We start from the raw sequence: 57671 nt of genomic DNA, 5'->3' as shown, positions 1-57671 counted from the left end.
CTCAGGGACTTCAGCGGACGGTTGCCCGGTCCGGTGACCGGACGGCCGCGGCGGCCGTTGTCGAAGAGGCTGTCAACAGCTTCCTGAAGCATGCGCTTCTCGTTGTTGACGATGATCTCCGGAGCACCGAGGTCAAGCAGGCGCTTGAGGCGGTTGTTGCGGTTGATCACGCGGCGGTAGAGGTCGTTGAGGTCGGAGGTCGCGAAGCGGCCACCGTCCAGCTGGACCATCGGGCGCAGTTCCGGCGGGATCACCGGGACGGCGTCCAGCACCATGCCGAGCGGGCTGTTGTTGGTGGTCAGGAACGCGTTGACCACCTTGAGCCGCTTCAGGGCACGCGTCTTGCGCTGGCCCTTGCCGTTGGCGATGATGTCGCGCAGCATGTCCGACTCGGCCTGCATGTCGAAGTTCTCAAGACGCTTCTTGATGGCCTCGGCACCCATGGAGCCTTCGAAGTACATGCCGTAGCGGTCCCGCAGCTCGCGGTACAGGCCTTCGTCACCTTCGAGGTCAGCGACCTTGAGGTTCTTGAAGCGGTCCCAGACCTGCTCGAGGCGCTCGATTTCGGCGTCGGCACGCTTGCGCACGTTCGCCATCTGGCGGTCAGCGGAGTCGCGGGCCTTCTTCTTGTCGGCAGCCTTGGCGCCTTCGCCTTCGAGACGGGCGAGCTCGTTCTCGAGGTCGCGGGCGATCGTGGCGATGTCGGAGTCGCGGTTGTCGATCAGCTGCTTCTTCTCGATGTCGTGCTCAACCTGGAGGTTGGGCAGTTCTTCGTGGCGGCTGTCGGCGTCGACGCTCGTGATCATGTAGGCGGCGAAGTAGATGACCTTTTCGAGGTCCTTCGGTGCCAGGTCAAGGAGGTAGCCCAGGCGGGAGGGAACACCCTTGAAGTACCAGATGTGCGTGACCGGGGCGGCGAGCTCGATGTGGCCCATGCGCTCGCGGCGGACCTTGGCGCGGGTGACCTCAACGCCACACCGCTCGCAGATGATGCCCTTGAAGCGCACGCGCTTGTACTTACCGCAGTAGCATTCCCAGTCGCGGGACGGGCCGAAGATCTTCTCGCAGAAGAGGCCGTCCTTCTCGGGCTTGAGCGTGCGGTAGTTGATGGTTTCCGGCTTCTTAACCTCGCCGTACGACCAGCCGCGGATGTCTTCCGCGGTGGCGAGGCCGATCTGCATGAGGCCGAAGGAGGATTCGCTGGACATATGGTCCCTGTTCTCTCTTGTTCTCTAAATTCTGAAGTCTTGGGTTACGGGAAGAGGGAGGTGGCTTACCGGGAAAAGTCAGCGCGGCGGGGCCGCCTGCTTTTCCCGGTAAACCCCCTGCTAAACCTCTTCTACGGAACTGGGCTCTGCACGAGACAGATCGATGCCCAGTTCTTCCGCAGCCGTGAAGACTGCGTCATCAGAGTCACGCATTTCAATTGTGGTTCCGTCCGTGGAAAGCACTTCCACGTTCAGGCACAGCGACTGCATTTCCTTGATCAAGACCTTGAAGGACTCAGGAACGCCCGGTTCGGGGATGTTCTCGCCCTTGACGATGGCTTCGTAGACCTTCACACGACCGTGGATATCATCCGACTTGATCGTCAGCAGTTCCTGGAGCGTGTAAGCGGCGCCGTAAGCTTCGAGCGCCCACACTTCCATTTCACCGAAGCGCTGGCCACCGAACTGTGCCTTACCACCCAGCGGCTGCTGCGTGATCATGGAGTACGGGCCGGTGGAGCGGGCGTGGATCTTGTCGTCCACCAGGTGGTGGAGCTTCAGGATGTACATGTAGCCGACCGAGATCGGATCCGGGAACGGCTCGCCGGAGCGGCCGTCAAACAGACGGGTCTTGCCGGAGGAGTTGATCAGGCGGTCGCCGTCTCGGGTGACGTTGGTGGAGTCGAGCAGGCCCGTGATTTCCTCTTCACGCGCACCGTCGAAGACCGGCGTCGCCACAGTGGTCTGGCCACTCTCGCGCGGCAGGTTCGGCAGCTGCTTGACCCACTCGGGCTCGCCCTCGATCTTCCAGCCGGTCTTGGCAACCCAGCCGAGGTGCGTTTCCAGCACCTGGCCGACGTTCATGCGGCCCGGAACACCCAGCGGGTTCAGGACGATATCAACGGGGGTGCCGTCGGCAAGGAAGGGCATGTCCTCGATCGGCAGGATCTTGGAGATAACGCCCTTGTTGCCGTGGCGGCCGGCGAGCTTGTCGCCGTCGGTGATCTTGCGCTTGGCAGCCACGTACACGCGCACCAGCTGGTTGACGCCCGGGGGCAGCTCGTCGTCGTTGTCGCGATCGAAGACGCGGACACCGATCACGGTGCCGGACTCGCCGTGCGGCACCTTCAGGGAGGTGTCGCGCACTTCGCGGGACTTCTCACCAAAGATGGCGCGCAGCAGGCGCTCTTCCGGGGTCAGCTCGGTCTCGCCCTTGGGGGTGACCTTACCGACCAGGATGTCGCCGGCCTCAACCTCGGCACCAATGTGGATGATGCCGCGCTCGTCCAGCCCTGCCAGGACTTCCTCAGACACGTTGGGGATGTCACGGGTGATTTCCTCGGCACCAAGCTTGGTGTCGCGGGCATCGATCTCGTGCTCCTCGATGTGGATGGAGGACAGGACGTCCTCGGCCACGATGCGCTGGGACAGGATGATGGCATCCTCGAAGTTGTGGCCTTCCCATGACATGAATGCCACGAGGAGGTTCTTACCGAGGGCGAGCTCGCCCTGGTCCGTTGCCGGGCCGTCAGCGATGATGCCGCCGACCTCCAGGCGCTGGCCTTCGCTCACCAGGACACGGTGGTTGTAGCAGTTGCCCTGGTTGGAGCGGGCGAACTTGTTGATGCGGTAGTTGGTTTCGGTACCGTCGTCGTTGAGCATGATGACCAGCTCAGCGGAAACCTCGGTGACCACACCGGCCTTCTTCGCGATGACAACGTCACCGGCGTCGACGGCGGCGGCACGCTCCATGCCGGTGCCGACGAACGGCGCCTCGGAACGGACCAACGGCACGGCCTGGCGCTGCATGTTGGCACCCATGAGTGCACGGTTAGCATCGTCATGCTCGAGGAACGGGATCAGGGCGGTAGCCACGGACACCATCTGGCGCGGGGAAACGTCCATGAACTCGACGTCGGCGGCGGGAACCAGCACGGGCTCGCCTCCACCACCGCGGGCACGGACCAGGACGGTCTCTTCCGCGAAACGCTTGTTCTCGTCGAGCGGGGCGTTGGCCTGAGCGATCAGGACCTCGGCTTCGTCGTCGGCCGTGAGGTACTTGACCTCATCGGAGACGACACCCTCGGAGACAAGGCGGTACGGGGTCTCGATGAAACCGAACGGGTTGATGCGTCCGTAGGAAGCCAGCGAACCAATCAGACCAATGTTCGGGCCTTCAGGAGTTTCGATGGGGCACATACGTCCGTAGTGGGACGGGTGCACGTCACGAACTTCCATGCCGGCACGGTCACGGGACAGACCACCCGGGCCAAGCGCGGACAGGCGGCGCTTGTGGGTCAGACCCGAGAGCGGGTTGTTCTGGTCCATGAACTGGGACAGCTGGGAAGTTCCGAAGAACTCCTTGATGGCTGCCACGACGGGACGGATGTTGATCAGGGTCTGCGGCGTGATGGCCTCGACGTCCTGGGTCGTCATGCGTTCGCGGACAACGCGCTCCATGCGGGACAGGCCGGTGCGGACCTGGTTCTCGATGAGCTCGCCGACGGCGCGGATGCGACGGTTGCCGAAGTGGTCGATGTCATCGATCTCGACGCGGAGCTCGTGGTCCTGGCCGTCGCGCTTGCCCATGAGGGTCTTCTCGCCGGCATGCAGGGCAACCAGGAACTTGATCATGGCCACGATGTCTTCAACGTGCAGGACCGAAGCTTCCTTGTCGCCAAGGGAGCGGTCGATGCCAAGCTTGCGGTTGATCTTGTAACGGCCAACCTTGGCCAGATCGTAGCGCTTGGAGTTGAAGTACAGGTTGTCCAGCAGGGACTGGGCAGCCTCAACCGTGGGCGGCTCGCCCGGTCGCAGCTTCCGGTAGATGTCCAGCAACGCGTCTTCGCGGGTCTCGGTGGCGTCCTTCTCCAGCGTTGCGCGCATGGAGTCGTACTGGCCGAATTCCTCGAGGATCTGGCCTTCGGTCCAGCCGAGGGCCTTCAGCAGCACGGTGACGGACTGCTTGCGCTTGCGGTCAAGACGGACGCCGACCTGGTCGCGCTTGTCGATTTCGAGTTCGAACCAGGCGCCGCGGGACGGGATGATCTTCGCGGTGAAGATGTCCTTGTCGCTGGTCTTGTCGGCGGTGCGCTCAAAGTAGGCGCCCGGCGAGCGGACCAGCTGGGAGACGACGACACGCTCGGTGCCGTTGACGACGAAGGTGCCCTTCTCGGTCATCAGCGGGAAGTCACCCATGAACACGGTCTGCTGCTTGATTTCGCCCGTGTTGTTGTTCATGAACTCGGCCTTGACGTACAGCGGAGCCGAGTACGTTGCGTCCCGGTCCTTGCACTCGGCCATGGTGTATTTGGGGTCAGCGAACTCCGGCTCGGAGAAGCTCAGGGACATGGTGCCCTGGAAGTCTTCGATCGGGGAGATCTCTTCGAAGATGTCGGACAGACCCGAGGAGGTGGCGACGCTGAGGTCGCCTTCTTCGACGGCCTTCGCAACGCGCGCCTGCCAGCGTTCGTTTCCGACCAGCCAGTCAAAGCTGTCGGTTTGCAGGGCGAGCAGATTCGGAACATCAAGAGGTTCGTGAATCTTTGCGAATGAGAGCCGGCGGGTTGCACCGTCGGTGCTGTCGGCATTGATAGCGGTAGCGTTGTTTACATTAGAGGTGCTCGAGGCGACCAAGAGGGATCCTTCCACAGACCTTCAGGCGTTGTCAGATCTCCCCCGTTATGCACTCTGCAGAATGACTCCGCAGCGCTACCAGTCCGGTTCCGCTATATGACCCGGGACCCGCGCTGTCCATGCTGGTGCACGTTGTAGACGGCACATTGATGGAACAGCTGTCAGGCTAAGCCCACCGCTATATGAAGGCTGAAGGTAAACAGGGAAGACGCAAATATCTACGATACGGCAAAGCAACCTACTTGTCTACCCCACTTCCGGCGGGATTGCAAGCACGAAGTTCTGGCGGACTTTTGGCGGAGTCCCGGCAGGCGGCGGCCCGGGCCGGGCCGAATGGATAGGTGACGGGGCTCACGATAACGTAGACATAAGTCGAAAGTAGATCGGAAGAAAACACCATGAGCAATCCCGCAGACAACAATGATGTTGTCATCCTCGCAGCCGCCCGCACCCCCCAGGGGCGGCTGAACGGACAGTTGGCCAGTTTCACCGCCGTCGAGCTCGGCACCCACGCCATCCGGGCGGCCCTTGCCGCCAGCGGCGTCAAAGCCGACCAGGTGGACAGCGTGATCATGGGCCAGGTCCTGCAGGCCGGGGCGGGCCAGAACCCGGCGCGCCAAAGCGCCATCGGCGCCGGCATCGGCTGGAACGTCCCCACGGTAACCATCAACAAGGTCTGCCTTTCCGGCCTCACCGCAGTGATCGACGCCGCCCGGATGATCCGCAGTGGGGACGCCACGGTGGTGGTTGCCGGCGGCCAGGAGTCCATGACCCGCGCACCGCACGTGCTGCCCGGTTCCCGGCAGGGATGGGCGTACGGCACGGTCCAGGCCCTCGACGTGGCCGCGCACGACGGCCTGACCGATGCCTTCGACGGGCAGTCCATGGGCCTGTCGACCGAGAGCAAGAACCTGGCCCTCGGCATCGACCGGGCCTCCCAGGACGAGGTGGCGGCCCAGTCGCACCAGCGTGCCGCCCGGGCCGCCAAGGACGGCGTCTTCGACGGCGAGATCGCCGCGATGAGCGTCAAGCAGCGCAAGGGCGATCCGATCGCCGTCACCTCCGACGAGGGCATCCGGCCCGACACGACAGTCGAATCGCTGGCCGGGCTGCGCGCGGCCTTCGTCACGGACGGAACCATCACCGCAGGCAACTCCTCCCCCCTGTCCGACGGCGCAGCCGCCCTGGTGCTGACCAGCCGGAAGTTCGCCGAAGAGAACGGCCTCGAGTACCTCGCGGTGGTCGGCAAGCCAGGCCAGGTGGCCGGGCCGGACAACTCGCTGCACTCCCAGCCGTCGAACGCCATCAAGAACGCCCTGGATAAGGCCGGCTGGTCGGCCGCGGACCTCGACTTCATCGAAATCAACGAGGCCTTCGGCTCCGTCGCGGTGCAGTCCCTGAAGGACCTCAACTATCCGCTGGAGCAGTGCAACATCCATGGCGGGGCCATCGCCCTGGGCCACCCGATCGGGGCCTCCGGCGCCCGGCTGGCCCTGCACGCAGCCCACGAACTCAAACGCCGGGGCACCGGCAAGGCGGCCGTGTCCCTGTGCGGCGGCGGCGGACAGGGCGAGGCGCTGCTGCTCTACCGCGACTGAACCGGAGAACGCGACTGAACCGGAGAACCGGCAGCAGACCGAGCGGAACCGCGAACAGCCACGACGGGTCAGGGAAAGGTTTGACAGTATGGCGAAGCAGGGAACGCCCCGCGGGGGCCGCGAGCGGTTTCTGGCCGACGCCGCGGCCCGCGGCCTGGACGTCGAGATCGTGGAACGCCTCGCCGCCCGCAGCCTTGAGGAGGCGGCCGGAATCCTCGGGATCCGGCCGGCGGATATTGTGAAGTCGCTCGTGGTCAAGCACAAGGACGACAGTTTCCTGTTCGCCCTGGTCCCGGGCGACCGTCAGATCTCCTGGCCCAAGCTGCGGGCGCTGCTGGGCGTCAACAAGCTCTCGCTCCCCGCGGCTGATACCGCCTTCGAGGCCACCGGGTACGAGCGCGGGACCATCACGCCGCTCGGCAGCAGCCGCCCTTGGCCGGTCTACGCCGATCAGACCATCACGGGCCGGCGGATCTCCATGGGCGCCGGGGAACATGGCTACAGCGCGTTCGTGGACGCGGACGCCCTGACGGCTGCCCTCGGCGCCGTCGTCGCCGACATCACCGAACCAAACTAGCCCGCCCGGGTTAAAACCAACGCGGGGTCACTTCCGGCCCATCCGGACAGCCGGGATGGACCGGAAGTGGCCCCGTCTTGTTGTTGACACCCGCGTTGTTTGCCCGCGTTGTTGGAGCCGGGACTAAGCGGTGACCGTCAGTGGCGCCCCGTTGACGGTGAGCCGCCAGTTGGCCTGGCTGAACACGGCAACGTCCAGGGTGCCGCGGTCCACGACATAGTCGATGATGCGCTGCCGGATCTCCTGCTGGCTGTTCGAGAGCACCGGCGCGCTCTTCACGGCCGGGAAGTTGCCACCGCCGCTCTGCCGGTAGTTGTTGATGGCCAAGGCAAATTCCTGCTCAGGCTGCAGCGCCTGGCCACCGTAGCTGAGCTTGGCGATCCGGTCCCCCGCCGGACGGGCGAGGTCGATCTCATAGTTCAGCGGCGCATCGAGTCCGTAGACGACGTCGTAGTTGTAGTCGGGCGTGCCGTTCGGGGCCGTGGCCGTCACGGCGTTGGTGACGTCCTGGGCCTTGGCCGTGGTGGCGGTCACCGGCTTGAAGTACTGCGCGGACCACTCCAGGTAAGCCTTGACCTGCGCTCCGGTGACTTTGATGGCGAGCAGCGTGTTGTCGAAGATGTACAGCCCCGCGACATCGCGGATGGTCAAAGGTCCGGCCTTGACGTCCACAGCCCGGGAGAAGGCCGCCGCAATGGACAATACAGGCAGCCCTGCCGCGGGAGTGTTGGCCAGCTCGGCCTTGATGGTGCTGGCCTGTACGTAATTGATGGCGTCGATCGCGGCGGAGTCCTCCCAGCAGGCGGTGGCCGTGCTAAGCGGCGCCGTCGAGGTCCCGATGACCTCGTTGACATATTTAACCGTGGCCTCGTGCCCGGCCTGAACGGCCCGGACGACGGCGGGATCGGCGTCGACGGTCTTGGCGTCCAAAAGGAGCGAATGCGCCGCGGTGACGGTCCACTGCCCCTTTTCCTTGGCGAGCTCGAGGTCCATGACGGACACGCGCATGCCCCACTTCAGCGGCTCGGTCAGGAGCACCTGCTTGCCGGTGGCCTTGTTCGTGACGAAGCGCTCGGGGACCTCCAGGTGGGCGTGCCCGACCAGGATCGCGTCGATGCCCGGGACTTCCTCGGCAAGCTGGGTGGACGCGTTCTCAGGGAAAGGCAGGGCGTCGCCGTAGGAGGATCCGGGGGTCGCGCCCGAATGACTCGTGACGATCACCACGTCGGCTCCAGCGGCCTTCACCCGCGGGATGACAGTCCTGGCCTCCTCGACGATGCCATTGAAATCGAGCTTGCCCTGGACGTTGTCCCGGTCCCAGAGGGCGCAGCCCGGCGTCACAAAACCGACCAGGCCGACCGTCAGCCAACCGCTGTCCGTCTTGATCCGCTTCAGGACGTAGGGGGTGAAGGCCCGCCCGCCCGACACGGCGTCGTGGACGTTGGCGCCCAGCAGCGGGAAGTCCAGTTGCCGCTCCCAGGTGCGCAGAAGCCCAATGCCGTAGTTGAACTCGTGGTTGCCCAGCCCCACGGCGTCGTAGCCGATCGTGTTCATGGCCAGCGCCATGGGGTGTTTCACGGTTGCCGAGATGGGGTTGATCTTGGCGAAGTAGTAGGCCAAGGGCGTGCCCTGGATGGTGTCCCCGGCGTCGATGGTCAGCGTGCTGGCGGCGCCGCGCTCGGTTCGCATGGCGTTGATCAGGGTCGCGGCCTGGGCAATCCCGATCTTGTTCCCGGCGGCGTCGGCATAGGGGACGTTCTTGTAGTAGTCCCAGTTGAAGGCGTTGTTGTGCAGATCCGTGGTGCCAAGCACCGTGAGGGTGAACTGTTTCTTGGCGCTTGCTTTGCCTCCGGCCTTGCCGCCGGCCTCGCCGGGGCCGGCCTGTGCCGCCGGGGCTCCGGCCAGCGCGGCGGCGGCTGCGCCGCCGCCCACGAGGGCTGCCGCGAGCATGGCGCGGCGGGAGGGGGAAGTGTTTGGGTCCGTCATTGTGGGTGAACTCCTGAACGTTGGGGCCGGTGGGCACAAATCCAAAGTCTAGGGGCGCGGCATCAAGTGCGACAGGGGTATCAGAAAAACTTTGCCGAATCCTTGGGTGCCGTTCACCGGCGCCCGCGGGCAGTCGGTTTCCGGCCCGGAGAGGCCCGGGAACGCAGGAAACCCCGCCCACCTGAGTGGACGGGGTTTCCTTTGAGCAGTGCGGATCGCGATGGATCCGGACGGCGGGAGTTACTTGAGGGTAACGCGGGCGCCAGCTTCTTCGAGCTGAGCCTTTGCCTTCTCGGCAGCTTCCTTGGTGGCGCCTTCGAGAACAGCCTTGGGTGCGCTGTCAACCAGGTCCTTGGCTTCCTTGAGGCCCAGGGAGGTGATGGCGCGAACTTCCTTGATCACTGCGATCTTCTTGTCGCCAGCAGCTTCGAGGATGACGTCGAAGTCAGTCTTCTCTTCGGCTTCTTCAGCAGCGGCGGCCGGGCCGGCAACGGCAACGGCAGCAGCAGTAACTTCGAAGGTCTCTTCGAAGAGCTTGACGAACTCGGAGAGCTCGATGATGGTCAGTTCCTTGAAAGCTTCAATGAGCTCTTCGTTGGTGAGCTTCGCCATGGTGTGGCGTCCTTCCTATAGTGGTGCGCGGCGGCCCTGAGGCTCGCTGTCGCACCGGAGTCTTATGGAGAAGAGGACTAGTTCTCTTCGGGGGCTGCGGCTTCGGCCGGTGCTTCGGCCTCGGCTGCTGCATCTGCTGCGGGAGCTTCTTCAGCGGCGGGTGCTTCGGCTGCTGCCGGTGCACCGTTCTCTTCTTCAAGCTTGAGGCGCAGTGCGTCAATGATGCGTACAGCAGCGGCAGCAGGAGCCTTGAGGATGCCTGCAACCTTAGCGAGCTGCAGCTCGCGGGACTCGAGTGCTGCCAGGGCAGCAACTTCGCTGGCGTTCAGAGCCTTGCCCTCGAAGTAACCGGTCTTGATGACCAGCTGCTTGTTAGCCTTGGCAAAATCCGTCAGGCTCTTGGCAGCGGCAACTGCGTCACCCTTGATGAACGCGATTGCAGTGGGGCCGGCGAGCTGATTGTCGAATGCTTCGACACCAGCTTCCTTAGCTGCAATAGCGGTCAGGGTGTTCTTGACGACCGAGAACTTGGTGTCCTGGCCGAGAGAGACACGCAGCTGCTTGAGCTGTGCAACGGTGAGCCCACGGTATTCGGTCAGGACAGCGGCGTTCGATTCCTTGAAATCGTTAGTGATCTCAGCTACTGCTGAAACCTTGCTAGGCGTTGCCATAACCCTCCTTCCGGGGATAGTGCCGGTGTGTCCGGGTCCCCGCTCAAAAAGAGCTAAAACAAAAAAACGCCCCGCGCAGATGCACGGGGCTTGTCTCGACGCGGTCCATGACCGCGGAGCTTTGCTTCGTTCACCTGCGCCGGCCGCCCTATGTTCAGGGTCCTTCGTCCGGAAATCCACTGCGCTCTCCCGGCGCGACTGCAGAAGTGAGTCTTGCTTGGGAGAGTGGATTTCCAACAACCGACGGTCTTTGGTCCTCCAAGCTTACGGGACGCGGCGCGCGTGTTCCAAATCGGGCCGCGAGGACCGGCTCCGCGCGCCGTCAGCCTGCGGCCTCAGCTGACGGCAGGGCCGAAGTTGGGGAGTTCTTTCTGCCAGAGACCCGTCACGCCCGCCGTCGTGAATCCGAGCTGCTGGTTGACCTTGAGGAGGTAGCGGTTCTCCGGGGCGTTCCACGTGTACAGGACCCGGGCGTCCGGGAACTGTTCGCTCAGCCGTTCCATGTTGGCGACCTTGATCAGCAGCCCGAGTTTGTTGCCGCGGTGTTCCTGCAGCACCACAGTGTCGTCCTGGAAGACGACGTCCGGGCGCAGGGCCAGGACACTGATGGTGGTCAGGCCCACGAGCGTTCCGCTGGCAATGTGCTCGACGGCGGTGACCACCGTCCGGCGGCCCTGGGCAATGGTGACCTCCTCCGCCCCCCGGAGGAGGTCGCCGTCGAACACCATTTCCTGGGCATCCGGACCCGGCACTTCGTCTTCGCCTGCCTCGTTCTCCAGGGCGGCGAAAGCCTCGAGCCACTGGTCCGGGCACCGGTCCGTCCAGTGGTGCAGACGGTAACGGCCGGCATTGGCCTCCTCGGCCTCTGCCTCAAGCTCGGCGACGAGTTTGGTGTCCAGCGGCAGCGCGCAGGAACTGAACTGTTCGATGTGCTGCAGCGTGTAGCCGGTGTGGCGGGCAAATTCCACGTCACGGCTTCCCAACGGAACAAACCCGACGCCGCTGCCGGGCACGAGCTGTTCGGCGTCCGGGTCCGTCAGGGTTGATCCCGGATGGTTGGTGTCGATCAGGATCGTGTGGCGGCCCTCGTCCCGTGCGAAGTGCTCCGCGGCCTCCAGCAGCTGCCTGCCCACGCCTTGGCGCCGGAACTCCGGAAGGATATCGAGCGTGAATTCGGCGAGGTCGAGGTTGTCCATGAGTGGCAGCGCGATGTCCGCCGTCCCGACAATCACGCCGTCGATCTTGGCCACCAGGATCACCTGGCGTTCGTACGGGTCCGCCATCTCCAGAAGCTTCTCCTGCGGCGCGTAGGCGAGGTCGTCCGTGCCCCAGGTCTGCATCCGGACCCGCCGCCCCACTTCGATGGCGGCGAGGAAGTCGGCGGCATCGGGCGCGTCAAGGGAATCGGGGATCCACACCTGCTCAATCCGTACTTCGTTTGCCATAGAGGGCATCATCCCAGCCGTTGTGCCACCCACCATCGGTACGGCCCGGCTCAAACCGGGCTTTCAACCGCCAGCATATGCTGGTTTGGGCCGCTGTTCCATTGGTGACGCCGGGCAGTTTCTGCTCCATTCGGCGCCCGGCCGCCGCGGGCTGTCAGTTGCGGGTGCCGTCAGTTGCGGGTGCCGTCGGTTGCGCGTGCGGTCAGTTCACGGTGGCTGCGCCCGCGGCGGTCCGCTGCCACTCCCCGTCGTAGCCCGCCGGTTTGAACCCCAGCGCGATGTTGATGGCGAGCATGTGATCGTTTTCGGCGGCGTTGTAGGTCAGGACGCGCCGCACTGCGGGGTAAGCCTCAACCAGCAGCCGCAGGTTGAGGATTTTGATGAGCATGCCGAGCCGGTGGCCGCGGTGGTTCGCCGCGACGAGGGTGTCGTCCTGGCTGGCCAGCCATGGTTTGTCGGCTGATGTCTGCAGGACGGTATAGGCGGCCAGTTCACCGGTGGCCCGGTGCCGTGCCGCCACCACCAAGGCGGATTGGCCGGCCCGCCGCCAGGTGTCCTCGACGTGGCGGACCCGGGCGACGTCCCAGGTTTCCGGCTCGTAGCTCAGCGCGCCGGTGGGCGCGTCGGTGCTCATGCGTGACATGAGGACCGCGAGCTGGGCGGCATGTTCCTCCGGGCATGAATCGGCCCAGTGCAGCACTTCGTACTCCCCCGCGCTGGCCTGGGCGTCCCGCTCCAGGCCGTCGAGGTCCGAAGGGGGCGGGACGTCGAGCGAACTAAACCGTTCGACCTGCTCCAGCCGGTAGCCGGCCCGCCCGGCGAAGCGGACGCCGCGCGCGCCGGCTGGCAGCGCTCCGGCCCCCGTGGCGGGCTTGATGATATTCGGGCCGTCGACGTCGAAGTCGGCCGGGTGCTCCGTGAAGGTCTGCAGTATTGTCCGCCCGTCGGCGGCCGCCAGCGCTTCGGCGTGCTCCAGCAGAGCCCGGCCGATCCCTGCGCCGGCGAAGGAATCCAGGACGCTCACGTGCAGCAGCGCACTGCTGAGATTGTCCTGCATTTCGCAGCGGACCCAGGATTTGGCCGCAATGCGCCCGTCGACACGGACGAAGAAGAGCCGCGTGCGGGTGTAGGCAGTGTCCTGCCAGTACTGAAGTCGTGCCGCTGGGGACATCGACCGGTCAAGGTTGCCCCAGGTCTGCAGGACGAGCTCATCGCAGAGTTCCATGAATTCCAGGAACTCCGCTGCGTCCGCATCAACATCGGCGGCATCAACGCTAGCGGGCAGGGAGAGTTGTTCGATGAAGTACGACGGCGTAGTCACCGGCACAGCCTAACCGGCAAGTCCGGCGGCTCCAAGGGGTCGGGACGCCGATGATGTCAGGCATCAAGGGGTCGAGACACTGATGATGTCAGACGCCAATGACGTAGGGCATAGAAACGGCGAAAGCCCGCCCCGCAGTTGCGGGACGGCCTTTCGCTGGAAACTGGTGACGCCGGTGTTGCTGGCGACGCCGTTGATTCGGTGAGGATTAGACCTCGGTCAGGACCTTGGTGACGTTGGGGTCAACCGAGATGCCCGGGCCAAACGTGGTGGCGACGGTGGCCTTCTGGATGTAGCGGCCCTTGGAAGCGGACGGCTTGAGGCGAAGAACCTCTTCCAGTGCTGCCGCGTAGTTCTCGGCCAGCTTGATGGCGTCGAACGAAACCTTGCCGATGATGAAGTGCAGGTTCGAGTGCTTGTCGACGCGGAAGTCGATCTTGCCGCCCTTGATGTCGTTGACAGCCTTCGCGACGTCAGCGGTCACGGTGCCGGTCTTCGGGTTCGGCATCAGGTTACGCGGACCCAGGACCTTACCGAGGCGGCCTACCTTGCCCATGAGGTCAGGGGTGGCAACGGCGGCGTCGAAGTCCGTCCAGCCGCCTGCGATCTTTTCGATCAGGTCATCGGAACCAACGAAGTCGGCGCCGGCTGCGATTGCAGCCTCAGCCTTGTCGCCCGTTGCGAAGACGAGGACGCGGGCGACCTTACCGGTGCCGTGCGGCAGGTTGACGGTGCCGCGGACCATCTGGTCGGCCTTGCGAGGGTCAACGCCCAGGCGGAAAGCGACCTCAACGGTGGCGTCGAACTTGGACGGGTTGGTGTCCTTGGCGAGCGTCACTGCCTCGAACGGCGCGTAGAACTTCTCCGCGTCGATCTTGGCCGCGGCTGCCTCATATGCTTTGCTGCGCTTTGCCATGCTGCTTATTTCTCCTTGTGCAGTTGTGGTCTGCGGACCGCGCTGGGCCCTGCCACAGTCAGGATTCCGGCTGGTTTATCCGTGCCGGGTTCCCAACATTTCAATGTTTAGGTGGTGCCGGTCGCCCGGCGGGGAAGGCTATTAGCCTTCGACGGTATCTAACTTGTCGAAAGTCTGCGGGACTCACTTCCGGCGAGTGCTTCGTTCCTCAGCCCTCACCGTCCGTTCATTCCTCGACTATTCGACGGTGATACCCATGGAGCGGGCGGTGCCGGCGATAATCTTCGCTGCGCCTTCGAGGCTCGTGGCGTTGAGGTCTTCCATCTTGGTGGTGGCGATCTCGTTGACCTGGGCCTGGGTCAGCTTGGCAACCTTGACGGTGTGCGGGGTAGCCGAACCCTTGGCGACGCCTGCAGCCTTCTTGATGAGCTCTGCAGCCGGCGGGGTCTTGGTGATGAACGTGAAGGAACGGTCTTCGTAGACCGTGATCTCCACGGGGATGACGTTGCCGCGCTGGGCTTCCGTCGCAGCGTTGTACGCCTTGCAGAATTCCATGATGTTGACACCGTGCTGGCCGAGCGCAGGACCGATCGGCGGGGCCGGGTTAGCGGCACCTGCCTGGATCTGCAGCTTGATGAGGCCGGTGACCTTCTTCTTGGGAGCCAATGTAGGTCCTTCTCTCAAATACGTCCTGGGGCACAGGAGCGTGCCTCAGGTTGGTGGCCGCCATGGCAAGGCGACCGGCCGCTCCGTGGCTGCTAAGCGGGCAGCCCGGGGCGAATTCTTAGGGAACAGCTAGATCTTGCTGACCTGGTTGAACGCCAGGGTGACCGGAGTCTCGCGCTCGAAGATGGACACCAGCACCACGAGGGTCTGGGAATCGATCTTGATCTCGGAGATCGTGGCGGGGAGGGTCTCGAACGGACCTTCCTTGACGATGACCGACTCGCCGACCTCGAAGTCGACGTCGACCTGGGCGGCGGCGTGCTTGACCGGCTTCCCCTTCTCGGCCTGCTCTTCTTCGAAGACCGGCGCGAGCATGGAGAAGACCTCATCAAGGCGCAGCGGGACCGGGTTGTGGGCATTGCCCACGAAGCCGGTGACGCCGGGGGTGTGGCGGACGGCGCCCCAGGAAGCGTCCGTCAGGTCCATGCGGACCAGAACGTAACCGGGGATGCGGACGCGGTTGATGACCTTGCGCTGAGCGTTCTTGATCTCAACGACTTCCTCCATCGGAACCTGGATTTCGAAGATGTAATCTTCCATGTCCAGGGTCTGGATGCGGGTCTCAAGGTTGGCCTTGACGCGGTTTTCGTAGCCTGCGTAGGAGTGGATGACGTACCAGTCACCTTCCTGGCGGCGCAGCTTGGCCTTGAACTCGTCGGCGGGGTCGACGTCGGCCTTGGCGGCCGCCGCTGCCAGCGCGTCGGCGTCTTCAGTGTCGGCATCTTCAGCGCCTTCGGCGTCGGCGCCTTCAGCATCGACGGCTTCGGCAACAGCTGCCTCTGCGTCTTCTTCCCTGGCTACTTCTTCCGTGGCTTCGGCCTCGTCAGTGACGTCGGATTCGGGCGCAGCAGACACAGCCTCGGACTCTTCCGCGGCTTCCACCGCGGCGCCCTGGCTTTTATCCAGCTCAGTCTCAGTTACCTCGAGCTCCTGCTCAGACACTTGGTCTCCTGCTTCCTCATTGCCTAACATGCCTATTTAAATGACTCAATTCCGCACACCCCGTGGAATCTCCGGTTTTCCCGGGCATCCACGCAGTCTGCGGACCGGTCGCCTTAGCTGTTCGTGGGGCTGCTGCCGCCGAAGACCCAGCCGACTGCGGTCCCGAAGGCCAAGTCCAGCAGGGTGACGATCACCATCATGATGGTCACGAACACCAGCACCACGAGCGTGTAGTTGATCAGTTCTTTACGGGTCGGTGCGACGACCTTCTTCAGTTCGCCAATGACCTGGCGGATGAAGATCGCGATGCGAGCGAAGATGCCGGGCTTGGCGGCATTCTTGGCGGGGCGGCCTTTGGAGCTGCTGGCAGCTGTTTCGGTCACCTGGTCCTCACTCATCCTCGCAATGATCGGATACCCGGCTCTGAAGTGAACCATGGTTGCTGCGCTTGTTCCGGATGATCCGGAACAGCATGCGCAGGGCAGACAGGACTCGAACCTGCAACCTGCGGTTTTGGAGACCGCTGCGCTACCAATTGCGCCACTACCCTTCGGGGAGAAAATTCGCTCCGGCCGACGCATTCCCCAGGCTTCCCTGAGGCGCAGGCCATCATCGTGTTTTCAACACCGGAGAACCAGTCTACGCAACAACTGCGCCTACGTCGAACCGGCCCTCTTCCGGACCCCTGCGTGCCTGCGCAAACCAACTGACAGCCGTCAGTCATATTCGAGTTCAGGCACCCCGGAGGATCCGCTGAACAGCATAGAGTAGATTTCGTCGAATCCCACATCCAGCCTTCCAGCTGCAAGCGAAGAACGGACCCGCCCATGTCTGCTGCCCGCATTTCCCAGCGCATTTCCGCCATAGCCGAATCCGCCACTCTGGCCGTCGATGCCAAGGCGAAGGCGCTGAAGGCAGCCGGCCGGCCGGTCATTGGCTTCGGCGCCGGGGAACCCGATTTCCCGACGCCCGGCTACATTGTGCAGGCGGCCATCGAGGCCGCCAGCCAGCCGAAGTACCACCGCTACTCCCCCGCGGGCGGGCTGCCCGAGCTGAAGCAGGCCATCGCGGACAAGACCTTCCGGGATTCCGGCTACAAGGCCGAGGCATCCCAAGTGCTGGTGACCAACGGCGGCAAACAGGCCGTCTACAACACCTTCGCCACCCTCCTGGATCCGGGCGACGAGGTCATTGTGCCCACCCCGTTCTGGACCACGTACCCCGAGGCCATCCGGCTCGGCGGCGGCGTGCCGGTGGAGGTCTTCGCGGGCCCGGATCAGGGGTACCTTGCCACCGTGGACCAGCTGGAAGCGGCCCTCACGGAGCGCACGAAGATCCTTCTCTTCGTCTCCCCCTCCAACCCCACCGGTGCCGTGTACTCGCCGGAGCAGGTCAAGGAGATCGGCCAGTGGGCAGCGTCCAAGGGCCTGTGGGTTGTCACCGACGAGATCTACGAACACCTGACCTACGACGGCGTGCCGTTCACGTCGATTGCCACCGCAGTTCCCGAGCTCGGCGACAAGGTGGTCATCCTCAACGGCGTCGCCAAGACCTATGCCATGACCGGCTGGCGCGTGGGCTGGATGATCGGGCCCGCGGACGTCATCAAGGCCGCCACCAACCTGCAGTCCCACGCGACGTCGAACGTCTCCAACATCCCCCAGGTCGCCGCCCTCGCGGCCGTATCCGGGCCGTTGACCGCCGTCGATGAGATGAAAGTGGCATTTGACCGCCGCCGCAAGGCAATCGTCGCGGGCCTGAACGCGATTGACGGCGTTGACTGCCCGACGCCTAAGGGCGCGTTCTACGTGTATGCGGACGTCCGCGCGCTGCTGGGCAAGGAGTTCCCGTCTGCGAACGGTCCGGTGCGCCCGGCCACCTCTGCCGAACTCGCGGCGCTGATCCTGGACGAGGTCGAGGTCGCTGTGGTTCCCGGCGAGGCGTTCGGGCCGTCCGGCTACCTGCGCCTGTCCTATGCGCTGGGCGACGACGACCTGGCCACGGGCGTCGCCCGCCTGCAGGACTTCCTCGGCAAAGCGAAGTAGCCCGCCCCAAACCCGCGATGCGCTATCACTTACGGTCCTTTGCCAGCCTCAGAGGGACGCTAAGTGATAGCGCATCCTTGGGTTAGAGGAGGCGGCGCTCGGCGGCCCAGCGGGTCAGCTCGTGGCGGCTGGAGAGCTGGAGCTTGCGCAGCACGGCCGAGACGTGGGTTTCAACTGTCTTGATCGAGATGAACAGTTCCTTGGCCACCTCCTTGTAGCTGTAGCCGCGGGCGATCAGGCGCATCACTTCGAGCTCCCGCGCCGAGAGCTTGTCCAGCTCGTCGTCGGCGATGTCAGCGGGCGCTGTGCCGAACGCGTCCAGGACGAAGCCCGCCAACCGAGGCGAGAAGACTGCGTCGCCGCCGGCCACCCGGCGGACGGCGCCGCTGATCTCGGCGCCGGAAATTGTCTTCGTCACGTAGCCACGCGCGCCGGCCCGGATCACGGACACGACATCTTCCGCCGCGTCGGAGACGCTCAGCGCCAGGAACCGCGTGGCGCCCAACAGCGGCGCCGAGCCGGCCAGGACCTCGCGTCCGCCGCCACCCCGGCCACCGGGGAGGTGGACATCAAGCAGTACGACGTCGGGGCGCTGGGCTGCGATGACGGCGATTGCCTCCTCCACGGTTCCGGCCTCCCCTGCGACGACTATGTCCGGGTCCAGGTCCGCCTTCAACCCGGAGCGGAAGATGGCGTGATCGTCCACGATCACCACCCGAATCAGTGTTGGGCTTGCTGGCGTGGAGCTGTCTGGTGCTCGGTTTCCTGGTGCTGGGCTGGTCACGGCTTGGCCTCTCCGTTGGCGTTGTTGGCGGCGGCCGCGGCAGTTCCGGCAGGTGCGGCGGTGGCGGGCAGCCGGAGCCGCACTTCGGTGCCGTCCGGGCTGCTGCTGATGGCGGCGGTGCCGCCGTGGCGGTTCATTCGGCCGACGATTGATTCCCGGACGCCGAGCCTGTCCGGGGGAACCGAATCCGGGTCGAATCCCGGTCCCCGGTCCTTGACGAAAACTTCTGCGGCGGAGTCGGTGACTTCCAGGTACACGGATACGGCCCCGCCGCCGTGCCGGGCGGCGTTCAGCATGGCTTCGCGGGCTGCCTGGACGAGGGCCTCGTGGCGCTGGGTCATGACGCAGTCCCCCACGCTGACCACTTCGACCGCGTGCCCGAGGGCGTCTTCGACCTCTGCGGCGGCGGCCTTGATGCCAACGGAGAGCTGGCCGGATTCCTTGTCGGCGTCCCGGTACAGCCAGCCCCGCAGTTCGCGCTCCTGCGCGCGGGCCAGCCGGATGACGTCGTGCTCATTGCCGGCACGGCGCTGGATCAGGGCGAGGGTCTGCAGCACGGAGTCGTGGAGGTGGGCTGCGATCTCGGCACGCTCGGTGGCGCGCACCCGTCCGGCGCGCTCGGTTTCCAGGTCCCGCCAGAACTTCAGCCCCCAGGGCAGCAGCACCAGGGCAACGCCGCCGAGCACGGCCACCGAGGCCAGGAGGGCCAGCCAGGTCTGTTCCCAGGATCCCGAGCCGGACACCATGACCAGGACGCCGGCCACGACGAGGGCGAGCCCGGCTGCGAGGCGTGCCCAGCCGCCGGCCTGGTCCGCTTTGGTCTTATCCACGAGCCCCGCCCGGCGGGTCTCGTCCAGTTGCATCCAGGCGATCGCGGCACCGCCCAGGATGGCGGCAACCGGGATCAGGGTGCCCAGCGGCACGTCGACGCCGAGCAGCCGGGCGATCAGGATCCCGGCGGCCAGCAACAGGCCTGCGCCCAGCAGGATCTCCTTGCCGAAGGGCATGCCCGGCACCTTGGACCACCAGGATCCCGGCGTTGGGGTCCCGGGTGCGCCAAGTGTTCCGGGGTCTCCGGGAACTCCGGCGGCGCCGGGGGCTGCCGGGGAGCTCACTGCCGGAGCGATGGGCGACGCCGGGCGGCGGGCGTTGCGCCGGGCGCTTTCATCTGCTGTGGGGACCATGATCCAGAGCCAGGCGTAGAAAGCCACTCCGGCGCCGCCCGCGAGCGCAGCCACTACCATGCCGATCCTGACCATGCGCACAGGCCAGCCCAGGTGGTTGGCGAGGCCTGCGCAAACGCCGGCAATCACCCGATCGCTGCTGCGGACCAGCGGCGGGCGGGCGGGCGCGGTTGTCATGCATCAATCCAAGCACGGATCGGGCTTCCCCGGACGCGTTTGGGGGCCCAACCGGGGGCCACTCAGGGACCGATCAGGGTGTTCCCCAGTAGAGCCCGGCGCCGGGAACGGGAAGGATCGAAGTATGAACCCGCACACTCCGCACCCCGATGAAGGCCAGGCCTCCGCAGACCGGCCAGCCACCGACCGACTAGACCCAGAACATCCAGACTCAGAACGTCCAGACCCAGAACGCCCGGACACAGAAGGTCCGGACACCGAACGTCCAGGCACAGCCCAGCCCGCCGCCCCGGCTGCCAGCTCCGGGCCGGTCAGCCCCCCGCCGACGGAGCCGCCACCGCTTTACCCGCCCGGCGACCTGACGGGACCGTTGCCCGGCCGAGAAACCCAGAATTTCTTCGACTGGATCCGCAGCCAGGGGATCTACCGCGGACGCGACCGCTGGATCGGCGGCGTGGCCAGCGGCATAGCCCACCGGCTCGGCGTCGACCCCCTGATCATTCGCGGCGTCCTGATCGTCCTGACCGTTTTCGCTGGAATTGGCGTTCTCGCCTACGGTCTCGCCTGGGCACTGCTGCCCGAACCTGACGGCCGCATTCACGTCCAGGAGGCCGCCGCAGGGCGGTGGACGGCTGGCATGACCGGCGCCCTCATCACCTCGGTTATCGGTTTCCCCAGCCTGGGCACCGGTGTCTGGGGCTGGGACCGCTTCGGCTTTGGCGCCTTCGTCTGGACTGTCTTCTGGGTGGGCGGCGCCATCTACCTCGTCTACTACCTGACCCAGCGCAATAAGATCCGGAACGGAGCCCCTCCCATGCCATCGCGTTACGAGTCCAGCAGCCCAGCCGGCGCCGCGACTTTTGCGGGCAGCTCCCGCACCGGCACTTCCTCCACTGGCACTGAGCAGCAATCCGCCGCCAGCTACCCGCAGGGCGCCGGCCCGGCCTGGGGTCCGCCCCCGCCGTCCGGCCCTGTTCCGCCCGGCCCTGTTCCCCCCGGCGGCTATGGCCCGGGGTCCGGGGCCACACCACCCCCTCCCGCCGCGCCGCGCAACCTTGGCCCCGGCACTCCGGCCGTCGCCATTACCGTCGGCTCCGCCCTCCTGGTGGGCGGCGGCATCAAGGCCCTCGACGCCGCCAACGTGATCGATCTCGGCGATGCCGGCAACGCGCTGGTCTGGGCCATCGGTGCGGCCATCCTGGGTCTCGGAATCCTGTTCGCAGGATTGCGGGGCCGGACCTCCGGAATCCTGGGCTTCTTCGCGGTCGTGGCCCTGCTGATCGGCGCAATCTTCAGCGTGGTCCCGCACGGTGACCGGTTCCGCTTCCAGAACGCCGATTGGACGCCGTCGAGCATTGAACAGGCCCGCAGCGGCTTCGAGATCACCGGCGGCGCCGGAACCGTGGACCTGACCAAGCTGGCACTGAATCCGCCCCTGGGCTCCGACGTCGTTGTTCCGATCGACGCGACGGCCAGCAACCTCACCGTCGTCATCCCCACCGCGGTCCCCGTACAGGTCCAGGCGGACATGACCATGGGCAACCTCCACGACGGCAACCAGGACCACGGCGGCATGACGAAGCAGCAAAGCGACTACAACACCTCGAAGCCGGGCGCCCGGCTGGTCCTGAAGATCTCCGGCACCGTCAGCAACGTGACCATCCAGGAAGGCAACTGACATGAGCAGCTACGACGACTCGCGGACCGCCGACGAGCAGGACCCGGAAGCGGGTTCCCCCGCCCGGGTGGGCACAGTGGTCTGGGGACTGACAGTGGTGGCACTGGCCGCGCTGATCATCATTTCCCGGCTCGGCATCGTGGCCCTCAACGGCACCTATGTCCTGATCGGCCTGATGATCGGAGCCGGGGCCGCCCTGATAGTGGGCGGACTCGTCTCGGCACGCAGGCGTGACAATAAGTCAACTACAGGGAAGTCTTGAACCATGGATAAATTCTTCGACACCATCCGGGGCTTCGGCCTGAAACGTGGCCCGCAGCGCTGGCTAGGCGGCGTCTGCGGCGGAATTGCCGCCAAACTAAATGTTGATGTGGCCTATGTCCGGATCGCCTACCTGCTCCTGAGCCTGCTCCCCGGGCCGGCGTTCGTGGTCTACCTCGTGGCGTGGCTGCTCCTCCCGGACCAGCGCAACGCAATCGCCCTCGAAAGCTTCCTCTCGAAGCGTTCCTCCCGGCCCTGACGTCCGCCACAGGCCGCGCATCACAGGCCGTCCCGGCCCCGCGGCATTCGGCGCCCGGTAGCTGCGCCGCACCACGAATGGATGCCCCCGCGTTCAAGGCGGGGGCATCCTTGTGTAACCGTTTGTGTCCTGCCCCACACGCGCCACTAGACTCTAGGTGAGCTCAGCGTGGCGCTCTGCCTGTACACCTTCAAACCAGGATTTGAGCCAACACATGAAAATTGGAATCCTCACCAGCGGCGGAGACTGCCCCGGCCTGAACGCCGTCATCCGTGGCGCCGTCCTCAAGGGGATCGCGGTCCACGGCCAGCAGTTCGTGGGATTCAGGGATGGCTGGCGCGGCGTTGTCGAAGGCGACATCGTGGAGATTCCCCGCACCATGGTCCGCGGCATCGCCAAGCAGGGCGGCACCATCCTCGGCACGTCCCGCACCAACCCGTTTGAGAACGGCGGCGGTCCAGAGGTCATCAAAGCCAACATGGACCGGCTAGGGATCGACGCCATCATCGCCATCGGCGGCGAAGGCACCCTGGCCGCCGCAAAGCGGCTCACCGACGCCGGCCTCAAGATCGTGGGCGTGCCCAAGACGGTCGACAACGATCTCGACGCCACGGACTACACCTTCGGCTTCGACACTGCCGTGGAAATCGCCACCGAGGCAATCGACCGGCTGCGCACCACTGGAGAGTCCCACCACCGCTGCATGATTGCCGAAGTCATGGGACGCCATGTGGGCTGGATCGCCTTGCACGCCGGCATGGCCTCGGGCGCCCACGCCATCCTGATCCCGGAGCAGAAGGCCTCCATGGAACAGATCGCCGAGTGGGTCGTCTCCGCCCACGACCGTGGCCGCGCCCCGCTGCTTGTCGTCGCCGAGGGGTTCGTGCCCGAAGGCCAGGAGTCCCCGCATTCGGAGCGCGGCCTCGACACCTTTGGCCGCCCCCGCCTCGGCGGCATCGCCGAAATGCTGGCGCCCGAGCTGGAGGCGCGCACGGGCATCGAGACCCGCGCGACGGTCCTTGGCCACATCCAGCGCGGTGGCGTCCCGACCGCGTTCGACCGCGTCCTGGCCACCCGCCTGGGCATGGCGGCCATCGATTCGGTGGTGGAGAAGCGCTGGGGCACGATGGTGTCGCTCCACGGCACGGATATTGTGCACGTCGGTTTCGACGCCGCGCTCGGCAACCTCAAGTCCGTACCGCAGAGCCGCTACGACGAGGCCGCGGTCCTCTTCGGCTAAGCGCCACGTGGGCTGTCCGGATTGGGTGGACGGCGCGATCCGGCCGGAAGCGCGGCCCGCGGTGGGTAGGGTTGATTTATGACTCTTGAGCCCGGTTCCGCTGAAATTGTCCAGCTTGCATGGGCACGTCGCTTGGGGTTCGACGACGGCGCTTTCGCGGCCGCCGCCGGCCTGCGGCTCACCCGGGCGGACGAGAGCGCCCGGGCCGTGCAGTTCGTCCGCCTGTTCGGCAACTCCGCCCTGGTGGGCCCGCAATGGGCTTTGGACGCCGCCGTCGGCCTCTCCGACGAGGAACTGGCCCAGCACGTGACGCTGCTGACCATCACCCGCGGGCACGGCGGCCACGGGCTGGGCGCCGCCGCACTCTTCTTCGCCGACGACCTCCCCCTGCAGCAGCCTTCCGAGGAGCTCACCGTCTCGCACGGGAACCCGGAAGCGATCGAGCTGGAGACGTTCTGCCCGCCCGACGACATCAATGAGGTGGGGCTCGCCGAGCTCGAGCACCGCTTCACTGTCCTGCATCTGGAAGACGGGCGCCGGACGCCCGTGGCCTGCGGGGCCTACGCCGAATGGGAAGGGCTCCTGGCTCATCTTGGCGTGCTGGTTGCGCCCGAATGGCGGCGCCGCGGCCTGGGCAAGCTGGCCGCCTCGATAGCCGCCCACGAGGCCCTCGCCGCCGGGCTGACGCTGCAGTGGCGTTCAGAGGTCAGCAACAAGGGTTCACTGGCGCTGGCCCGCAGCCTGGGCTTCTCCGCGGGCGGCATCCAGACCAGCGTGCTGCTGGGCTGATCCGGATGCCGGCCGGCTAGCGGCGTTCTGCGGCGGCTTGGTCCGCGGTCTGGTCTGCGTCCGCAGCCATGCCGGCGGCCGCGGGAGCCGGCTCGCCCCAGCCTTGGACCGGCTTGGGCTTAGCGAAGAAGAGCGCCACGGCAGCGCCGAGCAGGATGACCGCCGCGGGCAGCAGGATCGACTGACCCATCGCCGTCGAGAACCCGTCATGCAGCGCCTCGGGCAGGGCGCCGCCGAAGCCCATTGGGCTGGCGTCTCCGCCTGCTCCGGGACGGGCGGGAAGCTCGGCTGCCAGCCGCGCCTGGATGAGGACGGCGATGGCGGCGCTGCCGAGCACGGCGCCGATCTGGCGGGTCGTGTTGTAGACGCCCGAGCCAGCTCCGGCCTGCCGCGGCGGCAGGTTGCGCGTGGCGGTGGAGCTCAGTGGCGCCCAAATGCCCGCATTGGCGAAGCCCAGCACGGCGCTCGGCAGCAGGAACAGCCAGATGGGCGTGTCCGGGTGCATGAGCAGGGCATTCCAGAACAGCGCCACGGACATCAGGACCAGACCGGTCGCGGTAATGAATTTCGGGTTGACCTTGTCGATGATCCGTCCGACCACGGGTGCCAGGCCGCCCGAAATCAGCGCCATCGGCACCATCATGAGCGCCGACTGGGTCGGCGTCAGGCCGCGGACGATCTGGTAGTAGAAGATCAGCGGCAGGCTGAACCCCGTAACGGTGAAGCCCACCGTGGTGATCGCAATGTTTGCGAGCGAGAAGTTCCGGTCCTTGAAAAGGGACAGGGGCAGCAACGGTTCGCCCTTGTTGAACCGCTGCCACAGGACAAAGACCACCAGCACGGCGATGCCGCTGATGATCAGGCCCCAGACGGTGATCGGGCCGGCGATGGTGCCCCAGTCGTACGTCTCGCCCTCCTGGATGCCGAAGACCAGGAGGAACAGGCCGAGGGCGCTAAGCAGCACGCCGGGAATATCGAACTTGTGCGGGTGGGTGGTCAGCGTGGGCACGAAGCGCTGGGCGAGGATGAAGCCGGCAATCCCGACGGGGACGTTGATGAAGAAGATCCATTCCCAGCCGAGGCCGTCCACCAGGACGCCTCCGAGGATCGGGCCGACCAGGGTGGCGACGCCGGCCGTGGCGCCCCAGATGCCCATGGCCGCCCCGCGGCCGTCCGGGGGGAAGATGCGGGTGATGACGGCCATGGTCTGCGGCGTCATCATGGCCGCGCCGAGGCCCTGGACCACGCGGGCCGCGATGAGGGTCTGGACGTCGCCCGAGAGGCCGCACCACAGCGATGCCATGGTGAAGACGACGAGTCCGGAGAGGTAGAGCTTCTTGGGTCCGAAACGGTCTCCGAGCCGGCCTGTGATGAGCAGCGGCACGGCGTAGGCGAGCAGGTAGGCGCTGGTCACCCAGATCACCGAGTTGATGTCAGTGTTGAGGCCCTCCATGATGCTCGGGTTGGCCACCGAGACGATGGTGGTGTCGATCAGGATCATGAAGAAGCCGATCACCAGGGACCAGAGTGCCGGCCATGGCCGGGCTACGTTTTCCATGGGCTTCCTTAGGGGCTGGTGTGAACGTTGGACGGGCTAAGTGTTGGGGCGGCCGGGTCCCGGCCGGGGGTCCTGCAAAGGGTTCACCACGGCAGTTCGCCGGAGCGGAGCTGGACCTGAAGGGTGCGGACCCAGGCGATTTCGGCCTGCAGCGTGCACTGCTGGTACTGGACGTCGATCCAGTACTTGCGCTCCACACCCTTCTTCTTAAGCAGTTCCTCGCCGGAGACCAGGAAGTCGAGCTGCTCCTGCAGCGCTTGGAGCCGCCGTTCGAGGAGTTCGACGACGACGCCGGCGGGCAGGTTGTAGGCCTCGGAGATGGCCAGGGGGAAGGACGGGTATTCGTTGACCGGGGCGGCGAGCATGTCCTGCAGCCACTTCGTGAACGCTTCGCGGCCGGCTGCCGAGATCGTGTACGTGGTGCGCTCCGGACGGTTGCCTCCCCGGTCCGTTCCCGTCGCTGCGACGAGGCCCTGCTCTTCGAGCCGCCCGACGGCGTGATAGAGAGTTCCTGGCCGGACCTTGACCAGCCGGTCCTCGTGCCGGGCGATCAGGAGCTGGTACATCTCGTAGGGATGCATCGGTTCTTCCACGAGCAGGGAGAGTGCGGCGACACCCAGCGGTGTCAGTGCGGTTGCCCGGGCCATGGTGCCATGTCCTCTCTGATCGGTGTCCTCTTTGGTCGGTGTGCTCTTTGGTCGAAGTGCTCTTCGGCCTAAACTGCAATTACTCCACTAAAGATTATTCCACGTGGAGTATTCGGGGGCAATCTTCCCCGGAACCGCCCCGGCCGGGCCTCAGCACCGGACCCGGACTGAGTTTGGTCAGAGTTTCGTCAGCTGAGGAGGGACAGGATCTCCGTGCGGGCGAACATTTGCGCGGCGGCCCGCGCGGTGGGGGTGCCGGCGTCGGGGTCGGCCCCGGCGTCCAAGAGTTCGCGGGCGACGTCCGTGTAGCCCTTGAAGACAGCACCGGCCAGCGGCGTCTGGCCGCGGTCATTGGGCATGTTCGCGTCTCCGCCGTGGTCCAGGATCAGCCGAACGGTGTCGGCGTGACCGTGGTAGGCCGCCAGCATGACGAGCGAGTCGCCGGAGGAAGTGGTCAGCGTGGCCGGCGCGCCGGCGGCCAGGTAGCCGCCCAGCAGCGCGGAGTTGCCCTCGCGGGCCGCGTCGAAGAGCACATGGGCCAGCGCCAGCGTCTCGTCGTCGGGCGCGGCGCCGGAGTTGTTGGGGGCGGAGTTGTTGGGGGCGGAGTTGTTGGGGGCGGAACCGCTCAATGGGGACTCGGTGCTCATCGGGGACCCCGCAGGAAGCCGGTCTGGCGGCCCACCACCTGGCCTGCGTCGGGAGCCACAATGACTTCCTGGGCCGCGGCATAGGGCTCGTCACCGTCCACCACGGTCAGGACATCGTCCGGGGCGACGGAGCGCTTGATCACAGCCAGGGCCACGGGGCCCATCTCGTAGTGCTGCGCCACGGAAGTCACGGCGCCCACCTTGCGGTCGCCGGCACGCACCTCGCTGCCGGACGCGGGCAGGGTGTGCTGGGAGCCGTCGAGCTGGAGGAACACGAGCCGCCGCGGCGGGTGGCCCAGGTTGTGGACGCGGGCGATCGTCTCCTGGCCCTTGTAGCAGCCTTTGGCGAGGTGCACGGCGGTGCGGAGGAGGTCGAGTTCGTGCGGGATGGTCTTGTCGTCGGTTTCCGCGCCCCACCGGGGCCGCCACGCGGCAATCCGCAGCGCCTCTGACGCCATGGTGCCGGCGAGGGCACGCTCGCCCACCGTCTGGACCAGCTCAGCCGCGGGGACAAGGTACTCGAACCACGGCCGCTCGAGTCCGGGGTGGGCGTCCTCGCCCACCACCGCGTAGGAGTAGCCGCCGGCACCGACATGCGGCCACGGGTCTTCCCACACCTGCAGCGCAGACCAGTCCGGGATGCGCTGGGTGGAGCCGAGCACGGCCCAGTCCGCGGAGACATCGGCGATCTCGACCCGGAGCATGAACTTCATCTTGTTCAGCCATTCGGCGAGCGGGCCTGCCTCGGCCCCCTCGACGATCAGCCAGGTGGTTGCGCCGTCGTCCACCACCCGGGCGTCGAACTCGATCCGGCCCTGGACGCTCAGCAACAGCAGTTCGGTGGACTGGCCGGGGGCCAGGGAAGTGAGCTGCTGGGAGGACAGGGTGTTGAGCCAGCTGAGCCGGTCCGGCCCGGTGACCGTGACCACGCCGCGGTTTGAGAGATCGACGACGGCGGTGCCGGCAGCCAGCGCCCGCTGCTCACGAAGCGGCTCGCCGTAGTGGGCGGCGACGCCGGCGTCGGCACCGCTGGCCTCAACGGCGGCCGGGCGCGACAACAGGGGGCTTTTGATAGTCATATTGAAAGGAACGTCCTTAGCTCTGCGCGTATTCCGGCCCCTGCATGGAGTGTCGGGGCCGGACGGGGCTTTGCCGGGCTGTGGGGCCGGCCGGCCCTAGCGGTATTCCGGATTTTCAAAGTCGAAGCGGGTGCCCAATTTCCAGGCGTCGGGGAGGTTTCCGTAGGCGGGAATGCCGCCGGCATCCTTGAGCATCCGTGCCAGGTGGAGCATGTTCCAGGTCATGAAGGTGGTGTTGCGGTTGGTGAAATCGCTCTCGGGGCCCCCGGACCCCTCGTCAAGATAGCTGGGTCCCGGCCCGACGGGGCCGATCCACCCGGCGTCGGCCTGCGGTGTGATGGTGAAGCCGATGTGCTGGAGGCTGTACAGGATGTTCATGGCGCAATGCTTGATCCCGTCCTCGTTGCCGGTGATGAGGCAGCCGCCCACCTTCGGATAATAGGCCCACTGGCCCTTTGCGTTCAGCTGCCCGGAGTGGGCGTAGAGGCGCTCGATGAGTTTCTTGGTCTGCGAGGAGTTGTCCCCCAGCCAGATGGGCCCGGCGACGACCACGATGTCCGCTTCCTGGACGGCCGGGTAGATTTCCGGCCATTCATCGGTGGCCCAGCCGTGTTCGCGCATGTCCGGGTAGACGCCGCTGGCGATGTCGTGGTCCACGGTGCGGATCACGCGGGTGGTGACGCCCTGCTTTTCCATGATCCGGCGGCTGACCTCTATCAGGCCCTGCGTGTTGGACACGTCGGGGGACTTCTTGAGGGTGCCGTTGAAGTACACGGCCTTGAGGTCGGCGTAGCTGGTGTTACCGGCGTCGATGCTGGGGGCTGGGCTGTTGACTGTGCTAGTGACTTCGTCGCTCACGGTGTTTCTCCTGGGTCGATGCTGACAACGGAAAAATCAGTGAGACCGCGCCTTTAGCCTACTTTGGCGAGGATGGCCGATGCGTGGGCCTCCAGGCCGCCGCCGGACGCCGAATTCTTGCCGGTGGCCACGTCCCAGCGCCACAGCAGGTTCCCCTCCACGAGCCCGAAGATCCGGGTGGCCGCCGTGTACTCCTTGGAGTGGCTGCCGCGCATCACCATGTCGGTGCTGAGCTGGATCTGGGGTCCCTTGATCTGACCGTAGTACAGCTCCGAGATCCCGCCGGGGTGGGCAATGGAGACCGAGATGTCGAAGCCGCCGTCGCTGTTGCGCAGGGCCTCGACCTCGTCGGCGCTCCTGAGCACGGGGACAATGTCCGCCGGGTTCAGGCCGGGACCGCCGTCCTCCTCGCGCTGCTTACGCTCGAGGGCCCAGAAGCCGGTCTCGACGGTGAGGGGACGCAGCTTGGTGCCCTCGTCGTCGGTCAGCCAGCTCTCGGCGCGGTACTGCAGGTACGGCAGGCCGTTGTGCGTAAACGACACGTGCTGCAGGAAGTGCTCGGAGTCCTCGTCCCCGGCCCCCAGACGGCCGCTGCCCTCCCACTCACCAATGAGCCAGGACAGCGGAACGATTTCGGGGGTCAGATCAGTAGGGATTTCAATCGGCACAGCATCTACCTCTGGAAGCTACGGGGTCTGGAAGGTGTTACTTCTGGCCTTTGAAGAGGCGGTACACGACAAAGCCGGCAAACCATGCCATGGAGAGGCTGGCCACGCCAAGCAGGACAAGGAAAAAGATCTCATATGCAAGTACGGACATGATGCCATCCTAACCCTTAGTAGATGAGTAGTTTGTCTATGAAGTAGGCCAGGGAACCGACCGCCGACACCGGCCCCAGCCCCATGCCCACGGCCGCGAAAACGTTCAAGCTCTCACCGCTGAGGATGACGAGGCGGCGGAAACTCACCAGCACCGCTCCCACTACGACGCCGGCGAGGGCGGCCGGCAGCACGGCAATGTCGGAAAACACCAGGCCGGCCAGCGGCCCGGCGAGCCCCGCGCTGACGATGCCCAGCGGCGCCACGATCCGGTCAGGCCAGCGGATCAGCCCCGCCATCAGGGCGATGGCGGCGCTGATGGCGGCCACGAGGATCATTTCGCGGACCCCGTTGAAGCGCGAGCTGGCAATCCAGCCGGCGCCCAGGCAGGACAGCAGGACACCCGAGCACGAGCCCAGGGTGGATTCGAGGCGCTGGGCCTGCCCGGTGCCCCGGATCAGTTGCATGATGAAGATTGCCATGACCCCGACCGCCATGAACGACGGCGTCCAGTCCAGGAAGCCGGGAGCCGGAAGATAGGTCGCCGCCACCGCCGACCCCACTCCGGGCAGGCCAATCAAGGCCGCGAGGGTCTTCTTGGCGGGAATACCGAGAAAGTAGGGCCAGCCGATACCGATGCCGACGGCGGCGAGGGACGCGACTGCCAGGAGGATTACAGGCGAGGAATAGGCACCGGCAACAATGGCCGCGAGACCGGCCAGGCCGATGATCCCGACGCTCCACGGCTTCACTGTCTACTCGCCATCGGCAGACCCACCATGGTCGTACCTTCGCTCACTGCGGACCCCAATTCGACTCGGCTCAATTTCAACGGGCCGCGGGCCCTGACGGTTCAATCCTGCCTTATATGAACGATATGTGTCGCAAAAGCAGTGGCCGGAGGTGACGGGACCATGGCCGGAATGGGGCCTTTAGGTATACTCGGGATCAGCAACAAGACGCCCAACGATGCGCGGACACCCCTTGGAGGAACAATGTCGCACATCCTGCTATTGACGAACAGCACCGGAACATCCGTGGACGTCCTGCCTGCTCTGGAACTGCTGAACCACCGGGTGCATATCCTGCCGGCCGAGCCCACCGCACTGCTCGAGACTGACCCCTGCGACATCGTCCTGCTGGATGCCCGCAAGGATCTGGTCGGCGCACGTTCCCTCACCCAGCTGCTCAAGGCCACCGGCCTCAGCGCCCCCTTGATGCTTATCCTCACCGAAGGCGGCATGGCCGCCGTCTCCTCAGCGTGGGCCGTGGACGACATCCTCCTGGAATCTGCGGGCCCGGCCGAAGTCGAAGCCAGGATCCGCCTCGGCGTCGCGCGTGCCGTGCCGGAGAAGGAGGACGTGCCGACCGAAATCCGGGCCGCCGGCGTCGTAATTGACGAGGCCAGCTACACCGCTCGGGTCAACGGCGCCGCGCTCAACCTGACCTTCAAGGAATTTGAACTGCTGAAATACCTCGCCCAGCACCCCGGCCGGGTATTCACCCGCCAGCAGCTGCTGACCGAAGTCTGGGGCTACGACTACTACGGCGGCACCCGCACCGTGGACGTCCACGTCCGGCGGCTGCGCGCCAAACTGGGCGCCGACCACGAGAACCTGATCAGCACCGTCCGCAACGTCGGCTACCGCCTGACCTTGGTCCGCCAGCCCGAGGACGAACTCACCGAGGCCTGAGCGCACCTCGGCCTCCGAACCCAGAAAAACGGAAGCACGTAAACACAGAAGCACTGAACGCAGAAGGCCCCGGACTCTGGAATCCAGAGTCCGGGGCCTTCGTGGTGCACCGATTCATCGGCGCACAATCTTCTCAATAAAACAATCTCAGTGGAGGACATACGGGTCGAACGTATCGAGGCCACCCCAGTGGTGGATCCCCCTCGCATCTGGCGCAACGCCGGACGAGATAACGACTATACGCGCCGTCCCGAGTTCAACAAAATCGGCCGCTGGCAGCCAGGCACCCGATAGCCTTGCACCATGAGCCCTGCGCACCCGGAAAACTGGCCCGTACTTGCCCTCAAAGGAACCGTGGACAGCAGGCTGCTGCGGGACGTCGCCGGCCTGGTCGCCGCGGCGGAGGAGTCCGACGGCAATCCGCCGCTGTCCGAACAGACTCTTGTCACGCTGCGCGCCGCCGACGCGGGCGAGCATTCGGTATTGGCCTTGGCCCTCTACGCCCCGGACGATAAGTTGAATCCCGCGACGGCGCAGGACCTCGCCGGCGTCGCCGTCGTCATCGAAGAGCCCGACGGCACCGGGATCCTTGAGATCGCCGTCCACCCCAGCTACCGCAACCAGGGCGTGGGCGACCGTCTGGTGGGCGAACTGAAAAGCGTCCGCGGCTTCGCGGGCCTAAAAGCCTGGTCCCACGGGAACCACGAGGCCGCGGCGGACCTCGCGGCCCGCTACGGCTACGGCGCCGTCCGCGAGCTGTGGAAAATGCGGCTGATGACGGCAGCGGCTGCCCTGCCGGAGGTCCAACTCCCGGAGGGCGTACAGCTCCGCGCCTTCGTGCCCGGCCGGGACGAGGACGCCTGGCTGGCCGCAAACAAGGCCGCCTTCGCCCACCACCCGGAGCAGGGCAACATGACGCCCGCCGATTTGGACGCCCGGATGGCCGAGCCCTGGTTTGACCCCACAGGCTTCCTGCTGGCCGTGGACGCGGCGGACCGGCTTTTGGGGTTCCACTGGACCAAGGTCCACCCCCGGCACGGCGATCACCCCGCGATCGGCGAGGTTTATGTGGTGGGCGTGACCCCGGATGCCCAGGGCTCCGGACTGGGCAAGGCCCTCACCGTCGCAGGCATCAGGCATCTGCAGGACCTCGGGCTCCGCGCGGTCATGCTCTACGTCGATGCCGACAACGCGCCCGCCGTCGCCCTCTACCGCCGGCTCGGATTCACCCGCTGGGATGTCGACGTCATGTACGCGCCGCTGCCGCAGCAGCACTCACCGGCTGTCACCCCCGCGCCGGACGGCGTTAGTCAAGTCGGCGGATGACCGCCCGGACCGGGCCGAAATCTGGGGTCATCTGGCCGTGATTGCTTGTAAGGTTGAAGCTACATCGCGCCAGCATTGAGGAGACCCTATGCCACGGGATACAGCCCGGACATCCACGTCTGAACCAGCAACGCCGGAAAAGCGGGCGCGTCCGGTACGTGCGCGCTTTGGCTCCTCCGAAGTGCCGGCCTCACGCGCCACCCAGGACCGGATCGACATTCCGGAGTTCGCGCCGAACCTGGAACCGGAAGGCGACATCCGCCCCGACCGGTTCCTGGACCGGGAGCTGAGCTGGCTCGCCTTCAACGCCCGGGTCCTGGAACTGGCCGAAGACCCCAACCTGTATCTGCTGGAGCGGGTCAGCTTCCTGTCCATCTTTGCCTCCAACCTGGACGAGTTCTTCATGGTCCGGGTGGCCGGGCTGAAGCGACGGATCGCCACGGGCCTCGCGGTCCCCTCCCCCGCCGGGCTGAGCCCCATGCAGGTTTTGGAGCAGATCGGCGAGGAGGCCCACCGGCTGCAGCAGCGCCACGCCCGGGTCTACGCCGAACAGATCCGTCCCGCCCTTGCGTACGAGCACATCCACCTCATGCACTGGGAGGAACTCGACTCTCAGGCCAAGGACCAGCTCAGTGCCATGTTCGCGGAAAAGGTCTTCCCGATCCTGACGCCGCTTGCCGTGGATCCGGCGCACCCGTTCCCCTACATTTCCGGACTGTCCCTGAACCTCGCCGTGGTGGTCCGCAACCCGGTCAGCGACAAGGAGCTCTTCGCCCGTGTCAAGGTCCCTGACCAGCTCCCCCGCCTGATCTCCATCGACGGCGCCCGCGCCGGTTCCGTCCCCGGGCGTGTGGCACGGTTCATCGCGCTCGAGGAAGTCATCGCCGTGCACCTGGACCAGCTGTTCGCCGGCATGGAGGTCCTGGAGCACCACATCTTCCGTGTGACCCGCAACGAGGACGTCGAGGTCGAAGAGGACGACGCCGAGAACCTCCTGCAGGCGTTGGAGAAGGAACTCCTGCGCCGCCGGTTCGGGCCGCCGGTCCGGCTTGAGGTCACCAATGACATCAACCCGAACATCCGTGCCCTGCTGATCCGCGAGCTCGGCGTCGAGGAATCCGAGGTCTACTCCGTTCCGGCGCCGCTGGACCTGCGCGGGCTCTCGGTGATTGCCGGGATCGACCGGGCGGATCTGCACTACCCCAAGCACGTCCCGCACACCTCGCGGTACCTCAACGAATCGGAAACCTCCAAGGCGGCCAACGTCTTTGCGGCCATGCGGCGGCGGGACATCCTCCTGCACCACCCGTACGACTCCTTCTCCACGTCCGTCCAGGCGTTCCTGGAACAGGCGGCCGCGGACCCGAAAGTCCAGGCCATCAAGCAGACCCTGTACCGCACCTCCGGGGACTCCCCGATTGTCGATGCACTGATCGACGCCGCCGAGGCCGGCAAGCAGGTCCTGGCCCTCGTGGAGATCAAGGCCCGCTTCGATGAGCAGGCCAACATCTCCTGGGCCCGGAAACTGGAACAGGCCGGCGTCCATGTGGTGTACGGCATCGTGGGCCTGAAGACCCACTGCAAGCTCTCCCTCGTGGTCCGCCAGGAAGTGGACGGGCTGCGCCGCTACTGCCACATCGGCACCGGCAACTACCACCCGCGCACGGCCCGCTACTACGAGGACCTGGGCCTGCTGACGGCGAACGAACAGGTCGGCGAAGACCTGTCGAAGCTGTTCAACCAGCTCTCCGGGTACGCGCCGAAGTCCACGTTCAAGCGGCTGCTCGTGGCGCCGCGCTCGGTCCGGTCCGGGCTGATCGACAGGATCGAAACCGAGATCAGGAACGCCCGCGCCGGCATCGCCGCGCGCGTCCAGATCAAGGTCAATTCGATGGTGGACGAGGCCATCATCGATTCCCTGTACCGCGCGTCCCAGGCCGGGGTGCAGGTGGACGTCATTGTCCGCGGCATCTGCTCCCTGCGGCCCGGCGTTCCCGGCCTGAGCGAGAACATCACGGTCCGCTCCGTGCTGGGCCGCTTCCTGGAGCACTCCCGCGTCTTCGCCTTCGCCAATGCCGGGGACCCGGTGGTCTACATCGGCTCGGCCGACATGATGCACCGCAACCTCGACCGCCGGGTGGAGGCCCTCGTGCAGCTGACAAGCGGCGACGACACGAGCTATGTCCTGGATCTACTCAACCGTTACATGGTTCCGGAAACCGCCAGCTGGCATTTGGACAGGCAGGGCGAATGGACCCGCCACCACCTGGCAGAAGACGGCCAGAACCTCAAGGACGTCCAGTCCTGGCTGCTCGCTTCCCGCTCCCGCCAGCGCTCGACCAGCCTGCGGTAGGGATCGTGAGTGTGAGCAGCGATGCCCTGGTTGCGGACCAGGCTGACCATCCCGGCGAAGAGGTTGCCGTCACGGCTGCAGGCGCCATCCCTTGGCGCTTCAATTCGGCAACCAAGGACCAGCTTGAGGTCCTGCTGATTCACCGCCCGCGCTATGACGACTGGTCCTGGCCGAAGGGCAAAATCGACCCCGGCGAGACCATCCCGGAGTGCGCCGTCCGCGAGGTGGAGGAGGAGATCGGGCTCAGCGCTCCTCTGGGGATCCCGCTTCCGCCCATCCACTACCACGTGGCGGCCGGGCTGAAGGTGGTCCACTACTGGGCGGTCGACGTCGACGGCGCTGCCTTGCTGCCGGACGGCAGTGAAGTCGACAGCGTCATGTGGTGCCCGCCCGAGAAGGCGGCCCGCCTCCTGAGCAACCCGAGCGACATCGAACCGCTCCAGCACCTCGTGAACGCCCACGACCGCGGGGAACTGGAGACCTGGCCGCTGCTGATCGTGCGCCATGCGAAGGCCAAACCCCGCTCTTCGTGGTCCAAGGCCGAGGGCGACCGCCCGCTGGCCGCCACCGGCATGCGGCAGGCGCAGGCGGTGGGGCGGCTCCTGCAGGCGTGGAAGCCCGCGCGGATCGTTTCAAGCCCGTGGCTGCGGTGCGTGGCCACCATCGCGCCGTACGTAAAGGCGGCCGACGCCAAGGTGAAGCTCAACGAGGCCCTCACCGAACACCGGCACGGCCGCAGCCCGCAGAAGACGGCCGCCGTCGTCGAGGCGCTGTTCGACAAGCAGCGGGCCGTGGCCGTGTGTACGCACCGCCCGGCACTGCCGACCGTCCTGAAACAGCTCGCAAAGCACATGAACTCCCGCCTCCGGGATCGGCTGCCGTCCTCGGACCCGTATCTGGCGCCGGGCGAGATCATCGTGTGCCATGTGGCGCACCACAGCAAGAACAAAATAGTTGGGGTGGAGCGGTTCAAGCCGTTCGACGACTGAGGTCCTTGACCCCCGGGGCCCGCAGGCCTAGTTTGTATCAATAGCTTGATACATTACTGCTGAATCTTGGGGGATTTCATGCCGGTCCTGTTCTACCTGCCGCCGATGCTGCTGCTCGGCCCGGCGATCGCAGCACTGCTCGTCTATGCCGTGCTCCGGTGGGTGATCTGGCCTCCCGGGGCCGGAACCTCGCCGCAGAGCGTGTCGGAGCACGGGCTGTGGGTGGGTGTGATCGGCTGGCTGGCGAGCTCGCTCCAGGGCGCCATGACTCTGGGCATCATCCCGGCCAATCCGTCAGCGGCCGTCGCCGTGGTGAGCGCCGAGTCGATCGTCCCGGCGCTGGCATGGCCGGTCCTGGGCTGCCTGACCGTGCACGCCCTGGGCCAGGTCAGTTACCCGGGTCCGCGGCGGATGCGGCGGGAGGCCGTGCTGTCCGTGCGGGGTATCAGAGACTTCGTGCCCCGCAGGCTGGCATTGACCACGGCTGCGATCTTCGTCTCGGCCGCCGCGGCCATCGCCCGGGCCGCCACGCTGCCCGGATTTGCGGCCGTGGCTCCCACCACGGTCAGCGACGATCAGTACAACAACTACTACTACACAGCCGGAGGCGACGGCCGCATCCCCGGACCGGAAGTGGCCGCCTGGCTCGGCGGCGCCCTGCTGGTGCTGGCCGTCGGGACGTGGCTGGTTTTGTGGCTGATCGCCCGCCGCCGCCAGCTGGAGTCCCTCGACGCCGCCGACAACGCTGTACTGCGGACCATCGCGATGAACCGGCTGCTGCGCACAGTGTCCACGGTGGCTGCCGGGCTGGCGGTCATCGCGGGGAATTTCGCGACCCGTCCCGATCCCGCTCAGGGGCTGACGTCGTGGACGAATTTCGCCGGCCTCGCGGCAACCGCGGTCCTCCTCGTCATGTGGTGGTGGCGGCCCCCTCGGCTCGCGGCCGCCACCCTGGGCGTCCGGAACCGGCCGGAATCAGGGGTCGCCACCGGCCGCCAGCACCCGGCCGCTAGGCTGGTCTCGTCCCTCGGGGCGCTGCTGGGGCTGGCGGCCGCTGTGCCCCTGGTCGCCGGCGTCTTCCTCGCCCAGCTCCTCATGGCTGCCAGCTACGGTGTCGCGGGCGTCGTGGCGCTCACGGCCGCTTCCGTGCTGCTGGTCATTGCCGCCGGCGAGTTCCTGTTGCAGCACAACTACGGAAGTCCCCAAGCGCCGCGCGGCTGGCCGCGGCAACCGGTGAGCCCCGCCCTGCTGACCACGGCTGTCCTGGCGCTGCTCGTCTTCCTTGCCGTCCTGGGCGTCACGGCGGTGGGGCAGGCACGCCTCGCCGAAGGACCGGGCTGGGTTCCGGCCGGGCTGCTCACGGCCGGGGCCTGCGCTGCCTCCCTCCCGGCGTTCCTCACGGCCAGGTTCCGCCAAGGTGTTCGCGACGCCCCGCGCGGCCTGGACGCTGCCCTGCGCGCGGTCACCCTCCACCGGACAGTGCGGACCCTCGCGGCCGCCCTCACCGCCCAGGCCGGTGTCCTGTTGTTGACCCAGAGCCTGGCGTGGGCGGCAGTGTTCGGGCCGGACGCGTTCGGGAATGCCGTCAATCCGGCCGCCGGAACGTGGTGGCCGGCAACCCTGGCAGGCTCTGTGCTGGGCGCCGCGGCCATGGTCATCGCCGTCATCCCTGTCCGTACGCTGGCCCGGGCACGGTCAGCTCAACTTCGGCGGCCGGACAAGGAGCCAGCCACGTGAACGCAGGGATCTCCGTCAACCTGCGTTCGCCTGTTCCCCCCTTCGAACAGATCCGGGCGCAGATCGCCTCCCTCATCACAGTCGGGACGCTGGCACCGGGAATCCGGCTGCCGACAGTCCGCAGCCTTGCATCGGACTTGGGTCTGGCGGCCGGGACGGTCGCGCGGGCCTACAAGGAACTCGAACTGGCGGGACTGATCGAAACCCGGCGGCGCAACGGCACGGTGGTCGCGGGGACGCCTGCCCCGCCGGCCCGTACGGACGCCCATGGGCAAGAGGCCGCCACCGCGGAGGTGCTCGCCGCCGTCGACCGCTACATTGCGGAAGGCCGCAATGCCGGCCTGGACGACGCCGCCCTGCTGGAGATCCTCCGAGCGAGACAGGGATGGTCACACGAATAAGGGAGCCAGCGAGTTCTCAGTAGACTGGAACCGTGAGCATTCCTACGCCCTATGAAGACCTCCTGCGCGACGTCCTCGAGCACGGCACGCACAAATCAGACCGTACCGGAACTGGCACCCTCAGCGTTTTTGGCCGCCAGCTCCGCTTTGACCTGAGCAAGAGCTTCCCGCTCATCACCACCAAACGGGTACACTTCAAGTCCGTGGCCGTGGAGCTGCTCTGGTTCCTCCGCGGCGACACGAACGTCAAATGGATGCAGGACCAGGGCGTCACCATCTGGGACGAATGGGCCGACGCCGACGGCGAACTCGGTCCCGTTTACGGGGTCCAGTGGCGCTCCTGGCCCACGCCCGACGGCGGCCACATCGACCAGATCGCCGAACTCATCGAGAACCTGAAGTCCAACCCGGACTCGCGCCGGCACATTGTCTCGGCCTGGAACGTCTCCGAACTCAAGGACATGGCGCTGCCCCCGTGCCACGCGTTCTTCCAGTTCTACGTCGCCGACGGCAAGCTCTCCTGCCAGCTGTACCAGCGCTCGGCGGACACCTTCCTGGGCGTGCCGTTCAACATTGCGTCCTACGCCCTGCTGACGCGCATGATCGCGCAGCAGACGGGCCTGGAACCGGGCGAATTCGTCTGGACAGGCGGGGATGTCCACATCTATGACAACCACATGGACCAAGTCCTCAAGCAGCTCGCCCGCGAGCCCTACGACTACCCCCAGCTGAACATCACCCGCAAGCCGGACTCCATCTTCGACTACACCCTCGAGGACTTCGAGGTGGTCGGCTACCAGCACCACCCGACGATTAAGGCCCCGATAGCCGTATGAGCAACGAAGACACCCCGGGCGTGCAGCCCGCCGATTTCACTGAACAACTCCGCGCGTCCACCACTGGGCTGGGGCTGGTCTGGGCCCAGACCAGCACCGGGGTCATCGGCCACGCCGGCGCCATGCCGTGGCACCTGCCCGAGGACATGAGGCACTTCAGCAGCCTCACCTCCGGCCACCCGGTCGTCATGGGACGCAAGACCTGGGAGTCATTCCCGGACCAGTACCGCCCGCTGCCCGGCCGGACTAACATCGTCATCACCCGCCAGGCCGCCTGGCGGGACACCCCCGGCGCGGACGGCGCCGTCGCGGTCGCGTCGCTCGACGACGCTTTGCTCGAATCCCAGTTCGTTCCCGGCCATGAGACCGTCTGGATCATTGGCGGCGGCGAGATCTTTGCGCAGGCGCTGGACCTTGCCGACGTGGCCGTCGTAACCACAATCGACACCACCGCCGAAGGGGACACCTTCGCTCCCGAACTCGGCTACGACTGGACCGCCTCCGCCAGCCTCCCGGCCAACGGCTGGCTGACCTCCGCCAACGGCACCCGCTACCGGATCACGCTGTGGCGCCGGACGGAGGCCAAGTGATGCTGCGGAAGCCCGAGACACTCTTTGTCCTGGGGTACATGCTCCTGCCCCTGCTCGCGCTGCTCTCGGCCATCGTGGGCCTGACCATGATCCTGGGCGGCAACAAGATCCTCGGGGCGATCGTGCTGGTGGTGGTGACCCAGGTCTTCACCTTCGGGGCGGTCTTTGCGCTGCGCCGGCGCAAGGCGGCGTTGCTGGAAGAGCCGCGCGGCGAATAACACCCGTGACGTAACCGACTGCGCCGGGCGGGCTGTGAAGTCTAAACTGGGCCCATGACTACAGCAGCTACCCCGTCCGTCGGCCTGGTCGGTTGGCGTGGCATGGTCGGTTCCGTCCTGATGCAGCGCATGCAGGACGAGGGCGACTTCGCCACCATCAACCCGGTCTTCTTCTCCACCTCGAACGCGGGCGGTGCCGCCCCGGCCATTGCGGGTGCCGCCGCGGGCGCGGCCGGCAAGCTCGAGGACGCGTTCGACCTCGAGACGCTGGCGAAGCTGCCCATTATTGTCACCGCCCAGGGCGGGGACTACACCAAGCAGGTCCACGGCGAGCTCCGCAGCCGCGGCTGGGACGGCCTCTGGATCGATGCTGCCTCCACGCTGCGCATGAACGAGGACTCCATCATCGTGTTGGACCCCATCAACCGGGACGTCATCGACGCCGGCCTCTCCGGCGGGGTGAAGGACTACATCGGGGGCAACTGCACCGTGTCGTGCATGCTGATGGGACTGGGCGGGCTGTTCAAGAACGACCTCGTCGAGTGGGGCACGTCCATGACGTACCAGGCGGCTTCCGGCGGCGGGGCGCGCCACATGCGTGAGCTGCTGAACCAGTTCGGCAGCCTCAACGCCGAGGTGAGCACCGAACTGGACGACCCGGCGTCGGCGATCCTGGAGATCGACCGGAAGGTCCTGGCGCACCAGCGTTCCGGCATCGACGCCACGCAGTTCGGCGTCCCGCTGGCCGGTTCCCTGATCCCCTGGATCGATGCGGACCTCGGCAACGGCCAGTCCAAAGAAGAGTGGAAGGCCGGGGTGGAGACGAACAAGATCCTTGGCACCTCCGCCGGGAATCGGATCATCATGGACGGCCTGTGCGTCCGGATCGGTGCGATGCGCTCGCACTCCCAGGCCCTGACCCTCAAGCTGCGCGAGGACCTCTCGGTGGCCGAAATCGAGAAGCTCGTGGACGCGGACAACCAGTGGGCCCGCGTGGTGCCGAACACCAAGGAAGCCTCGATGGCCGAGCTCACGCCCGTGGCGGCGTCCGGCACCCTGGACATCCCTGTCGGCCGGATCCGCAAGCTGGAGATGGGTCCGGAGTACATCAGCGCGTTCACGGTCGGCGACCAGCTGCTGTGGGGCGCCGCCGAGCCGCTGCGGCGCATGCTCCGCATCGCCACCGGAAACCTCTAGGGCCGTTCAGGCGCCCCTTCAGCCACCCGTTCAGGCACCAAGGAATCTGCGGTACTTCGCGGCCTGCAGCTCAAGAGACTTTTGTGCGGCAGGCCGCAGGCCGTTAACAGCGTCGAAGGGTTCGGGCACGACGCCGGCCGCCTTGCCAGTGCCCGTTTTGCCAGTGCCCGTTTTGCCAATGCCCGCCCGCGCCCATGTGCCGATCACTTGACCGCCCGAGACGATTGTTTTCTTGAACACGCCGTTGCCGCCCGGGACGATCTTGTCGGCGTGCTCCGGCGGCAGCACGAGGGACCGGTCCGTGTAGCCCAGCAGGAACTCATCGAACCCTGGCAGGGCCAGCACGGTGCGCTGTCCGGGCACACCGTCCTCGAGCAGTGCCGCGGTGGCCGGCGACAGCCAATAGGTGGCTCCTTCGAACTCCAGCCCAACGAGCTGGTCCTTCACCAGAGCCAAGGCGGTGCGGACCTCTGTCACCGGCGTGTTCGACCACCACGCGAAGTCGCGTTCCGTGGCCGGGCCGTGGCTGAGCATGTACCGCAACAGCAGTTCCGCAATGCCTTCGGCACGGTCCAGTTCGCGGGATTTGGGGATCCACTCGTCAAAGGCTTTGATGAGCTGCTGGCTCCCCGCGGTCGGTCCCAAGACCAGCCAGGCCCGCTGGCACAGCATCCCCAGCAGGTGGATTCCGCGCTGGCCCGCCGTGGACTGGCCCGCAGCCTCAAAAGCTGCGAATAGCTGCTGGCGCGTCGCCGATCCTCCACCTTGGACGAGTTCCAGGGCTGCCTCACGGCTTGCTTCCACGTCCCGGGCATCGATCTCCAGCTCTCGGTGACGCCCCGCCATGCCACGGATCAGTCGATCGGAGGTGATGGCCAGCATCCACTTCAAATCTTCGGGGGCCAGCACGTGCAGGGTGCCGCGCATAGGCCACGAGCGGACCACCTCCGCCCGATCCAGCGCCCCGCGGACATCGTCAACGCGGGCACCCGGAACGCGCTGGCCGACAGCCCAGAGAACGGCCGAAAGGTCCTGCGCCTGCATCGCCGTCATGGCGCGGGCTGCTTCCGGGACGGTCTCAAAACCGGGTCCCAGCAAACCCTGCGCGGCGAGCCGCAGCCTGCCCATGATCCCGGGGCTGAGCCGGATGCCCGTCACTGTTGCCCCTGTCACTGTTGCCCCCGCCACTGTTGCCCCCCCGCCACTATTGCCATGGACCAATGGTAGGACGCCTATCGTGAGACGCCCATGGCAGGACGCTGGTGACCCCTGCCTGTGCTGGCTGTCGGGCTGTTGCCCGGCTCTTCCCAGCCGCCGTCCAGCGGGCCTCTTTACCCTTGATGCATGACTATGAGTGAGGTGTGGCCGCTGCTGCGGCCCCTGTGCCGGAAGCTGGCCCTGCTGGGCTGGGCCTCCAGCGCCGCCGGCATGGCTGCCGGGCTCGCCGTCGCCATCGCCAGCGGCACCCGGCTCTCGCCCATCATGAGCACCCTGCAGTTGGTTGCCGGTTTGTGCATGGCAGTGTCCGTGGGCAGCTTCGTCACGGCCGCTGCGCTGCAGCCGCGGGCACGGTCTCAGGCACGGACGCAGGCGGGCGTGGAGCGCGGCAGCATTGCCCCGCGGGGCCGGGAGCTCCAGCTCGACTACGCCGGCGAATTTCCGGCCACCGTACAGGCCTTCCTGCTCGGCTCCCTGGCGTTTCTCGCCGGCGCCGTGGCGTTTGCGTGCGCCGGACTGGTGCTGCAGAGCGGGCCCAGCGTTCAGTCCGTGGCGTTCTGCCAGGTCTTCCTGCTCGGGGCCGCGGCCTCCGGTTTCACCTTCATGCTGTTCAGCAAGGTGGCCCCCCGCCACACGGACCGGTAGGCGCCCCCGGCCGCCTAGAGAACCGGCCTTCCTCAAGATCCGGCTTTCCTAGAGAACCGGCCTTTTCCTACAGGGCGACGCCGATCAGCAGCGGTTCCGGGTGCAGTTCAATGCCGAAACGTTCGCTGACGCCGTGGCGCACCTCTCGCGCAACGGCCAGCATGTCGGCCGCGCTCGCCCCTCCCCGGTTGGTGATGGCGAGCGTGTGCTTGGTGGAAAGCGATGCCCGGCCGCCCGAGACGCTGTCCGGGTCCAGACCGAAGCCCTTGACGAACCCGGCCTGGTCGATCAGCCAGGCCGCCGAGAGCTTGATCAGCCCGTCCGCACCCGCCGGGTAACGCGGGGCCTCCTGCGGCAGCCGTGACGCGACGTCTTCGGACACGATCGGATTGGTGAAAAAGGATCCCGTGGAATAGGTGTCACGGTCGTTCGCATCCCAGACCATGCCCTTGGACGCCCGGAGCCGCAGCACTTCGCGCCGGACGTCGTTGGAGTAGGCCCGCCGGCCCTGCTCGACGCCGAGCGCCCGGGCGAGTTCGGCGTAGCGGACCGGGGCGCTCATCCTGCCGAGCGGGAGCTGGAATTCCACGGTGAGCACCACATACCGCGGCGAGCCGTTGACGGTGGTCCGCTTCAGGATGGAGTCACGGTAGCCAAATTTGAGTTCGGAATTCGTGAAGGTCTTCACCGCGTTGCGTTCCCGGTCCCAGGTGCGCACCGCGGCGATCGTCTGCGAGACGTCGGACCCGTAGGCGCCGACGTTCTGCACGGGAGTCGCGCCCGTGGCGCCGGGGATGCCGGAGAGAGCCTCGACGCCGGACCAGGCATGCTTCACGGCGTGGTCAACGAAGGCGTCCCAGTTGTGGCCGGCCTGGACCACCACCGCCACGCCGCCGCAGGAGTCCTCGGCGTTGACGGTGAACCCTTCCGAGGCGATCTTGAGCACCGTGCCGGGGAACCCGTCGTCGGACACCAGCAGGTTGGAGCCGCCGCCGATGATCAGCAAGGGCTGGCCGGCGGCGTCCGCCGTGCGCACGGCGTCGATGATCCCGGCCTCGCTGCGGGCCTCGATGTAGCTGCCGGCGGGGCCGCCGACGGCGGAGGTGGTCAGGGTGGAGAGCTGGATCTGGGTCACCTGACCAGCCTAGCCGGGATCATCCGCTGGCCTAAGCCGGTGCTAGAGGGCCCGGGCGGGCACGGGGAGTTTGCGCGCCACCGGGGACAGCAGGAAGCTGACGATCAGCATCACCATGACGGCAAGCAGCGAGTGGAGAATGCCGACGTGCTCGGCCAGCAGACCCAGCAGCGGCGGCCCGCACAGGAACGCTCCGTAGCCGATCGTGGACACCACGGACACCCGGGCAGCGGCCTTGACGGGATCGTCGGCCGCGGCGGACATGCCCACCGGGAAGCCCAGCGAGGCGCCGAGTCCCCAGACGGCCAAGGCCACGTAGGCCAGCCACGGCACTGGGGCGAAGACGAACAAGCCGAGGCCCAGGACCGCCAGCGCGGCACACCAGCGCATCACTGGGACCCGGCCGAAGCGGTCAAGTACCACGGTGCCGGCGAAGCGGCCGATGGTCATGAACGTGACGAACAGCCCGTACCCAGCGGCTCCGGCGGCGTCGGTCTGGCCGTGGCCGTCGGCCAGCGCCAGGGCCACCCAGTCCCCGGCCGCCCCTTCGGCGAGGGCAAGTCCGAGGACCAGCACGCCCAGGAGCAGGGTGCGCCTGTCACGCCAAGCCTGCGCGATCTGGCGTTTGTTATCCAGCGGCTGCTCCGGGACCGCGTCCGCCTGCCGGACGATCGGGATGGGCCCGGTGGAAGGATCCTCAAACGTATCTGTCCCGGATGCTTTGAAGGGGCGGTCCCCCTCAACCGGCGTGATGTCCGCCCGGAACCACGCAGCAGCTGTGGTCACCGAGCCCGCCACCAGCAGGCCCACCGCGGCGAGGTGCCAGAAGACGGGGATCCCGGCGCCGGCAGCCCAGGCACCCAGCCCGGCGCCTGCCACTGTGCCCAGGCTGAAGGAACCGTGCAGCCGGGGCATGATGTGCCGCCGGACCGCGCGTTCCACCGCGGCGCCTTCGACGTTCGACGCGGTGTTCCAACTGGCGGTGCCCAGTCCGATTATCGCCAGTCCCGCGGCGACCACCACCGGGTTGGCGACCACGGAGGTGCCGAAGCCTGCCAGAATCAGCCCGAAGCCGACCATGGTGCTGCCGATCCGGATGGTGAGCTTGGAGCCGAGCCGAAGGACAATCAGGCCCGACGCGGACACGGACAGGAAGGATCCCGCCGTCATGCAGAGCAGGAGCAGTCCGATGGTGCCGGGAGTCAGGTCCAGGCCGTCGCGGATGGCCGGCAGCCGGGACACCCACGTGGAAAACGCGATTCCGCTCGCCCCGTAGGCCACCACCACAGCGTTCCGCCAGCGCGTGATCTCGGCGGCCGGGACGAAGACATCCTTGGTCGCAGCAGACTTAGTCACAGCATAGCCAAGGGCTAGGCCACCCTGACGACGGCCTGGGCCTTGACGAGGACCTTCTGGGCGGACGAGAGGACCGTGAGGTCGACGCGGGCGGTGCCGGCGTCGACGTCGAGCGCTCCGATGGCTCCGCTGACCTCGATCACGGCACCGGCCTCCGGCGTCCCCGTGGTGTCAGCGACGGGCACCGGTTTCGTGAAGCGGGTCTGGAAGTCGACGACGGCGGCGGGGTCGCCGGCCCAGTCAGTCACGAGCTGGACGGCGGCGCCCATGGTGAACATGCCGTGGGCGATCACGCCCGGCAGGCCGACGCCCGTGGCGAAAGCCTCGTTCCAGTGGATTGGGTTGAAGTCACTGGATGCGCCTGCGTACTTGACGAGGTCGGTGCGGGTGACGGTGATGCTGCGGCTGCCGATGTCCTGGCCGACCGCGAGTTCTGCGATGTTGACGTTCATGGCTATTGTCCCTCTCCGCGGACCAGGATGGACGACGTGGTGGTGGCGACCGGCTCGCGGACGCCGGCGGCATCGGTGGCATCGCCGGGGGCAAGCGCGAAGATTTCCGAACGGGTGGTGATCATGGCTCCGCCGCCCATGGCGCGGACGCCGTCGACGTGCAGCTCGGCCACCAGCCGGTCGCCCGCGATGATCGGGCGGTGGTGGGTGAACCGCTGGTCGGCGTGGACCACGCGGGAGAAGTCGATCCCGGAATCCGGATCCTCGATCAGCTGCGCGTCGGCGCGCTGCGCGACGATGATGGCGAAGGTCGGCGGCGCCACGAGGTCGCTGTGGCCCAGGGCCTCGGCGGCGGCAACATCGAAGTGGGCGGGGTGGGTGGCCTTGACCGCACGCGCGAACTCGCGGATCTTCTCGCGGCCGACGTCATACACCTCTGCGGCAGGGTAGCTGCGCCCCTGCAGGTCCGGATTGATAGTCATGGTTCCAGCCTATCGCCACGCCCCGGACCCTCCGGCTTCGTGACAGGGTGCGGGCCGGGCTCGGACGGGTATCGACCGGCGCTCCGGCAGGGCTTGACCGGCACGATATGATGAAAACATCAATCCATCAATCCGCGCCATCGCCCCGCCGGGCTGCGATGCGAGAAAGCGTCTTCCTGCCATGATCTTCCTTCGCGCATGATCTCCGCCGCGCAGACCCCGCTCTACGAAATCAAGGCCAACCTGTTCAAGGCCCTCGCCCACCCGGCCCGCATCCGGATCCTCGAGCTTCTGGCCGCCGCACCGGACACGGCAGCGCCGGTCGGCTACCTGCTCGCCGAGACGGGCCTGGAGGCCTCGCATCTGTCCCAGCATCTGGCGACACTGCGCCGACACGGGGTCGTGACGTCGGTCCGGACGGCGAACGTGGTGACCTACCGGCTGGCCCATCCCAAGATCTCGGAACTGCTCGCGATCGCCCGGGTCTTCCTGCTGGACAGCCTGGCCGGTTCCAGCGAACGGCTCCGGATAGCTCAGGAGCTTCCCGCCGGCCACCTCGACAGTTCGGGCGACGTCGACAGTACGGGCCACCTCAACAGCACAGCGCTGTGAGCGCGGCCCACGCACCAAACGCGGCCCCGACCTCTCACACGACCCGGGGACGCCTCGCCCGGTTTGTGCCGTCCCGCCGCGACTACGAGCTCCTGCGGTACGCCTGGAAGACAGACCTGTTCGCCGGCATCACGGTCGGCATTGTGGCGCTTCCCCTGGCGCTGGCCTTCGGGGTGAGTTCCGGAGTCGGGGCGGAGGCCGGACTCATCACCGCGGTCGTGGCAGGACTGGTCGCCGCCGTCATGGGCGGATCCAACGTCCAGGTCTCCGGCCCGACCGGCGCCATGGTGGTGGTCCTGGCCCCGGTGGTCGCCGCCCACGGCGTCGCCAGCATTGCCTTGGTCTCTTTGCTGGCCGGGCTGCTCGTCATGATCCTGGGAGCAAGTGGGCTGGGCCGGGCCGTCGCGTTCATCCCCTGGCCGGTCGTGGAGGGTTTCACCCTCGGCATCGCCGCCATCATCTTCCTCCAGCAAGTTCCCCTGGCCACGGGCACCGAGGGAACGCCGGGCCACAACACCCTCATGGCCGCCGTCGAGAGCGCGTCACAGGCCACCGTGCCGGCCGTGCTGCAGACCCTCGCGGTGGTGGCGGGCGTCGCGGCCCTGATGTACTTGCTGCCCATGTTCAACAAGTCCCTGCCGGCGAGCCTGATCGCGGTATTGCTCACCACCGTGGCCGCAGAGCTGCTGGCGCTGGACATACCCCGGATCGGCGCACTTCCGCACTCCCTGCCGGCACCCTCCATGCCCTCTGTGGATCCGGCCGCTCTGGGCGGTCTGCTGATGCCTGCCGTCTCCGTCGCGACGCTCGCCGCCATAGAATCCCTGCTCTCGGCCCGGGTGGCCGCCGGCATCGTAGGACCGGACGGCCGTCCGTCCGGCGCGTACAGCCCGGACCGGGAGCTTACCGGCCAGGGGCTGGCCTCGATCGCTGCCGGATTCTTTGGCGGCATGCCCGCCACCGGCGCGATCGCCCGCACCGCCGTGAACGTCCGTTCCGGGGCCAAGACCCGGCTCTCCGCGGTGGTGCACGCCCTGGTGCTGCTGGCCATCATCTACCTGGCGGCGGGGCTCGTCGGCAGGATTCCCCTGGCGGCGCTGGCCGGCATCCTCATGGTCACGGCCGCCCGCATGGTCTCGCGGCACACGGTGACAGCGATCCTCCGCTCTACCCGGGCCGACGCCGCGGTGTTCGTGATCACGGCCCTCATCACCGTCGCCTTCGACCTCATCGTGGCGATCCAGATCGGACTTGCCGCGGCAGCCGTGTTCACGCTGCGGACGTTCGCTTCCCTAAGTGGAGTCCGGCGCGAGGGCATTCCCGGGACGCCGGTTCCGGGGGACGATCACATTGCCATTTTCCGGCTGGACGGGGCCATGTTCTTCGGCGCCGCGGAGCGGGTCCTGCAGGAGATCAGCCGGGTCAAGGACGTCCAGGTGGCCATCATCCGGCTGTCCCAGCTGCGGATGTTGGACGCGACGGGCGCACATATGCTCGTCGAGGTGATCTCGGCGCTGGAGTTGCGCGGCGTCACGGTCCTGCTGAAGGGGGTCCAGCCGCAGCATCTGGATCTCGTGACCAACGTGGGGGTTATCCGCTCACTGCGGCATCACAAGCACCTGTTCACGTCTCTCCCGGACGCCGTGGAGCATGCCCGGAGCCATGTGGTACGAAATGCGGCCGCTAGCGCTTGAGGTTCTTCCGGATCGTCTGGCCGCGGACCACAATCCCGGCAAGGTGCAGGATCAGGCCCAGCCCGATCACGGGAAGCGAGGCGAGGGCCAGGGCCTGGTTGCCAGTGCTGTTGCCCACCACGTTGAGGATGATGCCGAGGGCGATCAGGCCCATGGCGCTGAAAACGAGCACCTTATAGGTGGTTGACGCGGTGGCCCAGAATTCATTCAGCACCGTGCCAGTCTACCGGGGCGCGCCGGCAACGCCGCGAGCCGTAAAATTCCTGGCGGCACTCATAATGCCTGACGACCCCCGAATACGGGCGCGCACGGTATTCTGCGCGTCGCGGGGGAATTCCAGCCTCAGAACAATGCCTCCTGCACGGCCGGGACGTCCGAGCCGTGGTCACCGAGTTCGATCATCCGTGCCTTGAGCTGCCCCAGGTTCACCACGAATTCCAGTTCACTGCCCTCCAGCGCCGCCAGCGCAATGCTGCCGCTCAGCGAGTCGACCCGGAACCCGTGCGCTCCGGTGCCCAGGTCGTGGGGGTAGGCATGCCGGGCGGCCTGGGCGCAGGCCCTGGCAGCGAGCTCCGGGCGGACCCACCGCTCATCCACCACCTCGAAGCCCTCCCCGCCGGTGCCGGCGAGCAATGTCCGGGCCTCCCCTGCCAGCCGCCCGTTCACGGCATCGAGTTCGACGGCGGCTGCCGGCGCCACGAGCGCAGCCGCCTTGGCAGCGGCGCGGACCTGCTGCGGCAGCCCGGCGTCGCGCGTGATCATGTCCTCAAGGATGCGGACCACGCGGCCGTCCTCGGCGCGGGCGACGTACCGGGCGACGACGGCGCCCTGCTCGGCGAGCCGGTTCCATTTGCGCAGGTGGGACGCGGTGCCGACCTTGCTGGCCCCGTTGGCGAAGGTGGCCACGTAAAGCCAGTGCGGCTGCATCAGGTACGCGCGCAGGCCCGGCGGGACCCGGCCGCCGCGGTGGAAGTCGTGGATGAGCCGGGAGTCGTCCAGCACGAAGCACCGTTCGCACTGGCTGCCCTGGGTGGCGGCAGCCCGGGCGGGGCAAAGGACGTGGTCCCTGTCCGCGGGACCGTGCACCTGGTGGTGCCCGAGGCAGTGCTTCCCCTCGGCGGCGAGCCGGAAACCGAGCCGGGCGCCGGCGCCGAGCGCCAGTTCGGTGCGTGTGCCGTCAGGGTCCTGCAGGCGCAACACCGGGAGCCCGCCGCCGGCCTGTCCAAGTCCCGGCGCGGCGGGCACCGGAGCCGGACCATCCCAAAAGACCCCGTGAACCAGATAGCGGGTATCGGTCACGGGGTCTCCTCGAGTGGTGTGGCGGCTACAGCGCCGGCTGCACGCCAAAGGCTACCGCGAGCTTCATGATCTTCTCGGCGCGGCCCAGGCGCGGCAGGTCGGAACCGTCGCGGATGACGCGGCCGCTGGCTTCGAAGTCGGCCATGAAGTCCGTGGCCCACGCGACGTCGGAGGGCGTGGGGCTGATGACCTCGTTGATGACCGGCGTCTGGTCGATCGCGAGGCAGAGCTTCCCGGTCATCCCCATCATCACGGTGATGCCGGTCTGTTCGCGCAGGATCGGGTGGTTCGTGCCGACGGTGGGGCCGTCGATGGGGCCGGGCAGGTTGCCGACGCGGCTGGCCACCACCAGCTTGGCGCGGGGGTAGGCCATGGCTTCGGCGGTGGCCGCCATGCCCGTGTCGCGGCGGAAGTCGCCCGAGCCGAAGGCCAGGCGGAAGGCACCCTGGGCCTTCGCGATGTTGTTGGCTTCCTCGATGCCGACGGCGGACTCGACCAGGGCGATGACCGGGGTCTTGCCGTCCATCCGGTGGAAACTCTCCGTGACCTGGTCGGCCGATTCGGTTTTGGCCAGCATGATGCCCAGCAGGCCGGGGGTGCCGCGCAGCCCGGCGAGGTCGTCGGCCCAGAACGGGCTGGTGGCGTCGTTGATCCGGACCCACGCGCTGCCACCGGCGGTCAGCCAGTTCACGACGTTGGCGCGGGCGGTGTCCTTCTGGGAGGGGTCCACCGCGTCTTCGATGTCGAGGATGATCGCATCGGCCCGGGAGACGGCGGACTGGTCGAAGAGGTCGGTCTTCATCGCGTTCACCAGCAGCCAGGAGCGGGCGATGTCGGCCGGGATGTTGCGCTGGGGCCGAAGTGATTCGGCGGTGGTGGTAGAGGTCATGCATCTACGCTAGCCGCCCGAGGGCACTTGCCGCTAAGCGATCCGGCCCTCAGGGGCGACCATTACGACCAAAATCACGTCCATGCCCAACCAGCCGGCAGCAGAAGCCGTTTTCAGCGCTCAAAACGGCCTCGACTGCCAGCTGGTTGGGTGAGTGCCGGCGGGACGGGCTAGGGGATGTTGCTTCCCCTGGCCGCGACCCAGAGGCCGTACCATTCGGCGCGGGTCATCGCTGCGGCGGCCTCGGCGGCACCGGCGCAGGCGAGGATCCTGTCCGGGTTGGCCGTGCCGATCACGGGCGCAATCCCGGCTGGGTGCTTCATGAGCCAGCCCAGCACAATCGCCTCCCCCGTGGTCCCCTTCTCTGCGGCCAGGGCGGCCACAATGGCGGTGGTGGCCTCTTCTGCCGGCGTCGGCACGGCGGCCGGCGCCCCGGTGTACAGGCCCCGGGCCAGCGACCCGTATGCCTGCAGCCGGATGCCGTTCCGGACGCAGTGCTCCACGGTGCCGTGCGGGAAGCTGTAGTCCGTGCCCTCGGCATGGTTGACCAGCACCGTGCTTTCGAGCCAGGCACGCTTCAGCAGGCTCATTTCGAGCTGGTTGGCCACCACGGGCACCTCGAGCCGGTCCTGCAGCATCTCGATCTGCGGGCCGGACATGTTGGACACGCCCACGGCACGCACTTTGCCCTCGGCCATGAGCTGCCCGACGGCGGACGCCACCTCCGCCGGATCCATCAGGGGATCGGGACGGTGCAGCAGGAGCACGTCGACGTAGTCCGTCCGGAGCCGGGCCAGGCTTTCGTTGACCCGCTCCAGGATGCCGTCCCGGCTGAGGTCGTAGTACGTCTCCAGGCCCTGCTCGCCCAGCCGGATGCCGCACTTGGTCTGCAGCCGGATCTTCTCCCGCAGCCCGGGGGTCCGGGCCAGGACCTCGCCGAAGACGGCCTCGGCTTTGCCATGGCGGTAGATGTCCGCATGGTCAAAGAGCGTGATGCCCACGCCCATGGCGGCATCGACGGCGGTGGCCGCCTCCTCCACATCTGCGGACGAATACGATTCCGCCGCCCAGCTGCCGCCCAGGCCCATGCAGCCATAGACGAGCTCCTGGGCGAGGTTCACCTCGAGCGCGGACGTGCCCAACGAATCCTTCGGCGCCGGGCTCACCGCAGCCAGACGGTGGTGTTGGCCGGCAGCTGTCCACCCGCCAGCGGGCCGCTGCTGACCAGCACCTCGCCGGCAGGCAGGTCAACCGGTGCGTCGCCAAAGTTGGTCACCGTCTGCCAGCCGCCGGGACGGCTGAAGCGCAGGACGTCGGCGCTGCCGGACTCCTGCCATTGCAGTTCCTCCGAGGTCTGCAGTTCGCGGCGCAGCCTCAGGGCCTTGCGGTAGAGCTCCAGGGTGGAGCCTTCCACGCCGTCCTGGGCTGCCACGGCGTAGCGGCTGAACCAGGCCGGCTGGGGCAGGTGAGCCGCGCCGGCGCCGAAGCCGAACGAAGTGCCCTCCGGAGCCCACGGCAGCGGCACGCGGCAGCCGTCGCGGCCGATCTCTACGCCCTTGTTCCGGAAGAAGGTGGGGTCCTGGCGCTCGGCGTCGGGGATCTCCGCGACTTCCTGCAGGCCCAGTTCCTCGCCCTGGTAGAGGTAGGCGGAACCCGGCAGGGCCAGCATCAGCAAGGTGGCGGCGCGGGCCCGGCGCAGGCCGAGCTCGACGTCGAGCTCTTCGACCGGGGCGCCGGCCAGCAGCCAGCCCTTACCGTCCTGGCCCTGGGCGTGCTTGCCGCCGCCCCGGGGCAGGCCGTAGCGGGTGGCGTGGCGGACGACGTCGTGGTTGGAGAAGACCCAGGTGGAGGAGGCCCCGGATTCCGTGGCCTCGGCGAGGTTCCGGGCAATGATTTCGCGGAACTCGCCGGCGTCGAAGTCGGCCTGCAGGAGGTCGAAGTTGAACGCCTGGCCCAGGCCCTCCGGGCTGGCGTAGCGGGCGCGCCGGGTGGCGTGCACCCAAGCCTCGGCGACGGCGGTGCGCGGCGGGTTGTACTCGTTGAACACCTCGCGCCATTCGGCGTAGACCTCGTGGACTTCGTCGCGGTCCCAGAACGGGTGCGAGCCGTCGGGGAATCCGTCCGTGCCGGTGTTGGCGGCGCTGAGCTCCACCTTGGAGATGAGCGGCTCGGTGAGGTCCTTGGTCAGCGCGTGGGCGACGTCGACGCGGAAGCCGTCCACGCCGCGGTCCGACCAGAAGCGGAGCGTCTTGAGGAAGTCGTCACGGATTTCGCGGTTGGCCCAGTTCAGGTCCGGCTGTTCCTTGGCGAAGATGTGCATGTACCACTGGCCGGGCGTGCCGTCGGGCTCGGTGATCCGCTCCCAGGCAGGGCCGCCGAAGACGGACTCCCAGTCCGAGGGCGGGAGCTCGCCGTTCTCGCCGAGGCCGTCGCGGAAGATGTAGCGCTCGCGGGCGGCGGATCCGCGCGGGGAGGCCAAGGCCTCCTGGAACCATTCGTGCCGGTTCGAGGAGTGGTTGGGGACGATGTCGGCGATCAGCTTGATGCCGGCAGCGTGCAGCGCGGCGGACATCTCGTCGAAGTCCGCCAGGGTGCCGAGCTTGGGGTCCACGTCGCGGTAGTCGTCGACGTCGTAGCCGCCGTCGGCCAGCGCCGAGGGGTAGAACGGGGAGAGCCAGACGGCGTCGATCCCGAGTTCCTTCAAGTACGGGACCTTGGCGGTGATGCCCTTGATATCGCCCAGGCCGTCACCGTTGGAATCGGAAAAGCTCCGCGGGTAGATCTGGTACACCGAGGCCTGGCGCCACCAGTTGGGGTCGGCGGCGAGGTCGGAACCGGACAGGGTTGCCAGCGTGGCGGTGTTGGTCAAAGGAGATTCCTTCGGGTCTGGGAGGGCTTCTGGTAATTTAGATACAAGCTAAATATATTCCTGAACAATTATGGGTCCGGGAACAGGAGAGGTCAAGAAGTGATGCCGCACGCAGCCGCCGCCACACCGCAGCTGCTGCGCCGCGTCAACGCCCAGGCCGTGCTGCGCCACATCCGCGGAGCCGACGTTGCCACCGGAACCGAGCTGATGGCCCTGACCGGACTCACCCGGGCCTCGGTGATTGCCGTCTGCGAGGACCTGATCGGCCGGGGCTGGATCGTGGAGCTGGACCAGCCCCGCACAGTCCCGGCCAATCCGCGGAAGGGCCGCCCGGCCCGACGGTTTGCCTTCAACCGGGAGGCAGGGTTCGTGCTGGGCCTCGACATCGGCGCCGCAACCACCACAGCCGCCGTGGCAGACCTCCGCGGCACGGTCATCGGCCGGTCCAGCGAGAGCTTCCGCGCGGCGGACATCCCTGCGCAGGAGCGGATCGGCGTCATCGATCTCGCCTGCCGCCAGGCGCTGGAGGCCGCGGGAACAGACCCGGGCACGGTGCTGGCCGTCGGTGCCGGAATCGCCGCACCGGTGGACCGGGACGGGAACGTGCTCGTGACCCAGCGGTTCTGGAGCCTGTTCGACGTCGGGCTCCGCTCCGCGCTGAAGGACCTGCACGGCTGGACGGTACTCCTGGAGAACGACGCCAACCTGGCCGCGCTCGGTGAGCGCTGGCGCGGCTCCGGCGCGGGCGTGGACGATCTGGTGGTGCTCCTGGCGGGCGAACGCCTGGGCGCCGGGGTGATGGAATCCGGGCGACTGCTCCACGGCCGCGGCGGGGCCGCCGGCGAGATGGGCTATCTGGACATGGTGGAGGGCGTTGGCTCCAGCGACGGCATTGCTGCCCTGGCGAGGCAGTGGTCAGCGGCGGGCGGCGGACCGTCCGCGGGCGGCCCTGCAAGCGCGCCGCGCGTCTTCGAGGACGCGGCGGCAGGAGACGCGGCGGCGCTGGCGATCCTGGACCGGATCTCGGAGCGCATGGCGCGCGTCATCGCCTCGATCGCGAGCCTGATCAACCCCGAGCAAGTGGTGATCGGCGGCGCCGTCGCCGAGTCGGCCGGCGCCCTCCTGCCGGGCATCACAGCGCGGCTCCCCCGCTTCACCGCCACCCCGCCGCGCGTGACGGTCTCGCCCCTAGGCGACAAGATCGTCACGGTGGGCGCCATCCGGCATGCCCTGGACTTCGTTGAGGCCAACGCGCTGGAACTCGAGCTGGCCGGCTGAGCTGGCCGGGCCCGTATTTCTTCACAAGCGCGGTTGCTCAAGATTCGGCAACGATTGGACACCCAAGTCGAAAGTTTGGCGCAGGTTCCCCGTTATTACGGCCTGCCATCCGTAGACTGACGTCCTCTTTGGTCTCTTGCGGCCGTTCAGCTGACCCGTCGGCTGGACGGCCGTCTCATGAAAGATAAACGTGAACTCCTTACGGATGAAGACTGCGTTGTTTGCCGCGCTAGTCCTTGCCTTGGCTTCGGTCCCAGCCACCGGCACGGCGCCAGCCCGCGCTGAGCAATCGCCGACGCCCGTCGCGGCCGCTACCGCAACCGCTTCGGCAGCTACGGCAGCAACCCCGACGCCGCCTGCTCCGGTAGCTCCGGCAGCAACCTCGACGCCGCCTGCTCCGGTAGCTCCGGCAGCAACCCCGACGCCGCCACCCACTGCAGCCCCGGCACCCAGCGCGGAAACGGTCCAGCCGACGCCAAGTCCCTCCGCCACCGCCAGGGTCAGCCCGCCGCTCACAACGGTTGAGTCGCTCCCGGTGGGAGGCTCCGACGAGCCCTTCATTGCGCACACGTTCGAAAACCCGCCCCCGGTCGGCAAAAAGGGTGCACCAGCCGGCGCCTCAGCGACGGCACGGACCACGGAGTCCTACTCGCTTACCCGCACCGGCGACATCAAAGTACGCCTGGTCCTGGTCCAGTTGGCCGACAAGAAGGCAACCATTCCACAAGCAGCCGCCCAGGCTGCCATCACCACCAGCAGCAACTACTGGAAGAGAATGTCCAACGGCCGCTTGTCGATGACCGTGACCAAGGTGGAGAGCCGCAGCAGCAAGGCCACCTCAACGCAGCGTTACCCGGACATGATGAACACGATTGCCGGAGAACTCGGATGGACACCCAGCCCCAATACCGCCCTCGTGGTCTTCGTCTCCACACCCACACTCTCCGACGGCGCGTATGGCGCCGGCTGGAGTTATCAGGGCACCAGCGGGCGGGTCATCATGCCGCTCCCCGCGACATTAACCAACAGCGTCCTGACGCACGAATTCGGGCACGTGCTCGGCCTCATGCACGCAAACAGCCTTCAGTGCGGAAGCGGCGCCCAAGATGTCGCCACGAACCCGGACGGGACATTCGCCGATTCCAGCTGCTACATCCGTGAATACGGCGACAGCCTGGATCTGATGGGCATCTCTCAGCGCAGCCAGCCCGCCATCAGCTCAACCCTTTGGGCCTACGGGGGGTTTGGCCGCGGCGACGAAATCGTAGACGCAGGGACCCTCACCGGCGCGAAGAAATTCACCCTGATGGCATGGGCTGGCACCGACGCGAACCGGGCAGTGAAGTTTACGGATCCCGTCAGCGGGGAAGTCTATTTCCTGGAGCTGCGGCTGCCCGTCAGCTATGACACCACCGAGGCTGTGGATCTGAATAGCGGCGTCAAAATTGTCCAGCAGCTGGGGGCCGGCTCGCTGATTCTGCTGCCGGATTCCAAACCGTTCTCCGGCTACTACAATCCCCGCCAGACCTGGCAAGTGGGACAAACCTTTACCACCCATGCCGGCACACGGGTAAGCATTGACGCGATCACCTCCGCCTCCGCAAGCGTGACGGTCGAGTCGATACTCTCAATAGCCGGCAGAGCAATCGACCCTGTCGCTCAAGCCACACCCGCCCTTGGCAGCCCGACATCCGCCGTCGCGTGCGGGCTAAGGGCCGGCGGGTGCTACAGAAGTTTTCAGGGCGGTTCTGTCCACTGGACACCAAGCACCGGCGCCGTCGCAACGGTCGGTGCGATCCGCGCCTCCTGGGGCGCCTTGGGATACGAAAAGGGCAAACTTGGCTACCCGACCAGCAGTCAGCGCTGCGGGCTGACTCGGGGCGGCTGCTATCAGACGTTCCAAGGCGGCACCATCCATTGGTCGCCCGGCACCGGCGCGGTTGCCACCCTCGGTGCGATCCGCGCGGCCTGGGCCAGCGTGGGCTACGAGAACGGCAAGCTCGGCTACCCGTTGGCCAATGAGGTCTGCGGGCTGCTTAGCGGCGGCTGCTACCAGAGCTTCCAAGGCGGCACCATCCACTGGTCGCCGGCCAGCGGCGCCTTCGCCACCTGGGGCGCCATTCGCGCCACTTGGGCGAGCTTGGGCTACGAAAAGGGGAAATTGGGTTACCCGTCCGGCAAGGAAACCTGCGGACTGGTAAACGGCGGCTGCTATCAGACGTTCCAAGGCGGCACCATCCACTGGTCGCCCGGCACCGGCGCGGTTGCCACATGGGGCGGCATCCGCGGTGCTTGGGGAAACCTTGCCTACGAAAACGGAAGGCTCGGCTACCCCACCGCTAATGAGGTCTGCGGCCTGGCTAAGGGAGGCTGCTCCCAGACGTTCCAGGGAGGGGCAATCCACTACGCTCCCGGAGTCGGAGCGTTCGCCACGTGGGACCCGATCCGCAAAGCATGGGGCGCCCAGGGCTACGAAAACGGAAAGCTCGGTTACCCGACCAGCAATGAAATCTGCGGACAGGTCGGCAGCTGCGATCAGTCCTTCCAGGGAGGTCTCATCCACTGGACCGCTGCGGCGGGCGCTGTCGCTACCTCAGGGCCGATCTGGACCGCCTGGGCGAGCCTGGGTTCCTCCCGCGGAAAGCTCGGCTACCCGACGGGCAAGGAAACCTGCGGCCTGATCAACGGCGGCTGCTACCAGAAGTTCCAAGGCGGCAACATCCACTGGTCGCCCGCCAC

53 protein-coding genes and 1 tRNA gene (1 of these 54 running past the window's edge) are annotated in these 57671 nt (G+C 66.9%); 23 read left to right on the top strand and 31 right to left on the bottom strand.

What is annotated here, in order from left to right:
* Positions 1-1208, bottom strand: the start of a protein-coding gene (locus BLQ10_RS14010; RefSeq protein ID WP_091563096.1) for a DNA-directed RNA polymerase subunit beta'. The gene continues 2692 nt to the left of window position 1, outside the view; only the first 1208 of its 3900 coding nucleotides appear in the window; its start codon is at positions 1206-1208; its stop codon lies off the left edge, out of view.
* 120 nt (positions 1209-1328) lie between these two features.
* A complete protein-coding gene (gene rpoB / locus BLQ10_RS14005) occupies positions 1329-4844 on the bottom strand; it encodes a DNA-directed RNA polymerase subunit beta (RefSeq protein ID WP_091563095.1) in 3516 nt (1171 codons plus the stop codon).
* 398 nt (positions 4845-5242) lie between these two features.
* On the opposite strand from rpoB, the gene BLQ10_RS14000 reads away from it, so the two are divergent.
* Both BLQ10_RS14000 and BLQ10_RS13995 read left to right on the top strand, forming a co-directional pair.
* Positions 5243-6442 carry an acetyl-CoA C-acetyltransferase gene (locus BLQ10_RS14000; RefSeq protein ID WP_091563092.1) on the top strand — a complete coding sequence of 400 codons (1200 nt, stop codon included), beginning with the start codon at positions 5243-5245 and terminating at the stop codon, positions 6440-6442.
* An 88-nt stretch (positions 6443-6530) separates the two neighbouring features.
* Positions 6531-7019, top strand: coding sequence for an aminoacyl-tRNA deacylase (locus BLQ10_RS13995; protein WP_091563091.1), 489 nt, complete (start codon positions 6531-6533; stop codon positions 7017-7019).
* A gap of 123 nt (positions 7020-7142) precedes the next feature.
* On the opposite strand, the gene BLQ10_RS13990 is transcribed toward BLQ10_RS13995, so the two are convergent.
* From BLQ10_RS13990 to BLQ10_RS13945, 10 genes are all read right to left on the bottom strand, one after another.
* Positions 7143-9005: a bifunctional metallophosphatase/5'-nucleotidase gene (locus BLQ10_RS13990; protein ID WP_091563088.1), complete on the bottom strand. Its 1863-nt coding sequence runs from the start codon at positions 9003-9005 to the stop codon at positions 7143-7145.
* A gap of 240 nt (positions 9006-9245) precedes the next feature.
* Positions 9246-9617 (bottom strand): 50S ribosomal protein L7/L12, encoded by a 372-nt coding sequence (gene rplL / locus BLQ10_RS13985; protein ID WP_028276543.1) that lies wholly within the window; start codon positions 9615-9617, stop codon positions 9246-9248.
* 77 nt (positions 9618-9694) lie between these two features.
* Positions 9695-10288 (bottom strand): 50S ribosomal protein L10, encoded by a 594-nt coding sequence (gene rplJ / locus BLQ10_RS13980; protein WP_091563087.1) that lies wholly within the window; start codon positions 10286-10288, stop codon positions 9695-9697.
* Positions 10289-10623: 335 nt separating this feature from the next.
* Entirely contained in the window at positions 10624-11733 is a 1110-nt protein-coding gene (locus BLQ10_RS13975) for a GNAT family N-acetyltransferase (protein WP_091563084.1), read from the bottom strand.
* A 202-nt stretch (positions 11734-11935) separates the two neighbouring features.
* Positions 11936-13054: a GNAT family N-acetyltransferase gene (locus BLQ10_RS13970; RefSeq protein ID WP_091563355.1), complete on the bottom strand. Its 1119-nt coding sequence runs from the start codon at positions 13052-13054 to the stop codon at positions 11936-11938.
* Positions 13055-13262: 208 nt separating this feature from the next.
* A complete protein-coding gene (gene rplA, locus BLQ10_RS13965; protein ID WP_018773648.1) occupies positions 13263-13970 on the bottom strand; it encodes a 50S ribosomal protein L1 in 708 nt (235 codons plus the stop codon).
* A gap of 237 nt (positions 13971-14207) precedes the next feature.
* Positions 14208-14636, bottom strand: a complete 429-nt coding sequence (gene rplK, locus BLQ10_RS13960) for a 50S ribosomal protein L11 (protein ID WP_028265119.1) — start codon at positions 14634-14636, stop codon at positions 14208-14210.
* Between the two features lie 129 nt (positions 14637-14765).
* Complete coding sequence (gene nusG / locus BLQ10_RS13955) at positions 14766-15638, bottom strand: transcription termination/antitermination protein NusG (RefSeq protein ID WP_091563083.1); 873 nt, start codon at positions 15636-15638, stop codon at positions 14766-14768.
* A gap of 113 nt (positions 15639-15751) precedes the next feature.
* Positions 15752-16036: a preprotein translocase subunit SecE gene (gene secE, locus BLQ10_RS13950; protein WP_091563353.1), complete on the bottom strand. Its 285-nt coding sequence runs from the start codon at positions 16034-16036 to the stop codon at positions 15752-15754.
* Positions 16037-16115: 79 nt separating this feature from the next.
* Positions 16116-16188 (bottom strand) — tRNA-Trp (locus BLQ10_RS13945).
* A gap of 277 nt (positions 16189-16465) precedes the next feature.
* Here BLQ10_RS13945 and BLQ10_RS13940 point away from each other — a divergent pair.
* Complete coding sequence (locus BLQ10_RS13940) at positions 16466-17683, top strand: pyridoxal phosphate-dependent aminotransferase (protein ID WP_091563080.1); 1218 nt, start codon at positions 16466-16468, stop codon at positions 17681-17683.
* An 82-nt stretch (positions 17684-17765) separates the two neighbouring features.
* On the opposite strand, the gene BLQ10_RS13935 is transcribed toward BLQ10_RS13940, so the two are convergent.
* Both BLQ10_RS13935 and BLQ10_RS13930 read right to left on the bottom strand, forming a co-directional pair.
* Positions 17766-18398 carry a LuxR C-terminal-related transcriptional regulator gene (locus tag BLQ10_RS13935; RefSeq protein WP_091563079.1) on the bottom strand — a complete coding sequence of 211 codons (633 nt, stop codon included), beginning with the start codon at positions 18396-18398 and terminating at the stop codon, positions 17766-17768.
* A gap of 65 nt (positions 18399-18463) precedes the next feature.
* A complete protein-coding gene (locus BLQ10_RS13930; protein WP_091563076.1) occupies positions 18464-19828 on the bottom strand; it encodes an ATP-binding protein in 1365 nt (454 codons plus the stop codon).
* A 124-nt stretch (positions 19829-19952) separates the two neighbouring features.
* On the opposite strand from BLQ10_RS13930, the gene BLQ10_RS13925 reads away from it, so the two are divergent.
* The 5 genes from BLQ10_RS13925 (at position 19953) to BLQ10_RS13905 (ending at position 24055) form a co-directional block, all read left to right on the top strand.
* Positions 19953-21506 carry a PspC domain-containing protein gene (locus BLQ10_RS13925; RefSeq protein WP_091563075.1) on the top strand — a complete coding sequence of 518 codons (1554 nt, stop codon included), beginning with the start codon at positions 19953-19955 and terminating at the stop codon, positions 21504-21506.
* 1 nt (position 21507) lies between these two features.
* Entirely contained in the window at positions 21508-21768 is a 261-nt protein-coding gene (locus BLQ10_RS13920; protein ID WP_091563072.1) for a hypothetical protein, read from the top strand.
* Positions 21769-21771: 3 nt separating this feature from the next.
* Complete coding sequence (locus BLQ10_RS13915) at positions 21772-22026, top strand: PspC domain-containing protein (RefSeq protein WP_091563069.1); 255 nt, start codon at positions 21772-21774, stop codon at positions 22024-22026.
* A 214-nt stretch (positions 22027-22240) separates the two neighbouring features.
* On the top strand, positions 22241-23266 hold the full coding sequence (locus BLQ10_RS13910; protein ID WP_091563066.1) for a 6-phosphofructokinase: 1026 nt from the start codon (positions 22241-22243) through the stop codon (positions 23264-23266).
* Between the two features lie 78 nt (positions 23267-23344).
* Positions 23345-24055: a GNAT family N-acetyltransferase gene (locus BLQ10_RS13905; RefSeq protein ID WP_091563064.1), complete on the top strand. Its 711-nt coding sequence runs from the start codon at positions 23345-23347 to the stop codon at positions 24053-24055.
* A 16-nt stretch (positions 24056-24071) separates the two neighbouring features.
* On the opposite strand, the gene BLQ10_RS13900 is transcribed toward BLQ10_RS13905, so the two are convergent.
* From BLQ10_RS13900 to BLQ10_RS13870, 7 genes are all read right to left on the bottom strand, one after another.
* A complete protein-coding gene (locus BLQ10_RS13900; protein ID WP_091563062.1) occupies positions 24072-25613 on the bottom strand; it encodes an MFS transporter in 1542 nt (513 codons plus the stop codon).
* A gap of 83 nt (positions 25614-25696) precedes the next feature.
* Positions 25697-26260 carry a PadR family transcriptional regulator gene (locus BLQ10_RS13895; RefSeq protein ID WP_091563059.1) on the bottom strand — a complete coding sequence of 188 codons (564 nt, stop codon included), beginning with the start codon at positions 26258-26260 and terminating at the stop codon, positions 25697-25699.
* Positions 26261-26448: 188 nt separating this feature from the next.
* Entirely contained in the window at positions 26449-26907 is a 459-nt protein-coding gene (locus BLQ10_RS13890; RefSeq protein ID WP_254785566.1) for an ankyrin repeat domain-containing protein, read from the bottom strand.
* Positions 26904-27986, bottom strand: a complete 1083-nt coding sequence (locus tag BLQ10_RS13885; protein WP_091563057.1) for a CAF17-like 4Fe-4S cluster assembly/insertion protein YgfZ — start codon at positions 27984-27986, stop codon at positions 26904-26906. The genes BLQ10_RS13890 and BLQ10_RS13885 overlap by 4 nt, the downstream gene beginning before the upstream one ends.
* Positions 27987-28082: 96 nt before the next feature.
* Positions 28083-28799, bottom strand: coding sequence for a flavodoxin family protein (locus tag BLQ10_RS13880; protein ID WP_091563350.1), 717 nt, complete (start codon positions 28797-28799; stop codon positions 28083-28085).
* A gap of 98 nt (positions 28800-28897) precedes the next feature.
* Complete coding sequence (locus BLQ10_RS13875) at positions 28898-29512, bottom strand: nitrobindin family protein (protein ID WP_091563054.1); 615 nt, start codon at positions 29510-29512, stop codon at positions 28898-28900.
* Positions 29513-29679: 167 nt separating this feature from the next.
* Positions 29680-30414: a permease gene (locus BLQ10_RS13870; RefSeq protein WP_091563053.1), complete on the bottom strand. Its 735-nt coding sequence runs from the start codon at positions 30412-30414 to the stop codon at positions 29680-29682.
* A gap of 243 nt (positions 30415-30657) precedes the next feature.
* Here BLQ10_RS13870 and BLQ10_RS13865 point away from each other — a divergent pair, with 243 nt between their 5' ends.
* From BLQ10_RS13865 to asd, 10 genes are all read left to right on the top strand, one after another.
* Positions 30658-31356, top strand: coding sequence for a winged helix-turn-helix transcriptional regulator (locus BLQ10_RS13865; protein ID WP_028276526.1), 699 nt, complete (start codon positions 30658-30660; stop codon positions 31354-31356).
* 303 nt (positions 31357-31659) lie between these two features.
* The gene (gene mshD / locus BLQ10_RS13860) at positions 31660-32682 is read left to right on the top strand and encodes a mycothiol synthase (protein ID WP_091563050.1); all 1023 of its coding nucleotides are present in this window, start codon (positions 31660-31662) and stop codon (positions 32680-32682) included.
* A gap of 88 nt (positions 32683-32770) precedes the next feature.
* Entirely contained in the window at positions 32771-35035 is a 2265-nt protein-coding gene (locus tag BLQ10_RS13855) for an RNA degradosome polyphosphate kinase (protein ID WP_254785565.1), read from the top strand.
* A gap of 11 nt (positions 35036-35046) precedes the next feature.
* Entirely contained in the window at positions 35047-36024 is a 978-nt protein-coding gene (locus BLQ10_RS13850) for an NUDIX hydrolase (protein WP_091563046.1), read from the top strand.
* 78 nt (positions 36025-36102) lie between these two features.
* On the top strand, positions 36103-37761 hold the full coding sequence (locus BLQ10_RS13845; protein WP_254785564.1) for a hypothetical protein: 1659 nt from the start codon (positions 36103-36105) through the stop codon (positions 37759-37761).
* Positions 37758-38162, top strand: a complete 405-nt coding sequence (locus BLQ10_RS13840) for a GntR family transcriptional regulator (RefSeq protein WP_091563044.1) — start codon at positions 37758-37760, stop codon at positions 38160-38162. The genes BLQ10_RS13845 and BLQ10_RS13840 overlap by 4 nt, the downstream gene beginning before the upstream one ends.
* A gap of 32 nt (positions 38163-38194) precedes the next feature.
* The gene (locus BLQ10_RS13835; RefSeq protein WP_079550143.1) at positions 38195-38998 is read left to right on the top strand and encodes a thymidylate synthase; all 804 of its coding nucleotides are present in this window, start codon (positions 38195-38197) and stop codon (positions 38996-38998) included.
* Positions 38995-39588 carry a dihydrofolate reductase gene (locus tag BLQ10_RS13830; RefSeq protein WP_091563042.1) on the top strand — a complete coding sequence of 198 codons (594 nt, stop codon included), beginning with the start codon at positions 38995-38997 and terminating at the stop codon, positions 39586-39588. The genes BLQ10_RS13835 and BLQ10_RS13830 overlap by 4 nt, the downstream gene beginning before the upstream one ends.
* The gene (locus BLQ10_RS13825) at positions 39588-39806 is read left to right on the top strand and encodes an NF038396 family protein (RefSeq protein ID WP_090575192.1); all 219 of its coding nucleotides are present in this window, start codon (positions 39588-39590) and stop codon (positions 39804-39806) included. The genes BLQ10_RS13830 and BLQ10_RS13825 overlap by 1 nt, the downstream gene beginning before the upstream one ends.
* A 54-nt stretch (positions 39807-39860) precedes the next feature.
* Entirely contained in the window at positions 39861-41003 is a 1143-nt protein-coding gene (gene asd / locus BLQ10_RS13820) for an aspartate-semialdehyde dehydrogenase (protein WP_091563039.1), read from the top strand.
* Positions 41004-41033: 30 nt separating this feature from the next.
* Here asd and BLQ10_RS13815 read toward each other — a convergent pair whose 3' ends face one another.
* Entirely contained in the window at positions 41034-42131 is a 1098-nt protein-coding gene (locus tag BLQ10_RS13815; RefSeq protein WP_091563346.1) for a winged helix DNA-binding domain-containing protein, read from the bottom strand.
* A gap of 216 nt (positions 42132-42347) precedes the next feature.
* Here BLQ10_RS13815 and BLQ10_RS13810 point away from each other — a divergent pair, with 216 nt between their 5' ends.
* On the top strand, positions 42348-42866 hold the full coding sequence (locus tag BLQ10_RS13810; protein ID WP_254785563.1) for a hypothetical protein: 519 nt from the start codon (positions 42348-42350) through the stop codon (positions 42864-42866).
* A gap of 67 nt (positions 42867-42933) precedes the next feature.
* Here BLQ10_RS13810 and BLQ10_RS13805 read toward each other — a convergent pair whose 3' ends face one another.
* The 4 genes from BLQ10_RS13805 to BLQ10_RS13790 are packed head-to-tail and all read right to left on the bottom strand — an operon-like array spanning position 42934 to position 46291.
* Positions 42934-44001: a UDP-N-acetylmuramate dehydrogenase gene (locus BLQ10_RS13805; protein WP_091563035.1), complete on the bottom strand. Its 1068-nt coding sequence runs from the start codon at positions 43999-44001 to the stop codon at positions 42934-42936.
* A 42-nt stretch (positions 44002-44043) separates the two neighbouring features.
* Positions 44044-45357, bottom strand: a complete 1314-nt coding sequence (locus BLQ10_RS13800; RefSeq protein ID WP_091563033.1) for an MFS transporter — start codon at positions 45355-45357, stop codon at positions 44044-44046.
* Between the two features lie 14 nt (positions 45358-45371).
* The gene (locus tag BLQ10_RS13795; RefSeq protein WP_091563031.1) at positions 45372-45809 is read right to left on the bottom strand and encodes a MaoC family dehydratase; all 438 of its coding nucleotides are present in this window, start codon (positions 45807-45809) and stop codon (positions 45372-45374) included.
* Positions 45810-45811: 2 nt separating this feature from the next.
* On the bottom strand, positions 45812-46291 hold the full coding sequence (locus tag BLQ10_RS13790) for an FAS1-like dehydratase domain-containing protein (RefSeq protein WP_091563029.1): 480 nt from the start codon (positions 46289-46291) through the stop codon (positions 45812-45814).
* A 198-nt stretch (positions 46292-46489) separates the two neighbouring features.
* Between BLQ10_RS13790 and BLQ10_RS13785 the strand changes: the two genes are divergently transcribed.
* On the top strand, positions 46490-46903 hold the full coding sequence (locus BLQ10_RS13785; protein ID WP_091563026.1) for an ArsR/SmtB family transcription factor: 414 nt from the start codon (positions 46490-46492) through the stop codon (positions 46901-46903).
* The gene (locus BLQ10_RS13780) at positions 46900-48597 is read left to right on the top strand and encodes a SulP family inorganic anion transporter (protein ID WP_091563024.1); all 1698 of its coding nucleotides are present in this window, start codon (positions 46900-46902) and stop codon (positions 48595-48597) included. Before BLQ10_RS13785 ends, BLQ10_RS13780 begins: the two co-directional genes overlap by 4 nt.
* On the opposite strand, the gene BLQ10_RS13775 is transcribed toward BLQ10_RS13780, so the two are convergent.
* The 5 genes from BLQ10_RS13775 to BLQ10_RS13755 form a co-directional block, all read right to left on the bottom strand.
* Positions 48587-48811, bottom strand: a complete 225-nt coding sequence (locus tag BLQ10_RS13775) for a DUF3188 domain-containing protein (protein WP_091563021.1) — start codon at positions 48809-48811, stop codon at positions 48587-48589. The genes BLQ10_RS13780 and BLQ10_RS13775 overlap by 11 nt on opposite strands.
* A 128-nt stretch (positions 48812-48939) precedes the next feature.
* Positions 48940-49896, bottom strand: a complete 957-nt coding sequence (locus BLQ10_RS13770) for a DUF2797 domain-containing protein (protein ID WP_091563020.1) — start codon at positions 49894-49896, stop codon at positions 48940-48942.
* Between the two features lie 25 nt (positions 49897-49921).
* Positions 49922-50785, bottom strand: a complete 864-nt coding sequence (locus BLQ10_RS13765; protein WP_091563017.1) for an HpcH/HpaI aldolase/citrate lyase family protein — start codon at positions 50783-50785, stop codon at positions 49922-49924.
* 170 nt (positions 50786-50955) lie between these two features.
* Positions 50956-51927, bottom strand: a complete 972-nt coding sequence (locus tag BLQ10_RS13760) for an aldo/keto reductase (RefSeq protein WP_302847323.1) — start codon at positions 51925-51927, stop codon at positions 50956-50958.
* A gap of 20 nt (positions 51928-51947) precedes the next feature.
* Positions 51948-53654 (bottom strand): glycoside hydrolase family 13 protein, encoded by a 1707-nt coding sequence (locus tag BLQ10_RS13755; RefSeq protein WP_091563012.1) that lies wholly within the window; start codon positions 53652-53654, stop codon positions 51948-51950.
* A gap of 102 nt (positions 53655-53756) precedes the next feature.
* Here BLQ10_RS13755 and BLQ10_RS13750 point away from each other — a divergent pair, with 102 nt between their 5' ends.
* Together BLQ10_RS13750 and BLQ10_RS13740 are read left to right on the top strand one after the other, a co-directional pair.
* A complete protein-coding gene (locus BLQ10_RS13750) occupies positions 53757-54932 on the top strand; it encodes an ROK family protein (RefSeq protein WP_091563009.1) in 1176 nt (391 codons plus the stop codon).
* 205 nt (positions 54933-55137) lie between these two features.
* A partial coding sequence (locus tag BLQ10_RS13740) for a M43 family zinc metalloprotease (protein WP_254785562.1) occupies positions 55138-57671 on the top strand: 2534 nt, incomplete at its 3' end.

The sequence above is a fragment of the Arthrobacter sp. ok362 genome (assembly GCF_900102785.1).
Classification (GTDB): domain Bacteria; phylum Actinomycetota; class Actinomycetes; order Actinomycetales; family Micrococcaceae; genus Arthrobacter.
This window is presented reverse-complemented; position numbering and strand designations above follow the sequence as displayed.

Coding starts and splice junctions, on each gene's coding strand:
- BLQ10_RS13865 (WP_028276526.1), top strand. CDS start 30,658: ATGTCGCACATCCTGCTATTGACGAACAGCACCGGAACATCCGTGGAC.
- BLQ10_RS13830 (WP_091563042.1), top strand. CDS start 38,995: ATGAGCAACGAAGACACCCCGGGCGTGCAGCCCGCCGATTTCACTGAA.
- BLQ10_RS13925 (WP_091563075.1), top strand. CDS start 19,953: ATGAACCCGCACACTCCGCACCCCGATGAAGGCCAGGCCTCCGCAGAC.
- BLQ10_RS13915 (WP_091563069.1), top strand. CDS start 21,772: ATGGATAAATTCTTCGACACCATCCGGGGCTTCGGCCTGAAACGTGGC.
- BLQ10_RS13750 (WP_091563009.1), top strand. CDS start 53,757: ATGCCGCACGCAGCCGCCGCCACACCGCAGCTGCTGCGCCGCGTCAAC.
- BLQ10_RS13785 (WP_091563026.1), top strand. CDS start 46,490: ATGATCTCCGCCGCGCAGACCCCGCTCTACGAAATCAAGGCCAACCTG.
- BLQ10_RS13940 (WP_091563080.1), top strand. CDS start 16,466: ATGTCTGCTGCCCGCATTTCCCAGCGCATTTCCGCCATAGCCGAATCC.
- BLQ10_RS13845 (WP_254785564.1), top strand. CDS start 36,103: ATGCCGGTCCTGTTCTACCTGCCGCCGATGCTGCTGCTCGGCCCGGCG.
- BLQ10_RS13910 (WP_091563066.1), top strand. CDS start 22,241: ATGAAAATTGGAATCCTCACCAGCGGCGGAGACTGCCCCGGCCTGAAC.
- BLQ10_RS13885 (WP_091563057.1), bottom strand. CDS start 27,986: ATGACTATCAAAAGCCCCCTGTTGTCGCGCCCGGCCGCCGTTGAGGCC.
- BLQ10_RS13920 (WP_091563072.1), top strand. CDS start 21,508: ATGAGCAGCTACGACGACTCGCGGACCGCCGACGAGCAGGACCCGGAA.
- BLQ10_RS13905 (WP_091563064.1), top strand. CDS start 23,345: ATGACTCTTGAGCCCGGTTCCGCTGAAATTGTCCAGCTTGCATGGGCA.
- secE (WP_091563353.1), bottom strand. CDS start 16,036: ATGAGTGAGGACCAGGTGACCGAAACAGCTGCCAGCAGCTCCAAAGGC.
- BLQ10_RS13825 (WP_090575192.1), top strand. CDS start 39,588: ATGCTGCGGAAGCCCGAGACACTCTTTGTCCTGGGGTACATGCTCCTG.
- BLQ10_RS13995 (WP_091563091.1), top strand. CDS start 6,531: ATGGCGAAGCAGGGAACGCCCCGCGGGGGCCGCGAGCGGTTTCTGGCC.
- BLQ10_RS13930 (WP_091563076.1), bottom strand. CDS start 19,828: ATGACAACCGCGCCCGCCCGCCCGCCGCTGGTCCGCAGCAGCGATCGG.
- BLQ10_RS13795 (WP_091563031.1), bottom strand. CDS start 45,809: ATGAACGTCAACATCGCAGAACTCGCGGTCGGCCAGGACATCGGCAGC.
- BLQ10_RS13810 (WP_254785563.1), top strand. CDS start 42,348: ATGACTATGAGTGAGGTGTGGCCGCTGCTGCGGCCCCTGTGCCGGAAG.
- BLQ10_RS13855 (WP_254785565.1), top strand. CDS start 32,771: ATGCCACGGGATACAGCCCGGACATCCACGTCTGAACCAGCAACGCCG.
- BLQ10_RS14000 (WP_091563092.1), top strand. CDS start 5,243: ATGAGCAATCCCGCAGACAACAATGATGTTGTCATCCTCGCAGCCGCC.
- BLQ10_RS13975 (WP_091563084.1), bottom strand. CDS start 11,733: ATGGCAAACGAAGTACGGATTGAGCAGGTGTGGATCCCCGATTCCCTT.
- mshD (WP_091563050.1), top strand. CDS start 31,660: ATGAGCCCTGCGCACCCGGAAAACTGGCCCGTACTTGCCCTCAAAGGA.
- BLQ10_RS13900 (WP_091563062.1), bottom strand. CDS start 25,613: ATGGAAAACGTAGCCCGGCCATGGCCGGCACTCTGGTCCCTGGTGATC.
- BLQ10_RS13895 (WP_091563059.1), bottom strand. CDS start 26,260: ATGGCCCGGGCAACCGCACTGACACCGCTGGGTGTCGCCGCACTCTCC.
- BLQ10_RS13790 (WP_091563029.1), bottom strand. CDS start 46,291: ATGACTATCAATCCGGACCTGCAGGGGCGCAGCTACCCTGCCGCAGAG.
- BLQ10_RS13815 (WP_091563346.1), bottom strand. CDS start 42,131: ATGGGCAGGCTGCGGCTCGCCGCGCAGGGTTTGCTGGGACCCGGTTTT.
- asd (WP_091563039.1), top strand. CDS start 39,861: ATGACTACAGCAGCTACCCCGTCCGTCGGCCTGGTCGGTTGGCGTGGC.
- BLQ10_RS13990 (WP_091563088.1), bottom strand. CDS start 9,005: ATGACGGACCCAAACACTTCCCCCTCCCGCCGCGCCATGCTCGCGGCA.
- BLQ10_RS13765 (WP_091563017.1), bottom strand. CDS start 50,785: ATGACCTCTACCACCACCGCCGAATCACTTCGGCCCCAGCGCAACATC.
- rplJ (WP_091563087.1), bottom strand. CDS start 10,288: ATGGCAACGCCTAGCAAGGTTTCAGCAGTAGCTGAGATCACTAACGAT.
- rplL (WP_028276543.1), bottom strand. CDS start 9,617: ATGGCGAAGCTCACCAACGAAGAGCTCATTGAAGCTTTCAAGGAACTG.
- BLQ10_RS13890 (WP_254785566.1), bottom strand. CDS start 26,907: ATGAGCACCGAGTCCCCATTGAGCGGTTCCGCCCCCAACAACTCCGCC.
- rplA (WP_018773648.1), bottom strand. CDS start 13,970: ATGGCAAAGCGCAGCAAAGCATATGAGGCAGCCGCGGCCAAGATCGAC.